This is a genomic window from Methylobacterium bullatum (assembly GCF_014845095.1).
Lineage (GTDB): Bacteria > Pseudomonadota > Alphaproteobacteria > Rhizobiales > Beijerinckiaceae > Methylobacterium > Methylobacterium bullatum.
This window is the reverse complement of the sequence record NZ_NKUG01000086.1, coordinates 1-56024: the sequence shown is the minus strand read 5'-3', so window position 1 is coordinate 56024 and position 56024 is coordinate 1. Positions and strand designations below refer to the sequence as shown.

The following is a 56024-nucleotide window of genomic DNA, read 5'->3' as shown; positions in this document are numbered from 1 at the left end:
GACGGACCAGTACGCCACGGTGATGCTGCTCGATCTCGACGGCTTCAAGGAGGTCAACGACAGCCTGGGCCACGCCGTCGGGGACGTGCTGCTCCAGGCCGTGGCGGTTCGGCTGTCGTCCTGGGTCACCGCCCAGATCACGGTGGCCCGGTTCGGCGGGGACGAGTTCGCGCTGCTCCTGCCGGGCCGGGGCAGCCCGCTCGATGCGGGGGCCCTGGCCGCGCAGATCCTGGAGGCGTTCCAGACCCCGTTCCCGGTGGCAGGGCACGTCTTCCATGTGGGTCTCAGCATCGGCGCGGCGATAGGCGGGCCGGGAACCGTCCGGGACGAGCTGATCGCCGATGCGGATCTGGCCCTCTACCAGGCCAAGCGTGACGGACGGCGCTGCTTTCGCCTGTTCGAACAATCCATGCGCAATGCGGTGGTCGCCCGGCGGACGCTCCACGACGAGCTGACCCGAGCGGTGGAGCGTGCCGAACTGGTGCTGCACTACCAGCCGCAGGTCGAGCTGGATTCGGGACAGGTCATCGGCGCCGAGGCCCTGCTGAGATGGCAGCATCCCACCCGCGGCCTGCTCTTGCCGGCCGCCTTCATCGACGCCCTCGAAGCCCATCCCCTCGCCGCCTCCATCGGCCGATGGATCGTCGACGATGCCTGCCGGCAATCCGCGCTCTGGCGCGCCCTCGGCCTGCCTCCCTTGCGGGTCGCCGTGAACCTGTTCGGGGCTCATCTCAGGACGGGACGGCTGGCTCGCGAGGTGATCGGCGCCCTGGAACGCCACGCCTTGCCGCCGAGCCTGCTCGAAATCGAGGTGACGGAGCGGATCGCCCTTCAGACCGACGATTTCCTGCTGGACCCGTTGCGCGAGCTCCATCGGCACGGCGTCTCCATCGCCTTCGACGATTTCGGCACGGGCTATGCCTCGCTGAGTTCGCTCAAGCGTTTCCCGCTGACGCGCCTGAAGATCGACCGCGGCTTCGTGCGGGACATCCTCACGGATCGGCACGACGCGGAGATCGTCCGGGCCGTGCTCGGCATGGCTCAGAGCTTCGGCCTGGATGTCATCGCGGAGGGAATCGAGACGATCGAGCAGGACACGATGCTGCGCATCATGGGCTGCCGCGAGGGCCAGGGCTATCTCTACGGCCGGGCCATGACCGCCGAGGCGCTGGCCGCCCTGGTCATGGGCGGGCGGGTCGAAGGCAGGCGGGGTCCCAGGGCGGCCTGACGAGGCGTCAGAGCGGGCGCGTGCCGCTCGCCTTCTGTAGAAGCCAGCCCTTGGCGCGCTGGATCAGGGCCGGACGGACCCGGGATACGTCCTCGTCATCCACCAGGGGGGACGTCGACAGGGCGGCGAGATAAGCCGCTTCGCTGGCACGGCAGGATTTCACGGCCGACTCGACGGCCAGCGTCCGGCTCGTCACGAGTGCCTGCAAGTCGAAATTCCGATGCAGGCATCCGCGCCAGGAGGCGTGCAGGGCACCGACGTCGGAATTCAGGGCCGAGGCGGGGGCCGTGCAGCACAGGGGCAGGATGGCGGCCAGCAGCAAGGCTGCGGGCGAGCGGCTCAGCTTCGTCATGGCGAGGGATTCCCGAACCCGGCAACCCTCACCCGCACGCGCTTAACAAGTCGCTAATGTATCGCCTTTGATGCGATCTCCCTCCGGGACGGCTCGTCCCAGCGAATCCCGCTCCTAGCGGTTGGCTGTGGTCACCGGCGACGCGGCACGGCCGAGGGACACCCAGGCCATGGCATTCTGGCTCTCGCGTTTGATGAAAGTGTAGCCGGTCTGACGCCAGGGCAGCACGCTGTTGGTCTTGTTGTCGAGGATGAGGTCGCCCCGGTCGGTGATCAGCGTGAGGACGGCATGCCCCTCCCCCTTCTCGTCAATGACCACCGTCATCCGCATGGCCCGGCGCGGCAGGCCGGCCTCGGCGAGGAGCTTGCGCTTCAGGAGCTGGAAATCCTCGCAATCGCCGGCACCGGATTCGGCCAGATCCCAGCGGTCGGCCATGCCGAGCTGGTCCATGTCGGTGACGGCACGGATGGACTTGTTCACGCGGCGGTTCACCGAGACGATGGTGTTCCAGACACCCGGCGTCAGGCTGATCGTCGCGGGCTCCGAGACATTCACCGCGCATTCGGAGGCGTAGGTCTCGCAGAAGGTGACCCAAGCGCTGATCGGGCGGGCGGCACCGGTGGTGGAGATGGTGCTCGCCACGCTGGGGAGCGAGGCCAGGGTCTGAGCGGAGGCGAGGTTCGGCATGGCGGCGAGGGACGCGACCGCCAGGCCGGAGAGCAGACCCAAACCACCGATGCCGCGCTTGAGGGCGTGCACCGCATCGTGGAACTTCGAAATCGCGATCCGCATGGCCGCCGCTCGTCTCGTTAATCTGTTGTTAACGAACGTCTCACGGCCACGTTGGATCGGCAATCGTCGGGTTAATAAAAGGTTAACGCTGTGGATTTCGGGGCATGATTGCGGAAACGGGAGATCGTTGCCCCGGCGCCACGCCAAACCGCACCAGCCGACTACGACGGGTTCGGCGGGGACACGAGCCACCACGCGGGCGGATGGTGATGAGGCCGGCTCACCACCGTCCGGTCTCAAGCCTCCGAGACGTCCTGGCTGATCCCGAGGGCGGCGAGCCCTTCGTCGAGGAGATCGCCCGCATCGGGCGAGGCCATGATCTCGTGCAGCGCGCCCTCGCCCACCGCCTCGCGTTCGCGGGCGAAGCGCACGGCCTCACCCCATTCCTCCGCCTCCATGTCGCCGCGCCCGACATAGAGAAGGGCGAGGAGATTGGCCCGCTCGTCGTCGTTGAGGCCGGAGATCATCGAACGGACCTCCGATTCCGTGGCATCGTCGGTGCCCGACGTGAGCACGTCGGTGGAGCCGTCATCGATCGGGTTGGAGCCCGAATCGGGGTCGGTGGCACCCTCCTTCACGTCGAGCGCCCTGACCCGGGGGATGATCTCGGTGACCTTGTCGACGGCGATGTCCATGGAACGATCCTGTGAAGCGTGCCGCCGGCGGCGGCGTTATCCGGTGCGACGGGACGGCCCTCGAAGCCGGCCGTCCGTGAGCAGCATCAACCCGCCAGAGCCGTCGCGGTTCGCGGGGCTCGCATGACGCGCTGGATCGCCGGACTCGACGGCTGCCGCGGCGCCTGGGCCGGAGCCCTCCTCGATCTCGACGATCCCGGCCGCTACCGCGCCGGGAGCTTTGCCCGCGTCTCCGATATCCTGGACGGGCCGGAAGCCCCGGTCTGCGTCGGGATCGACGTCCCGATCGGCCTGCCCGACCGCGTCGAGGGCGGCGGCCGGGTCGCCGACCGCGCGGCCAGGGCTTATCTCGCGGGCGGGCGATCCAGTGTCTTCCCGGTGCCGCCACGGGCAGCGGTTCATGCCGGCAGCTACGAGGAGGCCAAGGCGCTCTCCCGCGCCGCCAGCGTCCCTCCCTTCGCACCCTCGATCCAGTGCTGGAACATCACCCGCTACATCCGCGAGGTGGATGACCTGCTCCTGGCGCGGCCGCCGCTGCGCGAGCGGGTTCATGAGGTTCACCCGGAAGTGGCGTTCCGCCGCCTCAACGGCGACCGTCCGCTGGCATCGGCCAAGAAGGGGCCGGGGCGTCGGGAAGGGCTGGAAGAGCGCCGCGCGCTCCTGCGAAGGGCCGGTCTACCCGCAGCGATCGTGGACGCAGGCAGACCGGCGGGCGTAGGGGCCGACGATCACCTCGACGCCCTCGCCGCCCTGGTCGTCGCCCGCGACATCGTCCTCGGACGCGCCATCCCGATGCCCGACCCGCCGGGACGCGACCGTCACGGCCTGCCCGTGGTGATCTGGGCGCCTGCTGGCGAGGGTCCAATTCCCTGCTAGACCGTCGTCATGATTCGTCCCTCGTCGACCCAGCCCCCCGAACCCGAGTCCAGCCAAGGGTCCGGTGCGCCTCCCCTGCGCCACGTCGCCCGTGCCCTCGTCTTCGACCCGCAGGACCGGCTGCTCCTGATCGCCTACGAGGCGCAACGCCCCATCGATCCATCGAGGCCGGAGGAGCGGACCTTCTGGTTCATGCCCGGTGGCGGGCTGGAGCCCGGCGAAAGCCACGCGCAAGCCTGCCTTCGGGAACTCGGCGAGGAAATCGGGGTTTTCGATGCCGAGATCGGGCCGCAGGTCGCTGCCTGCGACGGTCCGTTCTTTCTGTTCCCGAAGCCGCGTGATGCCCGCGAACGCTATTTCGTCGTGCGTCTGCCCAGCGACGAGGTCGATACCAGCCGCCTCGCCGAGACCGAGGACAGCACGGTCCTCGGCACGCGCTGGTGGACGCTCGACGAGTTGGAGGCCAGCGGTGAACGGATCGAGCCCGCGGGCCTCGCTCGCCTGGCCAGACGCATCGCGTCGGGCGAGCGGCCCGAGCCGCCCGTCACCCTGACCTGGCATCAGGTGTGACCCCGCACTGGGCCACCGGCCCGAGACTGGGCCAGATAGGGCCTCGGAACCAGATACGGCACAGGTCTCGCTAGTCGAGGCTGAATGTCGAGAACCGGGTTGTCACGGCGACCCCCAACAACAACGCTCAAGGAAGGAAAACGCATGTTCCCACAAAAGCTGACCTCAGGATACCGGTCGTTCCTCGATGGACGCTTGTCCCACGAGGCCAAACGCTACGCCGCCCTGGCACAAGGGCAGAGCCCGGAAGTCTTGCTGATCGGCTGCTGTGACAGCCGCGTTTCGCCGGAAGTCATCTTCGATACCGGACCGGGCGAACTCTTCATCATCCGCAACGTGGCCAACCTCGTTCCCCCCTTCGAGGAGGGCGGCGAGTATCACGGCACCTCGGCGGCCATCGAGTTCGCCGTCCAGGCCCTGGAAGTGAAGCACATTGTCGTTCTGGGCCACGCCACCTGCGGCGGCATCAAGGCTTACGCAAACCCGCCAGGCCCGCTCTCGACGAGCGACTTCATCGGCAAATGGGTCTCCCTGGTGAAGGGCGCTGAGGAGAAGCTCAAGGTGCAGAAGGGACCGGACCACCTGACGCGCCTCGAATACGCCACCGTGGCGCAGAGCCTCGAGAACCTGATGACGTTCCCCTTCGTGCGCGAGCGCGTCGCCGATGGCCGCCTGGCGCTCCACGGCGCGCATTTCGGCATCGCCCATGGCGAGCTTCTCCTGCGCAATCCCGAGACGGGTGATTTCGAGCCCGCCGTCGATGGCGGCGGAAAGACGATGACCCCGGCCTCCCTGATGCACAGCAGCGAAGTCTGATCGCATCGGCCCACATATCCTGAGCCCCCGTATCCTGCCGGATACGGGGGCCATCACCCGATCCGGTGAGATGCACGCAAAAACATAACGCCGGGCCTCATCGGCCCGGCGTTTTTTAGTGCATCCGTTCCACCGCCGGCCCATCGACCGGCGGTGGGTTTCAACCCCTTAGCGGGCGCTGGGGAGGCGCTGCGCCATCTGGTAATGCTGCTGGAGCACCGGCAGCGCCTGCTCGGCATGGGCGCGCAGGGCCGGGTTCGTGCCGGTCTGCGCGTAGGACTGGTACATGCCGATGGCCGCCTCGTGCGACCGCACCTGGATCTGGCCGTAGAGACGGTCGAAGCGCGGGCCGGCCGGAGCGGCGGCGAGCTCGGAGAGCATGGCCTGCTGCTGCGGATCGACCGGGACCATGGTGGTGCCGGCGGTGGTGTCGACATCGCCGTTGAAGGCCTGGCTGCCGGCGGCGGCGCCACGGCTCGCGCCGCTGCCGATCCCCTCGACGGCGCCGACAGGGCCGCCGCTGAGCGTACCGGCCACGACGCCCGTGGCGGCACCCGTGGCCGCGCCCACCGCGCCGCCGGCAATCGCCAAGGGCGCGCCGATCAGGCCGCCGGGACCACCGTTGCCGGCATAGGTCCGCTCGCCGCCGGCCAGGGCCACGTTCGCGGCCCGGTGGTCACGCACGGCGTCACGGGCGAAGCGGATGACCTGCGGATTGCGGCTCTTCGACAGCGCGATCTGGCTCGACTGGACCTCGAACGCATTGGCCTGCATCGCCTGGAGCCGGAAATCGCCGGACATGGTCTGGGCGGCGGCGGGGGTCGCCATGACGACGGCAATGGCGGACAGCGCAACGTAATTATTCATGATTCTGACCTCTGGATATGATCTTGAAAACGCAAAGGCGGCGTACCGGACCACATCTCTGTGGATCGGCGTATCCGACAACGCCACGTTTGCCGGACAACGACAGCCCCTCCATTGGGTTCCCGAAGAATGTCATCGTCATGCGGGCCATTCTACTGATATCGTCCGGATCACGGCGATGATCGGCACGGCTCTATAGCCAAGCTTCACCTGTCGTTTTAGCCTCGCCGGCTCCTCGTAGGCACGGATTCACGGCGTGACCCGCGAAGGCCGCAGAAAAGCGTGGGTTGACGACGAGCCGGAGTTTTCGGGAACGCGAAACCGCACTAGCCTGCCCGTCGGCGGCGATGATGTGGATGGAGGCTCCCGGCGATGAAGACCCTGCTCGTTCCGGTGGCGCTCCATGACGCGCTGCCCTCCGTCTTCGCGACCACGCTCCTGGTGGGACGCCGCTTCGGCAGCCTGATCGAAGGCGTCTCCCTGCGTCCGGCCCTCGCCGAATACGTTCCGGTGGACATGGTCGGCGGCATGACGTGGCTGCGCGACGAGGAGGCCGACAAGGCCGAGGCCGAGGATGCCGGCAAGCGCTTCGTCGATTTCCTCGCCGGCGCCGGCATTCCCGTCGCCACGGAAGGGCCGTGCACCCCCGAATTCGTGGCCGCCGCCGGAACCCGCTACCGCTGGCGCCCGGACGTGCCGGCGGGCGACGCCTTCCTCGGACATTACGCCCGCCTGTTCACCGCCACCGTGGTGGGCCGGCCCGGGTCCGGGGATGGCGCCCCGCGCATGACCACGTTCGAGACGGCCCTGTTCGAGAGCGGCCGGCCGATCCTGCTGGCGCCCCCCACTCCTCCGACGAGCCTCGGCGAGGCGATCCTGATCGCCTGGAACGGGTCGAGCGAGACCGCGCGGGCCGTGGCCTTCGCCATGCCCTTCCTGCGCAAGGCCTCGCGTATCCGCGTCGTCAGCGCGGAGGGCGGCATGGTGCCGGGGCCGAGCGCGGAGGATCTGGCCAGAGCGCTCGCCTGCGAAGGCATCTTCGCGGACCACAAGGCCTTCACCGAAGGCCGGCGCACACCCGGCGAGGTCTTCCTCAACGAGGCGCAGGAATTCGGCTGCGATCTCCTGATCAAGGGTGCCTATACCCAGAGCCGCCTGCGCCAGATGATCTTCGGAGGCGCCACCAGTCACGTGCTGGCCCATGCCACCATGCCGATGCTGATGGCCCACTGACGGGTCCATGATAGCGCGCAATTGATTTGTGCGCATACGAACCCGATGCCACATCGCGCGTTGTCCGAGCGCTTCCCGCCGTGCAGGCGGAAGCGTCCGGCGAGGGTCCCGACAGCCGGGATCGCTCCAGCGCAAGGCATTCCATGACACGACGGATCATCGCGGCCGCCACCCTGTGCGTCGGCCTGTCCTCCGGCCTGCCCGTCCTGGCCGATTCTCCACTGGTCCGCGTGCGCGGAACGATCGAATCCGTCGCGGCCGATCACGTCACGATCAAGCCCCGCATCGGTCAGGCCGTCTCGGTGAAGTTCGCCGATGCGATGAGGGTGGCCGCCGCCAGCAAGGCCGAGATCGGCGACATCAAGCCCGACAGCTACGTCGGCACAGCCGCGACGCCCCAGGCCGATGGCACCCTCAAGGCCCTCGAAGTCGCCGTCTTCGCCCCGAGCATGCGCGGCACGGGCGACGGCCATTATCCGTGGGACCTCGAGAAGGAGAACACGATGACGAACGGCGCCGTGGGCGCCCTCGCGGGCACGACCGGCCGCACGATCACCGTGACCTACAAGGGCGGCGAGAAGACCATCACGGTCCCCGAGGACGTGCCGATCGTCTCCCTCAACCCCTCCGACACATCCGTCATCAAGGTCGGCGCCCGCGTGGTGGCGATCACCAAGGCGGATGCCGCCGGCACGATGGTCGCCGACAGGATGATCGTCGGCGAGAACGGCACCGTCCCGCCCATGTAGGCGGCAGCCCCGCGAACACACCCTTCCGGGGCGGCGGCGCAGCCCCGGCACCGGGGCCGGATTCTATCACTCCGCCCCGACCACAACGACGCCGAACCATCGAGGAACCGCCATGCTGAAATCCTTCCTGACGACGCTCACCCTGACCCTCGCCGTGACGGCCACCGCCGCCCAGGCCGACGACATCACGCGCTATCGCGGCACCATCGAGAAGGTCGACGGCACGGCCGTGACGATCAAGCCGCGCGTGGGCGAGGCACTGACGGTCAGCATGGCACCCGACGTGAAGGTGCTGGCGGCCTCCACCGGCAAGATCACCGACATCAAGCCCGACAGCTACATCGGCACCGCGGCGATCCCGCAGCCGGACGGTTCGCAGAAGGCGCTCCAGGTCACCGTCTTCGCCTCCTCCCTGCGTGGCACGGCGGACGGTCATTACCCGTGGGATCTAGGCTCCAACTCCACCATGACCAACGGCGCCATCGGCACCATCTCCGGCACCGAGGGGCGAACCCTTCTGGTTAAGTACCAGGGCGGTGAGAAGAAGGTGAATGTTCCGGACGACGTGCCGGTGACCCTGGTCGATCCGGGTGACAAGTCCATCGTCGTCGACGGAGCGAAGGTCGTGGCCTTCACAAAGAAGGGCACGGACGGCAAGCCCACCGCCGTGATCCTCATCGTCGGCCGCAACGGCACCGTCCCGTCGATGTGAATGAGGCAACGTCGACGAAGCCATTCACAAGCCTCGTCGACCGCTTCCCCCACCCACACACCTCCCCTGAGGTGCCGCGAAGCGGCCTCGAAGAAGCCCTCCGGAACGCACAGCGATATCTGGAGATCTCCTTCGAGGCCTTCGCTTCGCTCCGGCGCCTCAGGATGAGGTCGCGGATGGGAGCGGGGACCGAGACGCCACCGCTCATAGGATGTTCTGGATGACCGTCTCCTCGAACACGCAGTTTCGCATCACGGTGATCCACCCGCTCATCGTGCGCGTGACCCACTGGATCAATGCGGTCGCGGTGTTCTGCATGCTGTTCAGCGGCTGGGCGATCTACAACGCCTCGCCGTTTTTCCCCTTCGTCTTCCCGAAATGGGCGACCCTCGGCGGATGGCTGGGAGGGGCGCTCGCCTGGCACTTCGCCGCCATGTGGTTGTTCGCCCTGAACGGCCTCGCCTACGTCCTCTACGGCCTGTTCGCACGGCATTTCGCCAGATCGTTCCTGCCGCTGAGCCCGAGGGCGTTCTGGCGCGACGCCGCCGACGCCGTCAGGCTGCGCCTCGCCCACCGGATCGGCGAGTACAACGCGGTGCAGAGGGTCGCCTATCTGGTGGCGTTCCTTCTCGGAATCCTCCTCGTCGCCTCCGGCCTCGCTTTGTGGAAACCGGTCCAGTTGCAGGGACTCGCCGCTTTGTTCGGCGGCTATGAATGGGCGCGGCGCGTGCATTTCCTCGCCATGTCCGGCCTCGTCGGCTTCATCCTGCTCCATCTCGCGCTCGTCATCCTGGTGCCGCGCACCCTCGTCGCGATGGTCACAGGCCGCGCCCGCATTCCCCTCGACCCCGTGGAGACGCGCTCATGAGCCGTGACGAGACCGAGGCGAAACGCCTGCGCGCGCTTCGCCGGGAGATCCAACCGGAACTGGTGAAGCTGGAGCGCCGCCTGTTCCTGCGCTCGGGCCTGTCTCTCGGCGCCCTGTCGCTGCTTTCGGGCTGCGACCTCTCCACCGGCACCAACGGCACGCTGATCGACCGCACGCTGTGGGCGATGTCGCGTGCCAACGACCGGGTCCAGGCCTGGCTGTTCGACCCGAACAAGTTGGCACCGACCTATCCGGCGAGCATGATCGACACGCCGTTCCGCTTCAACGCCTACTACCCGCCGGACAACATCCCCGAGATCGACGAGGCGACCTGGAAGCTCGACGTGTCGGGCCTCGTCGCCGACAAGACGCCCTGGACCTTGCAAAAGCTGCGCGCCCTGCCGCAGGAGAGCCAGATCACCCGTCACATCTGCATCGAGGGCTGGAGCCAGATCGGCCAGTGGAGCGGCGTGCCGCTGAAGGCCTTCCTGGAGCGGGTCGGGGCCGACCTCACCGCGAAGTATGTCGGCTTCAAATGCGCCGACCGCTATTACGGCAGCCTCGACATGCCGAGCGCCCTCCATCCGCAGACGGTGCTGGCCCTGGATTTCGGCGGCAGCGCCCTGCCTCTCGAATACGGCTACCCCCTCCGGGTGCGCGTGCCGACGAAGCTCGGCTTCAAGAGCCCCAAGCACATCGTCTCGGTCTTCGTGACCAACGACTATCCCGGCGGCTACTGGGAGGACCAGGGCTACAACTGGTTCAGCGGAATCTGACCGGGGTCAGACACCGGCGATGCCGGCCCCGGAGGCCGATGGCCGGGAATCGAAGCGGAAGGACAAGCCTGCTCCCCGCACCGGACTCGAGGGAAGGATCTTTCGGGAAGCGCCTGGTCTTTGAAAATCACTCTCGTTGACCCGAACGAGCCAAGATATGCACAATGCAGGGAGACAAAAAAAAGAACCGCCTGCCTGCACCATGCCTCCCGAGACAGGTTTGTCCGCAGGCAATGCTTGGATTGGAAATCCGTGTCGTTACGCCTTGGACTGTTACCCTCAGACGTGACGATCCACCCGGCGCATGCCGAGTGTACGCCTCGCCTCGCACGAATGCCGATACTCGGCGAAAGCTCATAGGTTCGACCCATGAGACGAGCGTTTCGAGGCATGTGAGGTCCTGACCGGCATTGGCCGTCAGGCGCACGGACGATCCCCCAACACTGAAAAACGATACCCGGAGGAGGGAACGATGGTTCTCGGAGATCAGGTCGTGTTCGCGAGACTCGATGTCGCCGAGGCGCTGGGCATCTGGCGTCACGCCACGGGGCGTATCGTCGACATCGTATCCGGCCCCGACGGGGCAGAGGCGGTGAACGTCCAGTTCGAGGGCCACGGCCTGCTCGTCGGCTACATCGCGACGCTGTTCCAACGCATCGGCTGAGCGCGCGGTCTGCGGGGGTAAAGGCAGGCTCTCGCGAGCCGGGCGCGAGGAGTGGAAGACCGATCATGACAGCGGGCAGCCTGGCGACGCGCAGCGTTCCCACCAACATCCTCCGTCCGCCCCTGCGCACCGTGAGCCAGACCACCGTCGAAGCCGACCTCTGGCGTGCCATGCGCGCCGAGGCCGAAGCCGCGTTGATCGAAGAGCCGCTTTATGCCGGCATCAACCAGGCGACGGTCCTGGATCAGCCGAGCCTGATCCATGCCCTCGCCTACCGGCTCGCCCATCGCCTCGGCGACGGCGATCTCTCCCGCCTGTCCACCCGCGACCTCTGCCTCGCCGCCTTCCAGGCGGACCCGCATGCGGGCGGTCACGCGGTCCGCGACATCGTCGCCATCCGCGAGCGCGACCCCACCTGCCGCCGCTATCTCGATCCCTTCCTATTCTACAAAGGGCTGGCCTCTCTGGAGGGCTACCGGGTGGCCCATTGGCTTTGGCACCAGGGCCGCGCCACCCTGGCGCTGCATATCCAGAGCCGGATCTCGGAGGTGTTCGGGGCCGACATCCATCCCGCCGCGCGAATCGGATCGGGCGTGTTCATCGATCACGCCACCGGCGTCGTCATCGGCGAGACCACGGTGATCGCCGACGATGTCTCGATCCTGCAATCGGTGACCCTCGGGGGCAACGGCAAGGAAAGCGGCGACCGCCATCCGAAGATCGAACGCGGGGTCCTTCTCAGCGTCGGCGCCAAGGTGCTGGGCAATATCCGGGTCGGCGAGGGCGCGAAGGTCGCCGCCGCCGCCGTGGTGCTGCACGACGTGCCCGCCCACACCACCGTCGCGGGCGTGCCGGCCCGCGTCGTGTCGCGCATCAGCCCCACCGAGGACCCCGCCCTCAGCATGGACCAGTTTTTCGGTGACGGGATCTAGGGACGATTTTTCAACTCTTCTTCTCCCATCCATCCGTACAGGCGAGATAAATAATCTCCTATACCGTCGAACTATAGAATTGAATTATCTTATATAACGAAAAATAGAATATCCATTCTCTAGTTCTACGAATTTATAGAACAGAATTTCATTGACCCTCTTCAAGATCGAGCGTTAGAAACAAAGCGTCCCCGCAGTGACGCTTTGTCTGAGGCGGCGGGGGCCGACCAAGATCAGTCCAAGATCATCATCGAGCGAGAGCGGACGCGTGACAGGCACGGCTACGATGCGGCATGCGCCGCGTCACGGCCGGCCGACGCCTCCTGCCGCAATACGGAGACGAACCCCCATGAGTGGACCCGGTCTGAGCGTGAGCGCCTCGGCGGCACGCAATCTTGCAACGGCGACCGTCACGTCGGTCCAGAACGCGGCCAACACCCCCCGCTGGTTCCATCGCCTGCTGCCCTTCGTCGACGTCGCCGGCGGCGTCTACCGGGTCAACCGCCGCGCCGTGGTGCTGGCCAAGCCCGGCAGGATTGTCCTCGCCAACGACGGCGGCACCCACACCGTGCGCCCGGCCTCCCTGCGCAGCGTCCCGCTGTTCAGCCGCCTCGGCGACAACGAGCTGTCGGCACTGGCCTCCAAGTTCACCGTCTCCCAGCACAAGGCGGGCGAGATCATCGCCGAGGAGGGCTCCACCGGCCGCAGCCTCACCGTCGTGGCCGAGGGCACCGTCGAACTGACCCTGTCGGGCCCGTTCAAGAACCGCCTGCGCCAGGGTCTGGCCACCGGCGGCGACTATTTCGGCGACAACGATCTCGTGAGCGAGAACGCGCCCGCTCCCGCCGTGAAGGCGCTCTCGGCGGTGACGCTGCTCACCCTGGACCGCTCCGCCATCGAGGACGAGGGCATCCGCTCGCGCATCTCCCAGTTCGTGGAAGAGCGTGACCGCCTCAAGGGCCACACCAACAGCGAGGGCGAGCAGGGCATCGAGCTTCTGGCGGTCCATACCGGCGAGCCGCGCCTGCCCACGACCTATGTCGATTACGAGGTCGACCCGCGCGAGTACCACCTCTCCACGATCCAGACGATCCTGCACACCCACACCCGCGTCACCGATCTCTACTCCAACGAGATCGACCAGCTGCGCGAGCAGATCCGCCTCACGGTCGATGCCGTGAAGGAGCGGGAAGAGTGGGAGCTGTTCAACAATTCCGAGTTCGGCCTGCTCCACGAAGTCAGCCAGCGCCAGCGCATCCCGACGCGCGGCGGCCCGCCCACCCCGGACGACCTCGACGAGCTCCTGACCCTGGTCTGGAAGAAGCCCGCCTTCTTCGTGGCCCATCCTCGCGCCATTGCGGCCTTCGGCCGTGAAGCCACCCGCCGCGGCGTGCCGCCGGTGGTGATCCACCTGTTCGGCTCGCCCTTCATCACCTGGCGCGGCGTGCCGATCGTGCCCAGCGACAAGCTCCCCATCGACATCGACCCGGTGACCGGCGCCCAAACCACCTCAATCCTGCTGCTCCGCGTCGGCGAAGGCGAACAGGGCGTGGTCGGCCTGCAGAAGTCCGGCGTCACCGGCGAGATCGAGACCGGCCTGTCGGTGCGCTACATGGGCACCAACGACCATTCCATCGCCTCGCACCTCGTGACCCGCTACTTCTCGGCCGCGGTGCTGGTGGAAGACGCCATCGCACGCCTCGATAACGTGCTGCTGGGCAACTACCATGACTACGCTTAACGCGCCGTCTGTCGGCCTCCCCACCGGGGTGTTCGGCGACACGGCGCATGCGGATCTCGTCGGGCGCCTCGCCCGCGAGATCTACGGTCAGGGTCAGGCGGCGTCCGCGCCCCTGACCCCCAACCTGCCGCAGACGCCGCAAGCACCGCAGGCCCTGGAGAACATTCCCCAGGGCTTCGGCCACCCCCTCGCCCCCAAAGCGGATCTCGGCACGCCGTCGATCCCCTCGGGCGCCGCGCCGTCGGGCCTTCAGCCCGACGCCTCGGCGCTGGCCGCCCGCTCGTTCGGATCGCCTCCGGTCGGCCTTCCCGGCCTCACCGGTCCGGGCTTCGCTCAAGCATCGGCATTTCCCTCGGTCCATCCCGAGGCGCAGGCTCCCCGTGGGGGCCTGCCCGAGTTCTTCGTGCCGAGCGTCGCCGATGTCGCCGCCTTCCTCCCCGGCGGCCACGATCTCCACGCCACGATCGCCAAGGACCACCCGCGCGCCAATGCCTTCGCGCATGGGTTCGCGCCGTCCCTGGTGCCGGAAGCGCCCGGTCATCGGGGCCAGAACGCCTCGCAGGAGACGGTCTCCCGCGCCGGCCGGAAGGTGGAGATCGCCGACGAGCCGTTCTCATCGGGCGAGTACTATTTCCTGACCGACCGCAGCCGGACGGGCAACGCCGCGCCCGCCCCGTCGACTCGCCACGAGCCTCGCCCCGGCCATGCGCCCCATGTCTCGTCGCAGGGCTCCAGCCCGGTGGCGGCCCCCTTCGACGTGGAGCGGGTGCGCAAGGACTTCCCGGCCCTGCACCAGAGCATCAACGGGCATCCGCTGGTCTGGCTCGACAATGCGGCCACCACCCACAAGCCGCAGAGCGTCATCGACGCGACGAGCGAGTTCTACGCCCGCCACAACTCGAACATTCACCGGGCCGCGCACACCCTCGCGGCGCGCTCCACGGACCTGTTCGAGGGCGGGCGCGAGAAGGTGCGTCGCTTCATCAACGCCGCCTCGACGGACGAGATCATCTTCCTCCGGGGCACCACGGAAGCGATCAACCTCGTCGCCAACTCCTACGGTCGCGCCAATATCGGCCCGGGCGACGAGATCATCGTCTCGACCATCGAGCATCACGCCAACATCGTCCCCTGGCAGCTCCTCACCCAGGCGACCGGGGCGACCCTGCGCGTGATTCCCGTGGACGATCGCGGCGAGATCATCTTCGAGCAGTTCGCGACCCTCCTGTCGGGCCGCACCAAGATCGTCTCGATCACCCATGTGGCCAACGCTCTGGGCACCATCAACCCGGTCCGTGAGATCATCGCCCTGTCGCATGCCTACGGGGTGCCGGTGCTGGTGGATGCGGCGCAATCGTCGCCGCACATCCCACTGGACGTTCAGGCGCTGGACGCCGACTTCCTCGTCTTCTCCGGGCACAAGGTGTTCGGGCCGACGGGCATCGGCGCCCTCTACGGCAAGCGCGCGCTGCTGGAGGCGATGCCTCCGTGGCAGGGCGGCGGCCACATGATCGAGGACGTCACCTTCTCGAAGACGGTCTACAAGGGCGTTCCCGAGAAGTTCGAGGCGGGCACGCCGGACATCGCGGGAGCGGTGGGGCTCGGCGCGGCCCTGGACTACCTCGAGAGCGTCGGACTTCCCGGCATCGCGGCCTACGAGCACGACCTGCTCGAATACGCGCAAGCCGGGCTTGCCGAGGTGAAGGGCCTGCGCCTGATCGGGACCGCGCGACAGAAAGCCAGCGTCATGTCCTTCGTCGTCGACGGGCATGACAACGAAGCGGTGGCCAAGCACCTCGACGCCCGCGGCATCGCCGTGCGCTCGGGCCACCATTGCGCCCTGCCGGCCCTGCGCCGCTTCGGCGTCGACCAGTCGGTGCGCGCCTCGCTGGCCTTCTACAACACCCGCGCGGACGTCGACACCTTCCTGAAGGGGCTCCACAGCCTGCCGCGCCGATAGCGCAACGGCCCGAAGACGCAAGGCGATAGCATTCGGCCCGGTCGGTTCTCCGACCGGGCCGAATGCCATGCAGCTCGCCCTTCGCTGGAGCCGAAGCTCACCGGCTCCACTGCGCTTCCTCCTACGGTGCGCGTTCTCCTACGGTGCGCGTTCTTGGCGGCCAGTCGATTCGGCCGGGGCCACTGTCAAGACGGACCGCCCGCTCCGCAGCCGTTTCGACACGGCGAGGGCCTCCTCGCGGTCGGCCAGACCGCCGACCGATAGGGCGCCGGTGACGAGCGGCTCTTGGATGAACGGAGTGGACTTTACCCTCCCGTCGACGAGAACCGCGATCGGTCGGCGGATATGTGCCCGCGTGAAACCAGCAAGTGCGGTCGCGCTTCTACGAGTCAGGCGAACGAAAATCCGGCCGTCACCGTCATCGATCATGGCCTGGGCATCCGCCACCTCGAGCGCGAGCGTCTCGGCCACGGCGGAAGTGCCGAGCGAACCCGCGATGAGGATCGCGGCCAGGAGAAGACGATGATGCATTCTGGCTTGTCCTTACGGCGATACGGCACAGGTGTTCGTGATCAATGCCGTCACCGGGGGAGCACGAAGGCCATCCTTCCCGGCGCGCCTGCAGAGAGCCCGGCGGGCTCGGTTCACGAGGCGCGGCGGCGAGCGGTGGTAAAGCGGTGGAGCAGCATCCCGGTCACCATCGCCGCCACGAAGCCGATCACCTGAGGCAGGCCGAGCGTCAGGCCGGCGAGAGCCGGGCCGGGACAGAGGCCGACGAGGCCCCAGCCGATGCCGAACAGAGCGGCCCCCGCGATCAGGCTGGCGGTGATCGGCCGGTTATGGGGAATCTCGAACCGTTGCGCGAGAACGGGTTTCCGCATCCGCCTGACGAGGAGGTAGCTGAGGGCCGAGACGCCGACGGCGCCCCCCAGCACGAAGGCGAGGCTCGGGTCCCAGGCTCCGGCGATGTCGAGAAAACCGAGGACGCGCTCCGGGTCCATCATGCCCGACAGAGCGAGGCCGAATCCGAACAGGAGGCCGGCGAACAAGCCCACCGCGGAACGCAAGGTGTCCATCACCATCCTCCGTGGCGGACGAGGAACACCGTCGCGGCGGCGGCGGCCATGAAGGTCGCCACCGCCGCGATGGAGCGGGGCGACAGCCGGGCGAGGCCGCAGACGCCGTGGCCGCTGGTGCACCCCCCGCCGAGCCGCGTCCCGTAGCCGACGAGGAGACCGCCGAGGACGATGAGGCTCCACGGTGCGTCGAGCTGCACGACGGGCCATGCACCGAAGGCGAGGCGATACAGGACCGGGCCGAGGAGCAGGCCGGCGAGGAAGGCCCAGCGCCACGGCGTGTCCCGGCTCAACGGCAGCATCGCCCCGGCGGCGATGCCGCTGATCCCGGCGATGCGGCCGTTGAGGACGAGGAGCAGGGCGGCGGAGGTCCCGATCAGGGCACCACCGGCAAGGGCTGACAGGTAGACGATCATTCGGAGACTCCGGCTCCAGTCGAGGGAGCCACTTGGAACGAGTTCTTTCGTGGCGGACCAACGCGGCCGACCGTAGAGAACCCGCTATCGAGAATGAGAAACGACGCCCCGGCGGTATCCCCCGCGCCCACCGAGAGGTCGAACGCCGAAGCGTTGCTGTCAATGCGAAACATCCTGCCACCACGCCCCGCCGCAGAGCGTGCCGGGATGGCTCAGGGAATGATGGCGGTGACGCGGATCTCGATACGCATCCTGGGCAAACCGAGCGCATCGACGCCCAACTGAGTCCAGATCGGGGCACGATCGAGCGTGGAACGGCGGAAGCGGCCGGCAGCGCATCATGCCAAAGTGTGGGGAGCTCTGACGTGCCCACATCGCCAGACGTCATCGGCCAGACGACATCCGGATGACATGGCCAAGACTGGAAATGGCTGAGACTGAAATGGCCAAGGCCGAAAGCGGGCCACGCGCTCCCTAGAACATCCCGTTCGGATTGGCGGAGGAATCGGGCAGGATCTGCAGCACGTCCCAATGCTCGACGATCCTGCCGCCCTGATCGAGCCGGAAGATATCGATGGCCGCATAATCGTGGTCGCCCGGCCAGTGCTGCAGGCAATGCAGCACCACGAGATCCCCCTCGGCGACCGCCCGCTTCACCTCCACCCGCTTGCCCGGCCATTCATGCGCCATGCGCTCGAAATAGGCGATGAAGCCGTCCTTGCCGTTCGCCACATGCGGGTTGTGCTGGATGTAGTTGTCGCCCGCATAACGCTCGATGGCTTCGCGCGGCAGGCACTCGTCGAACATCAACCGATAGAAGGCGATCACAGTCGCCTTGTTCTGCTCCAGGTCGGTCATGTTGTCCCCTGAGCGAGGCGGATTCCACTCGAGAAAGGCGGCCCGCCTTTCTCGATACCATCCATCACGCCCTCACGACCATGACCGGCCGCCCTGCCCGGCCGTCAGTGACGGTCGGCCGACGCCACCATCGCCGCGTCCAGCACGCGCGCCACATGGAGCGCTTCGAGCCCGAGACCGTCGTGGATCTGGTGGCGGCAGCTGGTGCCGTCGGCCACGACGAGATCGTCCGGGCCGGCCTTGCGCAGGGCCGGGAACAGCGAGAGCTCGGCCATGGCGAGCGACACGTCGATGGTCTCGGCGCCGTATCCGAAGACGCCCGCCATGCCGCAGCAGCTCGACTCGATGACCCTCACGTCGAGCCCCGGCACCGCGCGCAGCACCGTTTCCACCGCGCCCATGGCGGCGAAGGCCTTCTGGTGGCAATGGCCGTGCAGGTGGGCGACGCGCCCGCCCTGGTCCGCCAGAGGCAGGGCGATCCGCCCGGCATCGAGATCGACGGCGAGCAGCTCCTCGAACAGCAGGCTCGCCTTGCTCAACTCCCCCGCCTCCGGGCCGGGGAGCAGGGACGCGAACTCGTCGCGGAAGGTCAGCAGGCAGGACGGTTCGAGCCCGACGATCCGGGCACCGGCCCGGATGAAGGGCAGTAGGGTGGTGAGCGTGCGGCTCGCCTCCTCGCGGGCCCGGTCGGTCTGGCCGGAGGCGAGATAGGTGCGGCCGCAGCAGAGGGCGCGTCGTCCACGGTTGGGGAAGACCCGGTGCAGGCGGTAACCGGCGGCGATCAGCACACGCTCGGCCGCCTCCAGGTTCTCCCGCTCGAAGGCGCGGTTGAACGTGTCGCCGAACAGCACGATGTCGCGGAAATCCCCGGTCACGTCGCCCGGATGGGCCGGCTCGCCCTGCTCGACCCAGGGTCTGCGCCAGCGCGGCAGGGTGCGCCGCGCCGAGAGCCCGGCGACCCGCTCCGACAGCCTCGCCAAGGCGGGCACCCGGTCGCGCAGGTTGAGGAGCGGCGCCAGCCAGGCGGCGGTGCCGGCATAGAGCGGCAGGGCCGCCACCAGCCGCTCTTTCAGGGGCAGGCCGTGGCGGGCGTGGTAATGGTGCAGGAACTCGACCTTCATCTTGGCCATGTCGATGCCTGTGGGGCATTCGCGGCGGCAGGCCTTGCACGAGACGCAGAGATCCAGGGTCCGCTTCATCTCGCGGCTGGTGAAGGCGTCCGCGCCGAGCTGACCCGAAATCGCGAGCCGCAGGGAGTTCGCCCGGCCACGGGTCAGATGCTGCTCGTCTTTCGTGGCCCGGTAGGACGGACACATCGCCCCGCCCGCGAGCTTCCGGCACGTGCCGTTGTTGTTGCACATCTCGACGGCGCCGCCGAAACCGCCCCATTCCGACCAGTCGAGGGCGGTCTTCTTCGGCTGGCTCACCGCGTAGCCCGGCTGGAACCGCATCAGCGAGCGGTCGTCCATCTTGAGCGGCCGGACGATCTTGCCGGGGTTGAGCCGGTTCTCCGGGTCGAACCCGTCCTTCACCTGTTCGAAGGCGCGGGTCAGGCGTTCGCCGAACATCGGCGCGATGTATTCCGAGCGCGAGATGCCGTCGCCATGCTCGCCCGAATACGATCCCTTAAAGCGGCGGACCTGTTCGCTCGCGGCCTCCGCGATGGCGCGCATCTTGGCGACGTCTCCGCCCTGCTTCATGTCGAGGATCGGGCGGACATGCAGACAGCCGACGGAGGCGTGGGCGTACCAGGTGCCGCGCGTGCCGTAGCGGGTGAACACCTCCGTCACCGCGTCGGTGTAATCGGCGAGATGCTCCAGCGGCACCGCGCAATCCTCGATGAAGGAGACGGGCTTGGCATCCCCCTTCATCGACATCATGATGTTGAGGCAGGCCTCGCGCACCTCCCAGACCGATTTCTGGCGGATCGGCTCCGGCACCTCCACCACGGCGTCCACATGGCCGTTATCGGCCATGCACGCGTCGAGACGCCGAAGATCGGCCAGGAGCGCGTCCCGGTCGTCGCCGGCGAACTCCACCAGCAGCAGACAGTTCGGCGTGCCACGGGTGATGTCGGCCAAAGTCGCCCGGAACAGCGGGATGTCGGCGCCGAGCACCAGCACGTTGTTGTCCACGAGCTCCACCGCCACGGGATCGAGATCGACGATGGCCTTCGTCGTCTCCATGGCGGAGCGGAACGACGGGAAGTGGCAGACGCCCATAACCCGGTGCGTCGGCAGGCGCGACAGCTTCAACGTCACGCTGGTGGTGGCCGCCAGCGTCCCTTCCGAGCCGACGAGGAGATGGGCGAGGTTCGGCCGCGCCGCGATCAGCGCATCGAGATTGTAGCCGCCGACCCGGCGCTGCACGCGCGGGTACATGCGCAGGATCTCGTCGCGCTCGGATTCGGCCAGAGCCCGCATGGCGGCGGCGAGGGCGTCCGCCCGCCGCGAGCCGGTGACGCCCGTCGCCGCGTTCCCGGTGAGGCCGAAGCCGAAGGGCTCGCCGTCATGGAACAAGGCCTCCATCCCGAGGACGTTGTCGCTCATCTTGCCGAAGCGCAGGGAGCGCGCACCGCAGGAATTGTTGCCGGCCATCCCGCCGATGGTGCAGCGGGTGGCGGTGGAGGGTTCCACGGGGAAGAACCAGCCATCGGCCTTCACCCGCGTGTTCAACCGCTCCAGCACCATGCCGGGCTCGACGGTGATCGTTCCGGCCTCTGGGTCGTAGGCGATGATCCCGTTGAAATGGCGTGAGCAATCGACCACGAGGCCGCGCCCGATGGGCTGGCCGTTCTGGGACGTGCCGCCGCCGCGCAGGATCACCGGCACGTCGTGCTCGGCGGCGATCTTCAGGGTGGCGGCGATGTCGGCGGCGCTGCGGGGCAGGACCACCCCCGCCGGCATGATCTGGTAGATCGACGCGTCGTTGGCATAGCGCCCCCGGGTGAAGGCATCGAACTTCGCCTCGCCGGCGAGGGCCTCGGCGAGGCGGCGCGGCAGGCCGGCGCCCTGCCGGTTGGCGGCGCGCGGACTGACCGGCCCCGGCCCGGCGACGGGCGAAGGGGCGCGGTTCGGGCCGGTGGCGGGCTCAGCCGTTGCGGTCATGATCCATCGTCCTCGTGGGAGTGCCGTGGGCCGGCTTCAAAGCGATGCGGGTTCCGGTAGGGTGGCGGGATCGTCCCGACCGGCTAGAATGGCCCACACGGATTGCATGCAAAACAGGGCCGGCAGATGATCGATTTGTATAGCGATACGCAAACGCGGCCCACACCCGGCATGCGTGAGGCCATGGCCCGCGCGGAGGTGGGTGACGAGCAATCCGATTCCGATCCGACGACCCTGGCCTTGTGCGAGCGCGTCGCCGACCTGCTCGGGATGGAAGCGGGGGTGTTCATGCCCTCGGGCACGATGTGCAACCTCGTCTCGATCCTGGTCCAGACCCGGCCCGGCGACGAGATCGTGGTCGACGATCAGTCCCATATCTACAACACCGAGGCCGCCGGCTCGGCGGCCATCGGCGGCGTCTCGGTGAAGGCTCTTTCCACCCCGGCCGGCCTCTTCACGCCAGAGGCGTTCGAGGCGGCGATCCGCCCCCCCGCCCGCACCGCGCCGCGCTCGGCCCTGGTCTCGGTGGAGCAGACCACGAGCTTTTCGGGCGGCTCGGTCTGGCCGCTCACCGACATGCGCCGCATCCGCGACCTCGCCCATCACAAGGGCATGAAGGCGCATATCGACGGGGCGCGCCTCCTCAACGCCGTGGCCGCCACCGACATCTCCGCCAGGGACTACGCCAAAGGCTTCGACAGCGTCTGGATCGATCTGAGCAAGGGACTCGGCTGCCCGGTCGGCGCCGTCCTGTGCGGCGCGAGCCACTTCATCGTCGAGGCGTGGCGGTGGAAGTACCGGCTCGGTGGCGCCATGCGCCAGTCGGGAATCCTGGCCGCCGCGGGCCTCTACGCCCTCGATCACCATGTGGACCAGCTGGAACTCGACAACGCCAATGCCGGCGAGCTGAAGGCCCGCATCACCGGCGCGCCGGGTCTCGCCATCGAGCCCGATGCGGCCCAGTCCAACATCCTGTGCTTCTCGGTGGAGGCGCTGGGCATCACCGCAACCGCCTTCGCCGAAGCGTGTCTCGCGGAAGATGTGCGTATCCGCGCCATCGGCGCGCATCAGATCCGGGCGACCACCCATCTCGACGTCGACCGGGCCGGCATCCTGCAAGCGGCGGACGTGATCCGGGCGCAGGCCGCACGGTTTCATGAGGTGCGCCGCTGAGCCGCCGTCACGATGCGACGCCGGCGTCCGGCGGACACGTTGTCTCCCGCCCCGCCGCCGCCCGGCGCTTGTTGCGCAGGTGCCCGAATAGGATGTCGCTGAGCTCATTGCCGGCGCGCCTGCGCAATGCATCGAGGATTTCCTCATGCTCGCGCATCGCCTCGCCCCAGCGGTCGCGATTCTCGTCGAGATTGGCCGAGTAGCGCACACGGCGCAGGCGCCCGGCGAAATTGGCGTAACTCGCTCGCAACGGCTCGTTGTCCGCCGCCTGCACGATCCGGTCGTGGATCGCCTGGTTGCAGGCGAAGTAGCCGTGCAGGTCGCGCCGCATGTAGCAGCCGTACATCTCGTGATGCAGCCGCTCGATCTCGTCATAGGCGGCGGGCGTGATCTTCTCGCAGGCCAGGCGTCCGGCCAGGGCCTCGAGCCCGCCCATGACGTCGAACAGATCCACGAGTTCCTCGGCGCCGAGCTGGCGCACCCGCGCGCCCCGGTTCGGCAGGAGCTCGATCAGCCCCTCCGAAGCCAGCACCTTCAGCGCCTCGCGCAGTGGCGTGCGCGAGATGCCGAAGCGCTCGCAGAGCATCCGCTCCGGCACCCGCGCGCCGACGGCCAGATTGCCCTCGACGATGTAGTCCCGCAGGCGTGCCAGAAGCTCGCCGTGGAGGGATTTCGCCAGCGACGGCATCGCGGAAAGACGCGCTCCATCGGCGGGTTCGAGGCCGGCATCGGCCTCCGGTTCAGTGACAGGCCCAAGCACCATAATGCGAACCTAGCAGCCGAAAGCAGGAAGGTCGAGACGAGATGTTCGCATAATAATGCTTGCCCTCTCAAAAAATGAATGCAATTTTCTGCTCCGACGCACAGTGGATCATCGATCCGGGCGCAGCTTTCCCTCGACCGGCCATCGCGGAGATCTCGATGACGACACGGACCGGACGCCATTTCCTGCATATTCCAGGCCCCAGCCCGGTGCCCGAGCGTGTCCTGCGCGCCATGGACATGCCGGTGATCGACCATCGCGGCCCCGATTTCGCCGGACTCGGCAAGGCGGTGCTGGAAGGCGCCCAGGCCATCTTCCAGACGCGGTCGCCGGTGATCATCTATCCGGGTTCCGGCACGGGTGCCTGGGAATCGGCTATCGTCAATACGCTCTCGGCCGGCGACCGGGTGTTGATGTTCGAGACAGGCCATTTCGCCACCCTGTGGCGCCAGATGGCGGCGCGCTGGGGCATCGAGGTGGAGTTCGTCCCCGGCGACTGGCGCCGCGGGGTCGATCCGGCGCAGGTCGAGGCGATCCTGGCCGAGGACCGCGCCAAGTCGATCAAGGCCGTGATGGTGGTGCATAACGAGACCTCCACCGGCGCCACGAGCCGGATCGCGGAGATCCGCAAGGCGATCGACCGGGCGAACCATACCGCGCTCTTCCTCGTGGATACGATCTCGGGGCTCGGCTCGGCCGAATATGCCCATGACGAATGGGGCGTCGACGTCGCGGTGAGCTGCTCGCAGAAGGGCCTGATGCTGCCGCCGGGCCTCGGTCTCGTCGCCCTGTCGGACAAGGCTCTGGCCGCCGCGAAGACAGCGACTCTGCCCCGTTCCTACTGGGATTGGGAAGACATGCTGAAGCCGAATACCGGCGGCTACTTCCCCTATACCCCCGCCACGAACCTCCTCTACGGCCTGCGCGAAGCCATCGCCATGTTGCGAGAGGAAGGCTTGGCCGAGGTCTTTGCCCGCCACCAGCGTCTCGCCGCCGCCACCCGCGCCGCCGTCGAGGGCTGGGGCCTGGAGGTTCTGTGCCGGGAACCGTCGGAATACTCGCCCGTGCTCACCGCCGTGGTGATGCCGGAGGGCCATGACGCGGATGCCCTGCGCACTCTGATCCTCGAGAAATACGACCTCTCCCTCGGCACCGGGCTCGCCAAGATGGCGGGCAAGATCTTCCGCATCGGCCATCTCGGCGAATGCAACGACCTGATGCTGATGGCGGCGCTGTCGGGCGTCGAGATGGGCCTCAAGGCCGGCGGCGTCCCGCACGCGCGCGGCGGTGTGCTGGCGGCCATGGACGCCCTGCGCTCCGGTATCGACGATTGAAAACGGCTTCCCCCAAGGAAGGCGGGGCGACTGGGCGCCGATCCGAGTAGACGACCTCTACCGTGCAGCAATGGGTGCGCGGTCCGGGCGTGAGCATCCCCTCGCCCCGCCTGCGGGGAGAGGGAAACCCACGCCTCCGTTCGCGTGAGGCATCAGGCGCGATTGCCCTTCCGGCACGGAGGACACGCACCACAGCAACAGACGCCTCTACCCTACGAGAGAGCAAGAAAAAGCGACGACCCAGCCAGACCCAACCACGCGTGATCCCACAAACAACCGGTGATCAAACCGGGGCGGGTGGCGCGCTCAACCCGAGGAAACCCCGATGACGCCAGCTAAAAGACGCGTCTCCGCGTCGAACATGGTGCTGTTCCTGCTCTGCCTGATGTATTTCGTCACCTATCTCGACCGGGTGAACATCGCCACGGCGGGCGGCGAGATCATGAAAGATCTCGGGCTCTCGAACACCCAGTTCGGCCTGATCCTGTCCGCCTTCGCCTATCCCTACGCGATCTTCCAGGTCATCGGCGGCTCGGTGGGCGACAAGTTCGGCGCGCGGCGGACCCTCCTCGTCTGCGGCCTGATCTGGGCCTCGGCGACGATCCTCACCGGGTTCGTGGGCGGGCTCATCAGCCTGTTCCTCGCCCGCGTCCTCCTCGGCTTCGGCGAAGGCGCCACTTTCCCCACTGCCACCCGCGCCATGCAGAACTGGACCGCGCCGGGCAAGCGCGGCTTCGCGCAGGGCATCACGCATGCCTTCGCTCGACTGGGCAACGCGGTGGCGCCGCCCATCGTGGCCTTCCTGATCTACCAGTTCGGCTGGCGCATCGGGTTCGTCATCTTAGGGGTGGCGAGCTTCGCCTGGGTCGTGGTCTGGTACCTCTACTTCCGCGACGACCCGAAGGATCACCCTGCGATCACACCGGAGGAACTCGCGGTGCTGCCGCCCCCGAGCCAAGTGGGCGCCAAGCAGAACGTGCCCTGGGGCCGCCTGACCCGGCGCATGCTACCGGTGACGCTGACCTATTTCTGCTACGGCTGGACCTTGTGGCTGTTCCTCGGTTGGCTGCCGAGCTTCTTCAAGCTCAACTATGGGCTGGACCTGAAGAACTCCGCCCTGTTCGCCTCGGGCGTGTTCTTCGCCGGCGTCGTCGGCGACACCCTCGGCGGCGTGTTCAGCGACCGCATCCTGAAGCGCACAGGGGATCTCAAGCTCGCCCGGCTCAGCGTCATCGTGGTCGGCTTCCTCGGCGCGGCGGCGAGTCTCACCGGCGTGTTCTTCACACGGGACCTGACCCTGGTGGCGCTGCTGCTCAGCTCCGGCTTCTTCTTCGCCGAATTGGTGATCGGCCCGATCTGGTCGGTGCCGATGGACATCGCGCCGAAATATTCGGGCACGGCAGCGGGCCTGATGAATACCGGCTCGGCGGTGGCGGCGATCATCTCGCCGATCGTGTTCGGGATGATCGTGGACATGACGGGAAGCTGGACCCTGCCCTTCGTCGGCTCCATCGGCCTTTGCCTCCTGGGCGCGGTCCTCGCCTTCACCATGCACCCGGAGCGCCCGTTCGAAGAGGAGCCGGTGGTACCGCCCCTGGGACGGGCGGTTCCTGCGGAGTAGCGCGATCCTGGCTGCGCTGGCTTGAGCCGAAGCCAGAGCGCAATCCCCTCTCCCCGCAGGCGGGGAGAGGAGATGCACACAGCGAGTCGTGTCCTCCTCGCGTAACGCCACCGCCGGCGGGCCGCACCCACCCCCGGCGCAAAACAGGAATCGAGCACGATGGATCACTCCGTGCACGAAGAACCCCGCCCCCTCCCCCTCGCGGGCATCCGCGTCCTCGACGTGACGCAGGTGATGGCGGGGCCGTTCTGCAGCATGCTGCTCGGCGATCTCGGAGCGGATGTCATCAAGGTGGAGCCGCCGGGCACGGGCGACCAGACCCGCAGCGCCATGGGGTTCAAGATGAAGGGGCCCGACAGCATGGGCTTCCTCAACATGAACCGGAACAAGCGCAGCCTCGCCCTGAACCTCAAATCCGATGCCGGGCGCGACCTGCTCCTCGATATGGCCGCCAATGCGGATGTGCTGGTCGAGAATTACCGGCCCGGCGTGATGGCGCGCCTCGGCCTCGGATACGAGGCGATGCGCGCCCGCAATCCAGGGCTCATCTATGCGAGCATTTCGGGCTTCGGCCAGTCGGGTCCCTGGGCGAAGCGCCCCGGCTACGACCTGATGGCCCAGGCGATGTCGGGGGTGATGAGCGTCACCGGCCATCCGGGCGGTCCGCCGGTGAAGGCCGGCGTGCCGGTCGCCGATATCGGCTGCGCGTTGTTCACCGTCTACGCGATCCTTTCAGCCTATATCGGCCGACAGGCGAGCGGTGAGGGCCAGTATATCGACGCCTCGCTTTTCGACGCGGCCCTGGCCTTCTCGATCTGGGACGTCTCGGAATATTGGGGGACGGGACGGATCCCGCAGCCGCTCGGCACCTCCAACCGCATGAGCGCCCCCTACCAGGCGGTGCGGGCCTCGGACGGCTACTTCGTCATGGGGGCCACGAACCAGAAGCTCTGGCGCCTGCTCTGCGACGTGCTCGATCGCGCCGAACTGTTCGAGGATGCCCGCTTCGTCGACATCCCCGCGCGCCTCGCCAACCGCGAAGAGCTGATCGAGGAGCTGGAGCGGAGCTTTGCCGCCAGGACCAGTGAGGAATGGGTGTCTCTGCTTCTCGCTGCCGGCATTCCGGCCGGCCGCATGAACACCTATCCGGAAGCGTTCGAAAGCGAGCATGGCCGGCACAGGCAGATGCGCATCGAGGTTCCCCACCCGATCGAGGGCACGGTGCCGAACATCGGTTTCCCCGTGAAGCTCACGGGCACACCGCAGCGTGCCCGCAGGCATGCGCCGCTTCTCGGCGAACATACCGAGGACGTGCTCTCGGAGTTCGGCCTCTCGGCGGACGAGATCGAGGCCCTGCGCTTGCGCGGCGCCTTCGCCGCCTGAGCGGGAGCCAGCACGTCATAGGCCCGTCAGACCCATGGGGAGCGAACGGCATCTGGGGCGGCCCAGGCTTTGCCGGGCTCGCGGAGGATGGCAGAACCGCGCGAGCGGAGCCGCCTCCGGCGCCATGAAGGGATGACGACATGACGGTGTCGAATGACGACGAGCTGGCCGGCCTGAAGCGGATCGGGCGCATCGTCGCCGACACCCTCGAGGCGATGGGCAAGGCCATCGAGCCCGGCATGACCACCCGCGACCTCGACGGGATCGGGCGGCGGATCATGGAGTCGGCCGGAGCTCGCCCGGCACCGGAACTCGTCTACGCCTTCCCCGGAGCCACCTGCATCAGCGTCAACGAGGAAATCGCCCACGGCATTCCGAGCGACCGCAGGATCAATCCGGGCGATCTCGTCAATATCGACGTGTCCGCCGAGAAGGACGGCTACTTCGCCGATACGGGCGCGTCCTTCGCGGTGCCGCCGGTGACGCGGGCGGTGGAGCGACTGTGCAGGGACGGGCGCCGAGCGATGTGGACAGGCCTGCGCCAGGTCGGTACCGGCAAGCCCCTGGCCGATATCGGACGGGCCGTCGGAGCCTTCGCGCGGAAGAACGGCTACACTCTCGTCCGCAACCTCGCGAGCCACGGCGTCGGCCTGTCATTGCACGAGGAACCGACCGAGATCGCCACCTGGCCCGACGCCTCCGAGCGACGGATCATGCAGGAGGGGCTGGTCTTCACCGTCGAGCCGTTCCTGTCCCTCGGCGCCGAGTTCGCCGCGGATGGCGACGACCCCTGGACCCTCTACAGCCAGCCGAAGGCCCTCACGGTACAATACGAGCATACGGTCATCGCCTCGCGCAGCGGGCCGCTGATCCTCACCATGCCGGGGCAATAGGAGCCGGATACGGAGCGCGAGGAGCGAAGGCCGGCGGCACTGCGTCCAAACGGACCTTGCATGAAAGCGGGGCACGTCATAATCCGAACGAAAGGCCAATGTTTACAGTAGATTAGACTGTTTAAAAACTGCGCGCACGTCAAGACACAGGGAGGCTCCGGATGTCCGAAGGGAGGCCCTGTCCCGTCGCGCGCCGGATCGCGGATCGGTCGCCGCGTCAGTCGAGGCCGGTACAGCGCCGTCTCGGAGGAGCCGGCGTGACCGGCGCGGAAGCATGGTTCCCAGGGTCCGTGCCTATCCCCAGCGAGCAACCGGGCCGGGCGGCGCGGAGCGCATGAGCGGGACCCGGTTCGACGGGGCGTCCAGAGCGTGGCGCCGGGCGCGGCCCCTGCTGCCGTTCTTCAGCCTCTACATCACCTTCGGGACCACGCTCGGCTTCCTGGCCAGCGGCGCCCCGCTGATCCTGCGGGCACGCGGCGTCGAGCTCGCCGAGATCGGTCTGCTGCAGCTCATCAACCTGCCCGTCGGTCTGACGTTTCTCTGGGCCGTCGCCATCGACAGGCTGCGCCTGCCCCGCCTGCCGCATCGCATCGGCTGGATCGCGCTGATGCAGGGCGCGACCATCGCATTGCTGCTGGTGCTGAGCCTGGGCGAAGCGTGGCCGCTCGGCCTTCTCCTCGGTCTCGCGGTGGCGACCTGCTTCTGCGTCGCCACCATGGACATCGCCCTCGAAGCCCTGGTGGTCGAGACGGTGCCCGTCGACCGGCGGCCCTTCGTGGCATCGGCCAAACTCTCCGGCGCGTCCCTGGGCGGAATCGCCGGCTCGGGCCTGCTGGTCGGGTACTACGACATGATCGGCTGGCAGGCCGCCGTGCTGGGCATCGCCGGTCTCAATCTCCTCTGCCTGCTGCCGATGCTGCGCTACCCGGAAGTCCGGCTTCGCCGCGATGCCGGTCCGGCGGAACGCATGACGGCCCCCTTCGAACGCCTGCGCCTCCTGGGGCCACGCATTCTGGTCCTGGGCCTGTACTTCGCCGCCATGTTCGCCCTCTCCGGCCTGAACAACCTCGCCCTGCTGGATCTGGGGGTGTCGTTGCGGGAGGTCGGGTTCGTCACCGGTTCTCTCTCGCCTGTCATCAACCTCGTCATGGCCCTGGTCTCGGGCGTCCTCGTGCGACGGGTCGGGACCCTGCGGCTCATCACGGTCTCGGCGCTGGGCGTGATCGCCGGCGGCGGGCTGATGATCGCCGGCGCCGCCACCGGGTCGGCCCCTCTCGCGATCGCCGCGACGATCCTCGGCATCGTCGGCGGCGGCGGCCTCGGAGTGCCGGTGTTCAACATGATCTATCGCTGGGCGCAGGGGCCTCGTCCCGCCACCGATTACGCGCTCCTGTTCGGAGCGGCGTACTTTGCCGCGATGCCCCTGCGCGTCGCCGTGCCGGCGCTCGCGGCGCATGTGGGCTGGCCGGCCTATTTCAGCATCGCGATCCTGTTCTACGCCGTCGCCGTTGCCGCCCTGCGCGCGACGATCCGCCGGACCCTCGATGCCGATCGGGTCGCGGGGCGCGCATGATCGATCAACTCGCCGCACTGGTTCCGCCGTCACTGTCGGCCTTCGGCTGCCGGATCGCCACGGCGCCGTCCGGGTCCGGAACCCGGCCGCTCTCGATCCTCACCAGCAAAGCAGCCTTCGACGAGGTGGTGGACGGGTTCGGCAGGGCGTCAGGCGACGGCTTCGAGACCGCCGACCGTCGCGCCCTGGTCTCGCTCTGGACGCAGTACTACCTTCCCGCCCTGATCATCCCCTACTTCACCGCACTCAGCCGCCTCGGCCGTGCCCTGCCGATCGGGTTCGACAGGGTCGGCTTCGAACTCGACGAGAGCGGCATCGTCTCCCGCTTCATCGTGGCGGAGGAGGACGACCGGCGCGCAAGCCCGGAGCCCGGCCTCGATCCCCTGATCGAGGGCCACCTGCGGCCGTTCTTCGACCTGTGCCAGACGCATTACGGACTGTCCCGCCATGTTCTCTGGTGCAATGCCGGCGTTACCGCTGATTTCGCCCTGCGCGCGTTGAGTGGTGACGCCCTGCCGGCCTCCTCCCGCGCCGAGGCGTGCCTCGGCCGATGCGGTGGCGATGCGTTCGGCCGCTGCCCGCTGGCCCAGGCTTTCCGAGGCGGCGAGGAGCGGCGGCGGCGGGTTTGCTGTATGCGCTACCGCATACCGGGCGTCCCCTCCTGCGGTGCCCTCTGCCCCGTCGATCACCTGACGAAAGCATCATGCTGAAGGACTTCCTCGCCTATTACCGCCCGCACCGGACCCTGTTCCTCGTCGATTTCGGATGCGCCGTCCTGTCGGGCCTGCTCGAACTGGGCTTTCCCATGGCCGTGAAGGCCTTCGTCGATGTGCTGCTGCCGCGCCAGGATTGGCAGTTGATCGTGCTCGCCGCCCTCGGCCTCGGGGTGATCTACGTGGCCAATGCCGGCCTCATGGTGGTGGTGACCTATTGGGGGCACGTGCTCGGCATCAATATCGAGACCGAGATGCGTCGCCGTGCCTTCGATCATTTGCAGAAGCTCTCGTTCCGCTATTTCGACAACCAGAAGACCGGCCACCTCGTCGCCCGCGTCACCAAGGACCTGGAGGAGATCGGCGAAGTCGCACATCACGGGCCGGAGGACCTCTTCATCGCGGTGATGACGCTCATCGGCGCCTTCGCGCTGATGGTCTACGTCCACCCGCCCCTGGCCTTCCTGACCGCCGCCATCCTGCCGGTGATCGCCTTCGTCACCCTCCGCTACGGCGGTCGCATGACGCGGAACTGGCAGACGCAATACGGTCGTGTCGCCGCCTTCAACGCCCGCATCGAGGAGAATGTCGGCGGCATGCGCGTGGTGCAGGCTTTCGCCAACGAGCCGCACGAGCGGCGCCTGTTCGCCTCCGACAACCGGAAGTACCGCGAGACCAAGCTCGAAGCCTACCGGATCATGGCCGCCAGCCTGTCGATCAATTATCTCGGCATGCGGCTCGTCCAGATCGTCGTGCTGCTGGGCGGCGCGGCCTTCGTCGTGCGTGGCGAGCTCTCGCCCGGTGGGTTCATCGGGTTCCTGCTGCTGGTGGGCGTCTTCTATAGGCCGCTCGAGAAGATCGGTGCCGTCGTGGAGACCTACCCGAAGGGGGTCGCGGGCTTCCGGCGCTACGCCGAGCTGCTCGCCACCGAGCCCGACATCGTCGACCGCCCCGGCGCCGTCTCCGTGCCGGCGCTGAAGGGCGACATCCGCTTCGAGGCCGTGAGTTTCGGCTACACCGCCGGCCGGCCCGTCCTGTCGGGGCTCGATCTCGACATCGCCGCCGGCGAGACCGTCGCCTTCGTCGGCCCGTCCGGGGCCGGCAAGACGACGTTGTGCTCCCTCATTCCGCGGTTTTACGAGGTGGAGAGCGGGCGCATCACCATTGATGGCATCGACATCCGCGACCTCACCCTCGCCTCACTGCGCCGGCAGATCGGCATCGTGCAGCAGGACGTCTTCCTGTTCGCGGGCACGATCCGCGAGAACATCGCCTATGGCCGGCTCGACGCCACCGAGGCGCAGATCGCGCAGGCCGCGGAGCGGGCCAAGCTCTCCGCCCTGATCGAGGGACTGCCCAACGGCCTCGACACCGTCGTCGGCGAACGCGGCGTGAAGCTCTCGGGCGGCCAGAAACAGCGCCTCGCCATCGCCCGCGTGTTTCTCAAGAACCCGCCGATCCTGATCCTCGACGAGGCCACCTCGGCCCTCGATAGCGAGACCGAACAGGCGATCCAGGGCTCCCTCGTGGAACTCTCCGAGGGCCGCACCACCCTCGTCATCGCCCACCGGCTCGCCACCATCCGCAAGGCGGACCGGATCGTCGTGGTCGGCTCGGAGGGCATCGTGGAGCAGGGACGGCACGAGGCGCTCCTTTCGGCGGACGGGGCCTACCGGCGCCTCTACAATGCGCAATTCGCCCAGGCCGACGATGCGGCGGACCGGGTGCGGATGGCCGCCCGGAATGGCGTTCTGGAGCGCGCTACGCCGTGATCCGAATGGCCGGCGCGCTCGAACCGCACCGTCTCCCTCGGCGAAGACTGGGATGGGATGGGAAGAAGTCATGCGCGGCCATGGCCGCGCGGGCTTGGTGACCTAAAGGGGCTGCCACGATCGCGTCGCCATCGGCGGCGCGCCCGCGATGCGGGATGGCTGGCGGGAAATGGACGCCCTGAGCGATGCGGGTTTCAGCGGAATTCGCGACCCGCGACAGGAGGCGCCCAGCGTCTTCGCGCACGCCTTAGCGACATTCATCAATGAATGCGCAGTTTGTCGATAGATTTCGCTAACCGCCGCTCATGATGTTGGTTGCCGAACGTGACGCGCCCATGTGTAATTCCCTCGTCATGAGAGGATCAGCACGTGAAGCCACGCCTCGTCGCCCTGGTCGCCATCTTTAGCGTCGCATCGCTGCCGGCGATGGCCTTTCCCATCGCCCCAGCCTCCGCGAGCGAGGCACCCGTGCTGCGTGTCGCGGGCGGCTGCGGCCCCGGAGCGTGGCGTGGCCCATGGGGGCATTGCCGCTCGACACCCTATGTCGGACGTCTTCCGGGCGGGTGGTATCAGGCACGGGCCGGCAATGGCTGCCCTCCCGGTTACTGGCGCGGGCCGTGGGGCCATTGCCGCAACACGCCCTATCACGGCCGCCTGCCCGGGGGCGGATGGAAGTAGCCGGTCCGCCCCCTCCGAGAGGCGGGCGATGCGCGCGCATCAAGGCAGATTGTCCGCCGCCTTACACGGCGAGGGTCGCCGTGCATGGCCCATCATCAACAATCGGCATGGGAACGGATCGGCGCCGAGGCTCGAAGAGCAGGCTCCATTGAAGCAATCCACTCCTCAAATAGAGCTATATTCTATTTTGCGGCCAAAATTCCGATTTTGTTAAACCACACTTCGGCAGTGTCGCCCCTAAGGTGGCGAAAGGCTGTCGTAGAATGTATCGTGCCTTTTTGTGCATGACCGAGCAGCATCATTGGTGGGTCCTGCCGCTGGCGGCGCTCGTATGCTGGGTATCGTGCCATACTGCCCTGCGGCTCGCTCGCCACGTTTTTCGGAGCCGGGGCTTCGAGACATGGGCCTGGTTGTTCGCGGCTGGTTTCTCGGCCGGTGCCGGGATGTGGAGCACCCACTTCATCGGGATGCTCGGCTACGACCCCGGCATCGCGATCGCCTATGATCTGAAACTCACCCTCGTCTCGCTTCTCGTCGGCATCCTCGGTTCCATGGCGGCGCTCACCTTGTCCCGGTGGTGCGCCATACCCGTGGTGGCCGTAGGGGCCGCGGTGATCCTGGGCATGAGCATGACGGGGATGCATCTCGCGGGGATGGCGAGTATCCGGTTCGCCGTCGTCCAATCAATGAACTTGCCGCTCCTCGTGACCGCGCTGCTCGTCGGCTGGTCGCTTACCGCCATCGCCTTCGTCATTTTCGCGCGTGACACGCTGCGATACGCGACAGCCGTGGCGGCGATGCTTCTAACGGTTTCCATCGCGGGCGTGCATTTCATCGCCATGGGCGCGGCCGAGCTGGTTCCGAACATGGCCGCGCCCGACACGGCATCGAGTCTGCCGCATTTCGCGCTCGCCGCGGGCATCGCCGCGATCATGCTCACGATTGTCGGTTTCGCGGCACTCGCCCTGTTCGTCGACCGTATGCGCCGGGCCAATCACGCCTTGCGCGAAAGCGAAGCCGCCTACAGGCTCCTCGCCGAGAATACCACCGACGTCATCATCTGGTCCGATCTCGATAGGACCCGCCGGTATGTATCGCCTGCCTCGATGACCGTCCTCGGCTATCGCCCGGAGGACATCATCGGCACTCGGCCCCTCGATTTCATCCATCCGGACGATGTCGCCGACCTTGAGCAGGTCCTCGCCGATCTCGTAGCAGGCCGGATCGAAGGGGCCATCACGACCCAGCGCCATCGTCGGCGGGATGGGTCCTGGGTGTGGATCGAGGCGTGCCTCAAGGTCACGCGCCTGCCGGGCTCGTCCGAGCCCATCGGCTACGTGTCGTCGCTTCGCGACGTCACCGACCGCAAGGCCGCCGAAACGGCGTTACGGTCCAGCGAGGAACGGCTCGCTTTCGCCCTGGACAGCGGCAGCGACGGCCTCTGGGATTGGAACATCCCCACGGGCAACATCTGGTTCTCGGACCGTTGGCAGACCATGCTCGGCGACGACCGGGCGAGATCGACGGACATATGCGCGCCTTGCAACAGTTGATGCATCCCGACGATGCAGCGACGGCCCGGCGGCTCCTATCGGACCATATCGACGGACGGACGCCGGTTTTCGAATGCGAGCTCCGGATGCGGACGAAGGCCGGCCCCTACGGCTGGGTCCTGTCGCGCGGCAAGGTGGTGACGCGCGATGCGGAAGGAATCCCCGTGCGCATCGTCGGGACGCATATCGACATCGGAAGGCGCAAGCATGCGGAACAGCAGCTGGAGCATCTGGCGTTGCACGATGCCTTGACCGGCTTGCCCAATCGCGTGCTGTTCCGCGACAGACTCGGCCGGGAAATGGACAATGTCGAACGGCGCGGGCACATCTTCGCGGTTCTCGCCTGCGATCTGGACCGCTTCAAAGCGATCAATGACAGCCTCGGTCACCCGACGGGAGACAGCCTGCTGCGCCAGGTCGCAGAGCGCCTGACGGCGAACGTTCACGAGGGGGACACCGTCGCCCGGCTCGGCGGCGACGAATTCGCCATCGTGCTGAGGGGACTCGACCAACCTCAGAATGCCAGTGCCGCAGCGCAGCAGGTCATCGAGGCGCTGAAGCGGCCTTTCGATCTCGACGGTCGTTCGGTCAGCGTCGGCGTCAGCATCGGCATCGCCGTCGGGCCTCAGGACGGCGGCGACCCGGACCAGTTGCTGAAGAACGCCGACATCGCCCTCGGCCGCGCGAAAGCGGCCGGCCGAGGCACGTTCCGCTTCTGCGAACCCGCCATGGATGCGGCGATCGCAGAGCGAAACGTCCTCGAACTCGACATGCGCGAAGCCGTGCGGCTCGGCGAGTTCGAACTGCATTATCAGCCGATCATCGACCTTGCCACCGACACCGCCAGCGGCTTCGAGGCGCTGATGCGCTGGCACCACCCCGTGAGAGGCATCGTCTCGCCCGCCGATTTCATTCCGTTGGCCGAAGAGACCGGTCTCGTCGTTCCCCTCGGGACATGGGCTTTGCAGGAAGCCTGCCGGGAAGCTGCGGCCTGGCCGGGCGATCTGCGGGTCGCGGTCAACGTCTCGGCGGTGCAATTCGCGGAGCCCGGCCTGGAACATTGCGTGATATCGGCTTTGGCCGCTTCCGGCCTGCCGCCGAACCGTCTGGAACTGGAGATCACCGAGAGCGTGCTGATCGGTGACGTGGAAAGCGTGACCGCCTGCCTCCACCGGCTTCGCGCGTTCGGGGTCCGCATTGCCCTGGACGATTTCGGCACCGGCTACTCGTCGCTCAGCTACCTCCGGCGGTTTCCCTTCGACAAGATCAAGATCGACCGTTCGTTCATTCGTGAAATCGCCGATGCCGACACGGCCGCCATCGTGCGCGCCATCGTCGGACTCGGCGAACGGCTGGGGGCGAGCATCACGGCGGAGGGCATCGAGGACGAAGCGCAGCTGACTCGCGTCCGTCGCGAAGGCTGCACGGAAGCCCAGGGCTACCTCCTGAGCGAGCCGTTACCCGCCGCAGACGCGTACAAGTTCGCCTTTGCCAAAAAGAACGTCGCCGCGGCCTGACAGGCTCCACGAGCGGTAAACCCGACGACCGACGCTCGCCCCGGAACACGAACTCCCCCGCGTGCGGGATGCGACCCGGCGCCGTCCGAGGCGCTCGGACCTTTCGATGCCGCAGGCAGAATCCGGTGGTTTCGACGACATCGAGACGAGCGACCCGGTCCTGTCCGGGCCGGATTCAGCGGTCCTCGCTCAGCGTTCTCAAGGCGAAGATCTTCAGGTCGAGCGCGATCAGCATATCGATGACGGCATAGGACGCAGGTCCACGGCGTGCCGTGTCCTGCACGAGCGCCTGCTTCTCTCGTTCCAGATCATCGATGAGCATGTCGAAACTGACCATGCCTGGAATACGCGGTAGCCAAGGCAATGGTTTCACCTCCTGCGACGGGAGCCGCACGCAAGCGCCTTGAGCGCATGTTTCGGTGCCGCCACAAAGGGGCGGACGGTAACTTCCTGTTAACGACGTGTCCGCGGAGCCGCGCCCCGGCCGGAACGTCATCCTCTCCGGCGCTCACCGCCCTATCTATCCGGCCGAGGTGCAACGGCGCGCCGCTGGACACCGCATGGCCCTTTCCCGCGACATCCTGGATATCCGCACGATCTACCACGAGCCCGCCGTGGCGAATTTCGGGCGCGGGCTCGCGATCCTCGACCGTTTTCCCCACGCCGAGCGGATCGAGGTCCCGTCGCACTGGAACATCCCGAACCTGCACGGAAACGCAGGCTCCGCGGAGGATTGGCTGCGGATCAAACGCTCGACCTTGGTGCTCGGTGTGAAGAAGGGCCTGACGATGCGGCCGAACGGGCGCAGCGCCCACTTCATCGCGCCCTCGACCTCGAATGGCTGCGCGATGGCCTGCGCTTACTGCTACGTCCCCCGGCGCAAGGGCTTCGCCAATCCGATCTCCCTCTTCGTGAACATCGAGCAGGTCTGCGCCGCGATCACACGCCACGCCGCACGCCAGGGGCCGCTACCGGAGCCCGATACGGTGGATGCGGCCCATTGGGTCTACGATCTCGGCGAGAATGGCGATCTGTCCGTGGACGCGACCCTGTCGGACAACGTGCGCGACATGGTCGGCCTGTTCCGCGATCTCCCCAACGCCAAGGCCTCCTTCGCCACGAAGGCCGTGAACCGGGAGCTGCTCACCTATGATCCCCGGGGCAAGACCCGTATCCGCTTCTCGCTGATGCCGGAGCGGATCGCCAAGGTCGTCGATGTGCGCACGGCGCCGATGCATGAGCGCATCGCCGCCATCGACGATTTCGTGGCGGCCGGTTTCGAAGTCCACGTGAACTTCTCGCCGGTCATCCTCTACGAAGGCTGGGAAGCCGATTGGCGCGACCTGTTCACCGCCATCGACGAGGGGATCGGCCCGGCGGCCAAGGCACAGCTCAAGGCCGAGATCATCCTGCTCACGCACAATGCGGATCTCCACGCGGTCAACCTGAACTGGCACCCCCGCGCGGAAGACCTGCTCTGGCGGCCCGACATCCAGGAGGGGAAACGGTCGCAGGGAGGAGGCGACAACCTGCGCTATCGAACCGGCTGGAAGGGCCGATGGATCGCGCGCCTCAAGGATCATCTGGCCGAGCTGATGCCCTATTGCCACGTTCGCTACGCCTTCTGAGCAGGTCGCGACCGTAGGGCGGGACGTGGAGCCCCCGTGCTCGGACCGCCTCGATGGTCTCGCAAACATCAGCGACCGCGTGGGTGCACAAGTTGCCGGAGGATGACGGAACAAATAGATCCTGAGGATTATAAATTGTGCATCCGGTTATTTTTAATTTGTATAGTTGCTTTCACCTAGCATAATAAAATTATATTATCAAATAATCAGAATGACATCGGATATTTCGGAAAATATCTATGAACTAGCGTGAGACGGGCGCTTCAGGCCACTGAACAAGCCTCTGACGCATTGAGTCAAAGGAACCTCGATCCGACGATGTACGATCCGGGCAACGAGTCCGGCGAGTACGACTGCGCCGACGAATGCGACCATCCTCAGAGAGAAATTCTGAGGATCAAAGAATTTAAACAATACTTTCTCACATACTTGATAAGACAGGAAGTGCGTGAGGTACAGCGCATAGCTACTGTCTCCCTGCTCGACGGCAAAGGCGGTTCTCGAACTGATGCCGTTGGCTTCCAGCAACACTGCGGCAGTGACGAGTGAGGCTGCCGGCAAACCAAGTGCGACGAAGCGAGGTGCTGTCGGCCAAAGAAATTCTGCCGCCAGCAACAGACCGAAACTGGCGAGGCCCAAGGCGCCGATCATCGAGACGTTGAGAAGACCAGCCGGAACAGTGATGCGGCGGACAACATAGCAAATCCACATGCCCGCAGCGAATTCAAGGATAATAGCATTCGTATAGAATCGGCCCAGCGCATTTTCTGGCCGAAGCAGCAGCCCGATCATCACGAGGGCCACGATGACAAGACTGACATAAATGTACCGGTTTATTTCCGGATAAACGTACAGACCCAGAAAAAAGAGACAATAGAAGAACATTTCGTAGTTTAGAGTCCATCCAAGGAACAGGATAGGCTGTATCAAGCCGTTCGATTTCTCGAAGGGGATGAATGCCAGCGACATGAGCAGATGACCCAGCCCGTCATCGATGCTGCGAAACAGGAAGGGCATCGAGAGGGCTGCGAGAAAAACGGCCATCGTCATGAACCAGTACAGCGGAACGACGCGAACCAGCCGTTTCATGATGAATTGATATGGTGGCGCGATCCGGCCGTCGGTGGTGTAGGCCATCACGAACCCGCTGATGACGAAGAAGATATCGACCCCCCAGGAGCCCATCGAGTATTTGAGATGGCCGAACAGCAAGACTTGGCAGTGGAAGCAGACGACGAGATAGGCTGCGACCGCCCTCAAGGACTGGACATTGTATATCATCAGATTGTTTCCACATACGATGATATGAGCGGGCGTTCGACGCTATCCAGAGTGTTGCAATCGACTGTATTGATCGGGAGCGCACCACCCGTATCATCGCGGCCTTGGGCTCCGCGAGGAAGTGCGCATCGGGACTACGTCCGTCTTGAGCGACGGTGGCCCCGCCAGGTCGGGCATTCGAGCCTGCACCCACCCGCTCGGAGCGGCCGGCAGCATCCGAGGCCACCTCCCGCCTTCGGGTGAAGACGGCCTCCTCCCAACTCCCGCCGCCCCGCTCCACCGCTCTCGATTCGATGATTGATCGCCGGGCCGGGCCTCAGCTTCCGTCCGGTAGAAACGGGTCCGCGCTGTGCACGCACCGGCATGCCTCCCCCCTCTCGTCCGGCACGATCGGTGAGCCGCTCGACAGGATCGAAAATCATCAGCGACACATTTTGAACAAGTTCTGCTCACTAAGATTTGTTGTATCAATAAAGTACTAGATTACCGAAGTGTACCTATCTGTACATTTGCCGGAAAACATAGAGGAAGTTCTTCTTAGTACTGCCCGATAAATCAACAAATCCGATTATTCGCTCATCATTGCGATAATAATCTTGGGAATAGTGTCAGCGGACAACGCCGATGCTGAGGGGGATCCGTGACCAGAATCGGCGCGGATTGAGAGGATCGGCATCAGGACCGATCGCAGACACAACTGGAAAACGAATGCAGCATTCGCATCATGACGTCGCGTCGCAAGACGAGGAGCGTTCCACCTTCGATACGGGTCTCTGGTCGAGCCCGACATACGACTTCGTTTCAAGCTTCACCGAGAACGGTATTTCGAGCCCGGTTCCGGACATGGGCAGCCGGGAGCCTCTCTCCGACAGTCAGGATCTGGTGGAATCCGGCGCCGGCACGGCTCCGCTCACACGCCATGACGGGACGATCGTCGCCCGGGAAGGCGATGTCATTCGCGACCTCGACATCTATGTCGATAGCGGGCCCGGCATCGACGTCGATCACGTAAACAACGTGACCATCGAGAACGTCCGCATCCATATCAATGGAAACGGCGGCACCGAGGAAGGTGCCGGCATCCGTATCATGCGGGGTGACAACGTCACCGTCCAAAACGTCGAAGTCTTCAACGAGGGCGCACCCGAGACGGGCGCCGAGCGGACCCCGGACCATTACGGAATTTCGGCCTTCGAGGCCGAGGCTCTGAGCGTGACGAACGCGACCTTCCACGACACGTCGACGGGCATCCTGGTCCAATACTCGCCGGGCGCCACACTCGAGGGCATCGAAGGTTACGACATGCGCGGGCCCTTCCCCCGCGGTCAGCTCGTACAGTTCGGCGAGTCGCCGGACAGCAGCCTCAACAACTTCTACGTCCACAACGATCCGAACGTCGCCTGGACCGAGGACAACATCTCGATCTACTACAGCGACAACGTCACCGTCTCCAACGGCGTCATCGACGGCAACAATTCGCCGAGCGGCCAGGGGGTCATCTTCGAGGGATCGAACGACGGCACCGTCCGCAACGTCGACGCGATCCATATGGGCAACGGCGCCTTCGCGGATTACGGCCAGAACAACACCTTCGACTCCACGCGCTCCTTCGACAACATCGCGGAGGACCAGGGGCGTGGACATCCGCTCTCGAACGCCCTGCTCTGGGGCGTGAACGAGAGCACGGTGGTGACCGATTCCTCGTACCAGAACGCGGGAAATCCGGGCAACATCGTCTGGGGAGAGGGCAATATCGGCGCCGGCATCGACGTGACCGAAGTGACCGGCCAGGCGCCCATGGCGCATTGGACGAACGACTTCGGCCAGGGCGTCTCAGAGCCGGTGCCGGACGTCGGCAAACCGGATCCCATCTCCGAGGGACCGGATCCGGTGGTTCCGGACATCGGACCGACGCCCTCGCCCGAGGAGCCTCCGGTGGTCGCGCCGCCATCCGATCCGGTGCCCGGGGACGACACGGCTCCGCTGACACGCCATGACGGGACGATCGTCGCTCGGGAAGGCGATGTCATCCGCGACATGGACATCTATGTCGATAGCGGTCCCGGCATCGACATCGATCACGTGGACAATGTGACGGTCGAGAACGTCCGCATCCATATCAATGGAAACGGTGGCACCGAGGAAGGCGCCGGCATCCGCGTCATGGAGGGCGACAACGTCGATATCCAGAACGTGGAGGTCTTCAACGTGGGCGCCCCTGAGACGGGCGCCGAGCGGACCCCGGACCATTACGGGATTTCGGCCTTCGAGGCCGAAGACCTGAGCGTGACGAACGCCACGTTCCACGACACGTCGACGGGCGTGCTCATCCAATACTCGCCGGGTGCGGAACTGGAAAACATCGAAGGGTACGATATGCGCGGGCCCTTCCCCCGCGGGCAACTCGTGCAGATGGGCCAGTCGCCGGACAGCACCCTCAACAACTTCTACGTCCACAACGATCCGAACGTCGCCTGGACCGAGGACAACATCTCGATCTACTACAGCGACAACGTCACCGTCTCGAACGGGGTCATCGACGGCAACAACTCACCGAGCGGCCAGGGTGTCATCTTCGAGGGATCGAACAACGGCACAGTCCGCAACGTCGACGCGATCCATATGGGCAACGGCGCCTTCGCGGATTACGGCCAGAACAACACGTTCGAGTTCACCCGCTCCTTCGACAACATCGCGGCGGACCAGGGGCGTGGAAACCCGCTCTCGAACGCCCTGCTCTGGGGCGTGAACGAGAGTACGGTGGTGACGGATTCCTCGTATCAGAACGCGGGAAATCCGGGCAACATCGTCTGGGGCGAGGGCAATATCGGCGCCGGCATCGACGTGACCGAAGTGACCGGCCAGGCACCCATGGCCCATTTGACCAACGAGTTCACCTGGAGCTGATCCGATCCGTGCCTTCGGACAGAGCTTAGGCTGGGCCGAAGCGCATGACGCCAGACGTTCGGTGTGAAGAGCATCGACGATCTGGTGTCGCAGCCGAACTTGAAACAAATATGGGGTCCCGACCGGCAATGGTCGGGGCCCCATTCGTGTTCGACATCCTATTGTCCCATCCGGCATCCCCGCCCCCCTGCGACGCTGGTCACACCCTCACCCCCACGATCGGGAAGACCGGCCTGATCGGCACCCGACATCGAGCGACCGGCCGGTTTCGTTTCTGGCATGACGGCTTCGCGCGCCGCTTCGTGCCACATCAGCGGACACGGGACGGCCGAGCCGGGACCATACTGGAGAAAACCCCATCCCGGCGGATCAGCCCATGCATCAGGGCCGCCCCCAGATGGGCGAGGATGAGACCGAACAGGGTGTAGGCCAGGAATGTGTGAAGCGGACGGAGCCACGCATAGAGACTTGGATCGCGCGGCAGGATCGGCGGCAGGACGAGGGAGCCGGCGAGCCCGATCGGATAGCCGGCCGCCGACAGCATCGCCCAGCCGACCAGCGGCAGCGCGAGCATCAACCCGTAGAGCAAGACGTGCGAGACATGGGCCGCCCGCCGCTGCCAGCCCGGAAGGTCCGACGGCAGGTCGGGCGGCGGATGGCGCCAGCGGTTGAGCAGGCGCAACAGCGCGAGGACCAGGATGCCGATCCCGAGTGGGCGGTGCAGCGCGACCAGGGTGTGGTAGTGCGCCAGCGAGGTCACCATCGCCACGCCGATGAACAGCATGGCAAGGATCAGGGCCGCCATGGTCCAGTGCAGCAGCCGGGCCGGCCGGTTGAAGCGCGCGGTGTGGCTCACAATCCGGCTCCCGTTGCGGGCATGTTTTGGACGGCGCTCGGCGTTTTCGGTTCGCCGGCGCGGCGCGTGAAGGATTGCGCATAGGCCGCCGAACGGGCGCTGAGCAGCGGATCGTCCGATCCCACGATGCCGGCGGGCAAGACGAGAGGATCGAAATTGACGTCGCGGCAATTGCCGTCCGCTTCCGACTGCGTGTCCGCGACGATCACGGTCCCGACGTCCAGGCTCTGCCGCTCGACCGGCCAGGGACGCGTCGCATCGGCCGTGGGGTCGCCGGGCTGCCCCAGGGTGACGACGAGATGCCACCGCACGGGCGCCCGACGGACGGCGGACTCGAAGTCGTCGAACAGAACGTTGTTGTCCGCGCGAGCCCTCTGGGCTGGGCTCTCCGCCGTGGCGGCCTGCTCCGGCACGAACGCCCAGCGTACGGGCGTCCGGGTCCCGTCCGTGGCGATGAACCGGAAGGCGTTCAGGCTCCGGAAGGTGTCGTCGGCAAAGCCTGAGGTGATCGTCCGCGCCTTGATCAGGGCCGCCGCTTGCGCGCTCTCGGGATGCGCGGCGAAGAACGCCTTGAGCGCCTCGGGATCGGGCCTGCCCGTGGCCGGATCGGGCTTGGCGGCCAGAAGCTGCGTGTAGAACCCCTCCGGGCTACGGACCGGGAAGACCGGAATGTCGTTGTTGCCGGTGCGCCATTCCTCGCCGTCGGGAAGGTGGAAACGCAGCGCAAGGCTGCGCACCGTCGTGGCCGCGTCCGCCGCGTAGGGCTGGCCGCCCGCGAGCGCGATGCGGCCGGTGACGGGCGTGACCCGTCCCGCGGCAAACAGCGACGCCGTCGACACACGCGCGCCCCGGCCGTTGCTCTCGAAGCGCCCGGCGAGGCAGAGCCCTTTGGCGTGGTTTCGCCGAAAGCCCGGATGGGGGCCATTCACCCGCTCGAAGCGGTCGACGATCCGCGCCTGGGTCAGGTCCCCCGGAGAGAGCCAGCCGCCGGCATAGGCGAAAGCCCCCGTCGTGCCGGCGACGAGCGCCCCGATGGCGGCGAGGCGCAGACAAGCGGCCCGCGGGCTCAAGGCCGGATCGGCCCCGGTGAGGTCGTTCAGGAGGGACATGGCGGGCCTTCAGATGGCTTTAGCGGTTGCGCGGCGAATCTCGTTGGCGAGGGGGTGCAGGATCGAAGGGTCGGCCGCCCCCACGAGGCTGTAGCCGAGCCCGTCCTGGACCCAGGCGTAGCCGTTCGACGTCTCCGTCGTGTGGGCGCGCATCGGCGCGTCGCCGGGAACGCTCATGGGCCGCATCAACATGACGAAGCGCGCGCCGTGCCCATCGTCGTACATCAGCAGCCCGGCGGGCCCCTGCTGCGTGGCGACGAGACGCCCTCCCATGAGGCGGTAGCCGGAGCCGCTCAGGTCCGGCACCGCCACCGGCCGCCTCATCCGGGCCGAGAACCAGCCGGCGAGTTCGTCCCGGTCGGCGGCGGCGAGCTCGACAGGGCGGGTGTGGTCGGGAGCATAGACCGCGTAGTTCATGCTGGCGGACTGGGCCAGCGCCTCGATGCCGGTGGGCACGGGCGAGACCACCTCGCGCAGGCCCCAGCCACCGGCGCCTCCGACGAGGAGGAGCAGCCCGGCCGCCATCGCCTGCCAGATGGGGAAAACCTGCCAGATCGGACGTGCCGGCCGGCGGCGCGCCTCGACGATCCGCGCCAGGTTGAGCCGGGCGGGAACCGGCTCGGCGGCGATGGGCGCGAAGGCGGCCCGCATCTCCTCGCGCAGGGAAATCATCCGCGCCACCCGCGCCCGCGCCTCGGAATGGGCATCGAGATAGGCCTCGACCTCGCGCCTCCGGGCGGTATCGAGCCGCTCGTCCACGAGGCCCTGGAGATCGTCTTCACCGATCGGACGCATGGTCATTTCACCCTCCGCAGGAGCGGGCGCTTGGCAGGGACGGAGGCTTCGGTCCCGTCCATCGATTGGATCATCCGGTCCCTGGCCCGGGACAGGCGGGACATCACGGTCCCGGTCGGAATCGCGAGGATGTCGGCGGTCTCGGCGTAGGACAGGCCCTCCACCGTCACCAGAAGGAGCACACTGCGCTGCTCTTCCGGCAGAGCGTCGAGCGCCGTCATCAGGTCCCGGTGGCGCAGGCCACTCTCCTGCGTCGGCGCCACCGCGAGGTTTGCCTCCGCAATGTCCTCGATCGGCATGTGGGCGCCGCGGCGCGCGCGCTGGCGCATCTGCGTCACCGCGAGATTGTGGAGGATGGCGAAGAGCCAGGTCCGCGCGTCGCCGTCGGCCTGGCGCTGATGCCAACGGGTGACGGCCCGCTCGAGGCAATCCTGCACCAGATCGTCGGCATCGGTCGGATTGCGCAGGAGGGCGTGCGCGTAGCGGCGCAGGGCCGGGATCAGCGGCTCGATGAGGCGCATCATGTCCATCATCTCCTGTCTCCTGGCATGGGCGGGGCTCCAGTCGGCACGCTGGCCGGACCGAACAAATTTCGGGGCCGGCGACAGGGGCATGGACGCCGCGAAATCCTGTTTATTCCACGTCTGCACGAAAAACTTCGCACTCGGCATCGAGTATTCGTTCGCGCTGATCTGGTCTCGATCATGGCGTTGGAATTTTTCGACAGGGTCATGGAATAAGCAGCCGAAGACGTCGTCTGTCCGGCATCACTGCTCGACGAGATCGGATCGAGCAGGAATCACCGGAGACCTGACATGACGATGATCAAGACTTTTTCGGCCGTCGTTTTCGCGTCCGCCTGCACGTTCGCCGCCCTGACCGGGGCCTCCCAGGCCCGGCCCGCCCCGCATCGGCTGGAGAGCCCGACGATCACCGGCTCGATCCCGGCGCCGGCGCAGTCCGCGTCCTGGCTCGGCGGACCGGACACGGACAGCGGAAACGCCAAGAACCCCGCTCTCCCTTTCTATGCCCAGGCCCGTGGCCAGGAGACCGGCGGCCCGGCCCGCGAGCTGATCCCGAACTAGAATCATGCCGGCCCATGGCGTCCGTCTCCGGTCGGCAATGCCCGCGGGTCCATGCAGATCAACCGCAGCGTCGCCTTCGGCGACGCCACGTCGAGCTACGACAAGGTCGCCTGGACGCCGGCGGTCGGCCTCGTCGTCAAGCCCCTGGAGCACCTCTCGCTCTACGGCAACTATATCGAGGGCCTGCTCTCGAGCGGTGCCTCGCCGGTCACGGCCAGCAACCCGAACCAGGCGCTCCCACCGACCATCGCCGACCAGAAGGAGATCGGCGTGAAGTACGATTTCGGTGTCGTCGGCGTCAGCGCCGCCCTGTTCGAGATCAACCAGCCCAACGCCTTCCAGGACCCGGCGACGCGGAACTACGCGCTCAACGGCCTGCAGCGGAACCGGGGGATCGAGTTCAGTCTGTTCGGCGAGATCGCGCCGGGCGCGCGCCTCATCGGGGGCATCGCCTTCACCGACGGTCGCTTGGTCCGTACCGAGGGCGGGGCTTTCGACGGCAAGGTCGCGCCCGGTGTCCCCGGCACCACGCTCAGCCTCTACGGCGAATACGACCTGCCGCCCTGGTTGCCGCGCGGCCTGACCCTGACAGGCCGGGTCATCCACACGGCGTCCCAATATTACGATCAGACCAATCTGCAGCCCATCCCGGATTGGACGCGGTTCGATGCCGGCCTCCGCTACACGTTCCTCGGCACGTGGGGCAAACCCGTAACGGTGCGGGCCACCGTCGAGAACGTGTCGGGCGAGAATTATTGGGCGTCCACCGGAAACGGGTTCCTGACCCTCGGAGCGCCCCGGACCTACCTCGTCTCGGCCCAGCTGGACTTCTGACGATGGCGACGGGCCCCGACGCGCCGCAGCTGCGAGCCTTCCGGCTCTGGTCGTTCGTCCATACCTGGACGAGCCTCGTCAGCATGGCCTTCATGCCGATGCTGTGCCTGACGGGCCTGCCACTCATCTTCCATCACGAGCTCGACGGCGTCCTCGGCTACGAGCCCGAGGTGCCGGCGATGCCGGCGGGGACGGCGCACGTGTCGTTGGACACGGTCGTCGCATCGGCCCAGGCCATAGAACCCGGCCTCGTGGTCCAGTACCTCGTCTTCGACCACGACGAGCCGGATGTCGCCTTCGTCAATCTCGCCCGGGAGGTCCGCTCCCCTCCGCCTGAGACGACGATCCTGTCCATGGACCTGCGCAGCGCCGCGCTCCTCCGGGAGCCCAAGCCGAACGAAGGCCCGGTCGGCTTCCTGCTGCGATTGCATGTCGACATGTTCCTCGGCCTCGGCGGCAAGCTCTTCCTCGGCGCGATGGGCTTCCTGTTCGTGCTGGCCATCGTCTCCGGCGTCGTCCTCTACGGTCCGTTCATGCGAAAGCTCGACTTCGGCACCGTCCGGCGCAGCCGGACGCGGCGGATCCGATGGCTCGACTGGCACAACCTCGTGGGCGTCGCGACCTTGTGCTGGGCGCTGATCGTCGGGGGGACGGGCGTGGTGAACACCTGGGCCGACCTCATGCTGAAGCTCTGGCAATTCGGCCAGCTCGCCGAGATGACCGCGCCCTATCGCGATGCTCCGCGCCCCGTCCGCCTCGCCTCCATCGCCGAGGCGGTGGCGACGGCCAAGGCCGCCGCACCGAACATGAGCCCGCGCTTCGTCGCCTATCCCGGCACCGTCGTGAGCAGCAACAACCACTACGCCGTGTTCATGGCCGGCGACACGCCGCTGACCTCGCGGCTGCTCAAGCCCGCGCTCATCGATGCCGAGACCGGCGCGCTCACCGACATGCGTGCGATGCCCTGGTACATCCAGGCCCTGCTGGTCTCGCAACCGCTGCATTTCGGCGATTACGGCGGCCTTCCCCTCAAGATCGTCTGGGCGCTTCTCGATCTCGCGACCATCGTCGTCATCGGCAGCGGGCTCTATCTCTGGATCGCCCGCAGACGATGGAAGACGGCCGGCGAGCGGGTGCAGCCCGGTGCGAGGCCGTCTGGCGCAGGAGCCGCGGAATGAAGACGCGCCCGCTCATCCGGTCCCGGACCTGGGCAATCCCATCGATCCTCGCCGCCCTGACCCTGCTCAGCCTGGCGATCGCCCTGATCGTCGACGGAATCTGGGACAGTCTGGCCAGCGCCGTGTTGGCCGGAACCCTGATCTACATGACCTACGAAGGGTTTCGTCCTCGGACAACGTAGCATCACGACGGGGGCGCTAAGCCCGGCGACGCCACCGCCGCTTGGCTAGGCCCCCAACTCGCGCGCGAGGTCGCCCACCCGTTTCAGGTCGGCCACGAAGGCCACGTAGGCGTCTTCCTTGGCCTCGTCCGGCAGGCGCAGGAGATAGGAGGGGTGCACGGTGATGAACCCCTCATAGGCCTTGCCGAAGGCGGCCGGGCCACGGGCGCGGGTGATGGGGATCGCCTTGCCCGTCAGGGCCAGGACGGCGGTGGCGCCCAGGGCCACGACGAGTTTGGGGGCCACGAAATCCAGCTCCCGGTCGAGCCACCAGCGGTAATGGCTCACTTCCCCGGCGGTGGGCTTCTGGTGGATGCGGCGCTTGCCGCGCTCCTCGAACTTGAAATGCTTGACCGCATTGGTGAGGTAGGCCGCGTTCCGCTCTATCCCGGCATCCGCCATGGCGCGGGACAAGAGCTGCCCGGCCGGTCCCACGAAGGGCCGCCCCTGCCGGTCCTCCTGGTCGCCCGGCTGCTCGCCGACGAAGGCGATGGCGGCATGGGCGGGGCCTTCGCCGAGGACGGCCTGGGTCGCGCCCGGCACCAGGGGCTCGGAGCGCCGGATGATGGCGTTGAGCTCCTCCAGTGAGGCGGGATCCTGGTCGGACATCGCGGCGACGGCCTTGGCGGGATTGCGCTTGGTCGGCATCTGCGGCTCCCTCTCGATCATGGCTTCCGTGCGGGCTGAGGCGGCGCGGACGAGGCCGGGAATCGCCGCAGTCTCCGGCATGTTGCGCCAGTACTTCTTCGGCATCTCCGCCCGCATGGCGGCGAGGTTGGTGCGGGCGGGATTGAACGTGCTCTCGTAGTAATCGCGCCAGCCGGCCTCGAACCCATCCGCCTCGGGCGCATCCTCGCGACGTCCCGGCGGCCCGAAGGTCAGGGTGTCGCCGTCCCAATGGGCCGAGCCGTCAGGCGTGAGGATCGACCAGTTCAGGGATCGGAAGCGCGCGACGAAGAAGGTGCTCGCCGCCTCCAGGATGTGATGGTCCGGCTCGAACCAGGCGACGAAGCGCTCGACGCCATCGACTTCCGTCCGCCGGAACCGCAGGAAGGCGTGCATCTTGTGGAGGTCGCGGGCGATGGCCTTGCGCATCCGGTCGAGGCGATGGACCAGCGGATCGCTTCCGACCTCCATCAGCCCGCGCTCGCCATGGATGACGCGCCAGATCAGGGTGTAGAGCAGGGCATAGCGCTCGGGGTCGCGGTGCGGGACGACCATGCGGATCAGGTCGGCCGCCGCGCGCGGCAGGCTTAGTGGCGCATCGGAGCCGGATTCGGGCTGGGAGACCTGTCCGAACAGGCCGGGGGCCTGCCCGATGGACCAGACTGCTCTATCGGGCGGGACCGATGCGGCGGCGAGCCGGCGCGCTGCGGCGCGGAACCCGTCGAGATCGGCGCCCTCGCGGAGGGTGATCGTTTGGAGTGATCCACCCGACCTTGCCCCCTCTGCGGAATTCCTGGATCGACCCGTCTGCTCGACGGCTGTTCCCTTTGTCAGAGGGTGTTCCACATCGCTCACGGCGGGCTCCCTCTCCTGGAAGGAGAGGGTTGGGGTGAGGTGTGGTCCATCTTCGAAGAGGTCACGCACCTCACCCTGTCCCTCTCCTTCCAGGAGAGGGGACCCGCGCTGCCCGCGAGATGTGTGAATATCGGAGGGCGGAGGGGGGAGAGAAGAGCGGCGTGTCATCCGACCCCGTCAAAACAAGCTCAGCTGCCGCGCCGGCTCGACGAGCTTGGCGCGCAGGTCCAGCCTGTCGGTGCCCCCGGGTCCCGGGTGATAATCGGCGGCAATCAGGAACGGGCGGGCGCGCTTGAGGCCGGAGGTGAGACGGGCGACGTCGTCCAGGCGCAGCCGCGTGTGGCGGCGCGCCTTCACGATCTTGTCCACGGCCCGCGCACCGAGGCCCGGCACCCGCAGCAGCATCTCGCGGTCGGCGGCGTTCACGTCCACGGGGAAACGCCCCCGGTGCTTCAGCGCCCAGGCCAGTTTCGGGTCGATGTCGAGGGAGAACATGCCGTCCTCGGCGGCATCGGCCACGTCGTCGGCGGAGAAGTCGTAATACCGGATCAGCCAATCGGCCTGGTAGAGCCGGTGCTCGCGCTGGAGCGGCGGGGATTTCAGGGGCAGGATGGCGGAGCCGTCGGGGATCGGGCTGAAGGCCGAGTAATAGACCCGCTTCAGGTTGAACGATCCGTACAGGAGGGCGCTCTTGCGGATCAGCGCCTCGTCGGTGGTGGTGTCCGCACCGACGATGACCTGCGTCGACTGCCCGGCGGGCGAGAACCGGCGCTTCTCGGCCTTCGCCTCGGTGATCCGGGCGCCGATCTGCTTCATCGCGTTCTGGATGACCGGGCCGTTCTTTTCCGGCGCCAGCCGGTGCAGGCTGGCATCGGTGGGGAGTTCGAGGTTGATCGAGAGCCGGTCGGCATAGAGCCCCGCCTCCTCCACCAGCCACGGGCTCGCCTCCGGGATCGACTTGAGGTGAATGTAGCCGCGAAAGCCGTGGTCGCGCCGCAGGGACTTCGCCACCCGCGTCAGAAGTTCCATCGTGTGGTCGGGCGACTTGATGATGCCCGAGGAGAGGAACAACCCTTCGATATAGTTGCGCTTGTAGAACTCCACCGTGAGGGTCACGACCTCCTCGACGGTGAACTTGGCGCGGGCGACGTTGGAGGAGCGCCGGTTCACGCAATAGGCGCAGTCGAACAGGCAGTAATTGGTCAGCAGGATCTTCAGGAGCGAGATACAGCGCCCGTCCGGCGTGTAGGCGTGGCAGATGCCGGCGCCGGTGGTCGAGCCGAGTTCGCCCTTGCCGGCCACCCGTTTGGGCGCTCCCGACGAGGAGCAGGACGCATCGTATTTCGCGGCATCGGCCAGGATGCGCAGCTTCTTGGCGAGGGTCTCGTCCATGACAGGGACATGCGCGTCGTTCGTGTTTCGTTCAAGTTTTTGTCGGGCGCGGCCGAAAATGTCGCAGCGCGCTTTCCCGTCTCCCCGCATGTGGGACCACCGGGTTCATCTGGCATCGCGCGTCCCTCTCCCCCCTGTGGGGAGAGGTCAGGAGTGGGGGTGGCGCCGCTGGCCTCCGACGGCTGAGGGTCACCCAACCACCCCCACCTCCAATTCCTCCCCACAAGTGGGAGGACGGCCGCGTAGCGCGCGAAAGGTGTGAATGCCGTAGGCGTGCGAGGAGTGGGGCAGCACCGCCCGGCTCACGACGAGACGGCCATCACCGGTCGAGCCCGTCCTCCGCATTCACCTCCTCGTCGACGATCGTTTTCGCCAATCCGTACGAGAACCCGGCCCTCGCCATCGAGGCGAGATCCTTGTCGCGGTGGGCGGCGCGGAGGTCGGGGCGGCGGAACGGGCCGAGCCGGCGGCGCTTGGCATAGGCGCGGGCCGCCACCTCCTCGGCATCGGTGCCCTCCTCCTCACCCCGGTCGCGCTCGGTCTCCAGGGTTTCGGCGATGAGCGTCCGGTCGACCCCCTTGGCGGCGAGCTTGGCCGAGAGGCCGCGGGCGGAGGCCCCGCGCCGGCGCAGGGTCGCCGCCCGCGCGGCGGTGAACCGGGCGTCGTCCACGAGGCCGGAGGAACGGGCGCGCTCCACGATGGCGGCGACGGTCTCGGCGAAGGCGGCGGGGTCTTCGTCCCGGAGCCGGCACCGCTTGGCGACCCGGCGCTCCAAGGTCTGGCGCAGCATCGCTACGGAGGCGCTGTAGCGCTCCAGATACTGCAGGGCGACGCGCTCCAGATACGCGGCCGTGATCGGCGGCGTAGGTTTCGCCGCGCGGGGCGTGGGCTCTGCCTCGCGCGACATTGGCTTTGCCTCGCGGGGCGTGGATTTTGCCTGTCGCGAGGGCACGACACGTCCCGCTGCAACGTTTCGAGCGCTCATCGGTTCATCACGCTTCGGACAGGTTTCAGGATCATGAGGCGCATCGTCTCGACCGTGAACCGGTTGCCTGTCTTACCCCGAGAGGACGCATGCATGTCATGCCGGCATTCCTCCTGAAGCGCGAGTGGCTCCTGGTCGCGCTCGGCCTCGGCTTCGCCGTTCTCGCGGCCGCCGTGGTCTACCTGTCGCGCCCGACGGTGCTCACCGTGGCGGTCGGCCCGCGCGACGGGGCCGAGGCGCAACTGCTCGAAACCTATGCCCAGGCCCTCAAACGGGCGCGGGAGGACGTGCGCCTCAACGTGCGGACCTATGACGACGTGCGCGACAGCGCCGCCGCGCTCCAGGCCGGGAACGCCGATCTCGCCGTGGTCCGGCCCGACGTCTTCCTGCCCGATAACGGCCTGACGCTTGCGCTCCTTCACGAGGAGACGCTTCTCATCGCCACCCCCGAGGCCAGCGCGATCGAGAGCTTCCCCGACCTCGCGACCAAGCGCCTCGGCATCGTCGAACGACACGCGGCCGACCGGCCCTTCGTCACCAACCTCCTCGGCTTCTACGATTTCACCCCCGTGCCGGCGCCCGAGCCCGGCCATGCCCTCACCGCCGGCCATATCGCCCTGGTGCCGCTCAAGCCCGGCGAGGTGACCGCCGCGCTGCAGGCCGGCACCGTGGACGCCGTCGCCGTCATCGCGGCGCCGACCTCGAAGGCCGCGATCTCCACGGTCCGGGCGGTGGAGATGGCCTCCCACGAGAAGAAGATCACCATCGTCTCCGTCCCCGACGGCGACGCCATCGTGCAGCGGATGCCCGAACTGCAATCGGCGACGATCCCCGCCGGCACGTTCGGCGGCCGGCCCAAGCGCCCCGAGGAGGACGTGAAGACGGTGGGCGCTTCCTACCGGCTGATGGCGCGGGGCGGGGTGAGCCGCTACTCGGTGGCCTCCGTCACCCAGCACCTGTTCGAATGGCGCTCGAAGCTGGCGCCCGGCGCGCCCATCGCCAACCTGATGAAGGCCCCGGATTTCGAGACGTCGGTGGCCGCCACCAGCGCCCGCCTGCCCAACCATCCGGGCGCGGTCGATTATTTCGAGCGCGAGCAGCAGACCCTGTTCGAGCGCTACGAGGATTACGTCTACCTGCTCGCCTTTTTCGGCGGCACCATCGGCTCCGGCATCGCCTGGCTCGGCCAGCGCCTCGCCCGCCAGCGCCGCGAGCGGGTGGACGTGGTCCTCGACCGGCTCCTCGACATCCTCAGGGACATCCGCTCGGCCACCACGAGGGAGCAGCTCGACGGCCTCGTTCGCGAGACCGACGACCTCGTCACCGACGTCGTCCAGCACGCCCGCGAGCGCAACGTCGACACCCGCGCGATGAACGCCCTGATCCTGGCCATCGACGCCGTGCACGGCGCCATCGCGGATGCCCGCCGTTCCCTTGTCACCGGCGCCGAGCCCGAGCGCCGGCCCCTGCGGACGCGGTCCGCGCGTCTCCTCAGGCTGGATCGGCCGGCGGCGGAATAGGCGCGGCTTTTCCCCTCATCGCCTCATCTCGTCGAGCATGGCCTCGACGACGTTGCTGAAATCGTCGCTCCAGGGACGGCGGCCCATGTCGGGCACGACCCGCGTCCACTCGCCCGGTTCGGCGAGCGTCCCGAGATGGGCCTCGTCGCGGGCGATGGCGACGACGATAGAGGCCTGACGGAAGCGCGGTCCGTCGATGCTGTCCATCAGGCGCCCGTCGCGGACGAAGGTGACGAGGCCCTTGTCGGCTGCCGCGCGGGCGAGGATGTGGCGCAGTTCGAGGTGCCGGTTCGAGATGTGGACGACGAGGGCGCCTTCGGGCGCGAGCTTCGCGGCGTAGAGCGCCAGTGCTTCCCGCGTCATGAGATGGCTCGGGATCGAGTCGGAGGAGAAGGCGTCGACCACGATCAGGCTCTTCCCACCGGGCTCGTCGGCCAGGGTCAGGCGCGCATCGCCGAGGACGATCCGGGCATCGGGGGCGCAGGCTCCGAGGAAGCGGAACAGGGCGGGATTCCGCGCGATGCGGACCACTTCCGGGTCGATCTCCAGGAAGGTCCAAGCCTCGCCGGCCTGGGCATGGCAGGCGAGGCTGCCGGCACCGAGCCCGACCACGGCCACCGTGTCGAGGCGTCCGCCTTGGCGTGACCGGACGGCGGCGATCGCGCGGCCGATGCCGCCCTCCATGGTGAAGTAGGTCACCGGCTCGGGCCGCCCGGTGAACGGCGTACCGTCCTCGTTGGCGATCCGCATCGCGCCGTGCAGGGTGGTGCCGTGGCTGAGGGTGCGGAAATGTCCGTCCGTCGAGGTGGCGATCTTGTGCACCCCGAAGAACGAGCGCACCGACGCGCCCGAGGTCAGGGCTCCGCTGACCGTGGCCGAGAACAGGGCGAGGCCCATCGCCAGAAGCGCCACGTTCTGCGGCTTGCGCCAGAATGCGATCATCGCCCCCATCAGGCAGAGGGCGCCGACGATGAGCCAGGAGCGTGGCAGGATCGTCAGGTTGATCAGGAGGGCCAGCACGATCAGCCCGGCCAGGATGGCGAGCGAGCGCCGGTTCTCGCGCCAGGACGCGGCGGACAGGATGGACAGGTCCGGCCGGCACAGCAGGGCGGCCACGAGCAGGATCGGGTATTCGAGGACGGTGGAGAAGATGCGCGGCGCGAGGAGCCCACAGAAGATGCCCCCGAGCATGCCTCCGAAGGACAGGCAGAGATAGAACTCGGTGAGCCGCGCCGCATCCGGGCGGCGCGTGTAGAGCGCCCCGTGGCAGATCATGGCGTTGACGAAGAAAAGGCCGAGATGGAGCGCCAATCCGATGCCGAGCGGGAACGCCGCCGTCATGGGCAGGAGCGCCATCGCGGTGCCGAAGACCTGGAGGCAGGCGAGGACGGTCTGGGACGGGACCATCCGCTCGCGGAAGGCGAGGACGAAGGTGAGGAGGAACAGCGCCAGGGGCGCGACCCAGAGCAGGGGCGCGGCCGCCACATCGGTGGAGATGTGCGCCGTCACCGAGACGAGGAGGCCCGAGGGCACCAGGGAGAGGGCGATCCAGCCGAACCGCTGGCGCCAGATCTCACGCCGGGAGGCGGAGGCCGCCGCGACGCCGGCCGCGATCCGGGACGGGGCCGAGGCGTTGCGCGCGGCTGCGGCGGCGCAGATCGCGATCAGTCCGGCGAGAACCGCGAATCCCAGCATCCAGACCCGGCTCTGGTCGCGCAGGGTGAGGAGCGGCTCGATGGCGAGGGGATAGGCGATCAGGGCCGTGAAAGAGCCGATGTTCGACGCCCCGTAGAGGAAGTACGGGTCGCGCGCATGGGGGTGGTTCGAGCGCGAGAACCAGGCCTGCAGCAGCGGCCCGTTCGCCGACAGGGCGAAGAACGGCAGGCCCACCGAAACGAGGAACAGCCCGAGCAGCCAGACGGCTTCCCCATCGGCGGGCGGCTTGCCCCAGCCCGCGGCCAGTTCGATCGGCAGAGCCGCCAGGGCGCAGCCCATCACGGCGAGGTGGAGCGGGGCGGCGACGCGCAGCGGCAGGTAGCGGGCCAGGGCATGGGCATAGGCGTAGCCGGCCAGAAGCAGGGACTGGAACACCACCATCGCCACGGACCAGACCGAGGGCGAGCCGCCGAGGACCGGCAGCACCATCTTGGTGAACATCGGCTGGACGCCGAAGAGCAGCAGGGCCGAGAGGAAGATCGTGGCGACGAACAGCGCGAGAAACGCCGTCGCTCGGGACGATCCGCTCAAACCGGCATGCCGGGCTCCGTCCGCTGCCATGGTCATTGGTCGAGCCCACTCCGTTTCCGCCGGCCGATTAACGGAAGAGGCCGTTAAATTGTGGTTGCTCCGGAGGAGGCGGATCGCTCGCGGACGTCATGATTCGTCATGGACGGCGCTCGTCCGACCGGCTTCGATGACCGGGGGGACAAGCGAGTTGGTCGAAGCGTGCGGCCGATCCTTTGCGGAAACCTCGCCCGCGACGTCGAGGTGAATGCCGGTTCGGCGAAAAAG

At 67.2% G+C, this 56024-nt stretch carries 51 protein-coding genes (1 of these 51 running past the window's edge); 31 read left to right on the top strand and 20 right to left on the bottom strand.

All coding sequences use genetic code 11. The annotated features are described in order from the left end of the window. A protein-coding gene (locus tag MBTS_RS13525; RefSeq protein ID WP_238254019.1) for a putative bifunctional diguanylate cyclase/phosphodiesterase crosses the window boundary here: on the top strand, window positions 1–1228 show its 3' portion. It extends 968 nt beyond the left edge of the window; only the last 1228 of its 2196 coding nucleotides appear in the window; its start codon lies beyond the left edge, outside the window; the stop codon is at window positions 1226–1228. 7 nt (window positions 1229–1235) lie between these two features. Here the strand turns inward: MBTS_RS13525 and MBTS_RS13520 are convergent, their stop codons facing one another. From MBTS_RS13520 to MBTS_RS13510, 3 genes are all read right to left on the bottom strand, one after another. Then, window positions 1236–1580: a hypothetical protein gene (locus tag MBTS_RS13520; RefSeq protein ID WP_056139821.1), complete on the bottom strand. Its 345-nt coding sequence runs from the start codon at window positions 1578–1580 to the stop codon at window positions 1236–1238. Between the two features lie 114 nt (window positions 1581–1694). Then, window positions 1695–2372: a transglutaminase-like cysteine peptidase gene (locus MBTS_RS13515; RefSeq protein WP_056139818.1), complete on the bottom strand. Its 678-nt coding sequence runs from the start codon at window positions 2370–2372 to the stop codon at window positions 1695–1697. A gap of 236 nt (window positions 2373–2608) precedes the next feature. Further along, window positions 2609–3007 carry a DUF3775 domain-containing protein gene (locus tag MBTS_RS13510; protein ID WP_192215852.1) on the bottom strand — a complete coding sequence of 133 codons (399 nt, stop codon included), beginning with the start codon at window positions 3005–3007 and terminating at the stop codon, window positions 2609–2611. A gap of 123 nt (window positions 3008–3130) precedes the next feature. Here MBTS_RS13510 and MBTS_RS13505 point away from each other — a divergent pair, with 123 nt between their 5' ends. The 3 genes from MBTS_RS13505 (at window position 3131) to MBTS_RS13495 (ending at window position 5269) form a co-directional block, all read left to right on the top strand. After that, window positions 3131–3883, top strand: a complete 753-nt coding sequence (locus MBTS_RS13505) for a DUF429 domain-containing protein (protein WP_192215851.1) — start codon at window positions 3131–3133, stop codon at window positions 3881–3883. Window positions 3884–3892: 9 nt separating this feature from the next. Beyond that, window positions 3893–4453 carry an NUDIX hydrolase gene (locus tag MBTS_RS13500; protein ID WP_082472992.1) on the top strand — a complete coding sequence of 187 codons (561 nt, stop codon included), beginning with the start codon at window positions 3893–3895 and terminating at the stop codon, window positions 4451–4453. Between the two features lie 144 nt (window positions 4454–4597). Then, complete coding sequence (locus tag MBTS_RS13495) at window positions 4598–5269, top strand: carbonic anhydrase (protein WP_026176208.1); 672 nt, start codon at window positions 4598–4600, stop codon at window positions 5267–5269. Window positions 5270–5437: 168 nt separating this feature from the next. Here MBTS_RS13495 and MBTS_RS13490 read toward each other — a convergent pair whose 3' ends face one another. Further along, window positions 5438–6139 carry a DUF4142 domain-containing protein gene (locus tag MBTS_RS13490; protein WP_192215861.1) on the bottom strand — a complete coding sequence of 234 codons (702 nt, stop codon included), beginning with the start codon at window positions 6137–6139 and terminating at the stop codon, window positions 5438–5440. Between the two features lie 369 nt (window positions 6140–6508). On the opposite strand from MBTS_RS13490, the gene MBTS_RS13485 reads away from it, so the two are divergent. The 9 genes from MBTS_RS13485 (at window position 6509) to MBTS_RS13445 (ending at window position 15771) form a co-directional block, all read left to right on the top strand. After that, window positions 6509–7369 carry a universal stress protein gene (locus MBTS_RS13485; protein ID WP_056139812.1) on the top strand — a complete coding sequence of 287 codons (861 nt, stop codon included), beginning with the start codon at window positions 6509–6511 and terminating at the stop codon, window positions 7367–7369. Between the two features lie 143 nt (window positions 7370–7512). After that, window positions 7513–8118: a hypothetical protein gene (locus MBTS_RS13480; protein WP_056139809.1), complete on the top strand. Its 606-nt coding sequence runs from the start codon at window positions 7513–7515 to the stop codon at window positions 8116–8118. A 112-nt stretch (window positions 8119–8230) separates the two neighbouring features. Next, window positions 8231–8830 carry a hypothetical protein gene (locus tag MBTS_RS13475; protein WP_147833020.1) on the top strand — a complete coding sequence of 200 codons (600 nt, stop codon included), beginning with the start codon at window positions 8231–8233 and terminating at the stop codon, window positions 8828–8830. Between the two features lie 211 nt (window positions 8831–9041). After that, window positions 9042–9698 (top strand): cytochrome b/b6 domain-containing protein, encoded by a 657-nt coding sequence (locus MBTS_RS13470; RefSeq protein ID WP_147833019.1) that lies wholly within the window; start codon window positions 9042–9044, stop codon window positions 9696–9698. After that, window positions 9695–10474 carry a molybdopterin-dependent oxidoreductase gene (locus tag MBTS_RS13465; protein WP_147833018.1) on the top strand — a complete coding sequence of 260 codons (780 nt, stop codon included), beginning with the start codon at window positions 9695–9697 and terminating at the stop codon, window positions 10472–10474. The genes MBTS_RS13470 and MBTS_RS13465 overlap by 4 nt, the downstream gene beginning before the upstream one ends. A gap of 472 nt (window positions 10475–10946) precedes the next feature. After that, complete coding sequence (locus MBTS_RS13460) at window positions 10947–11138, top strand: hypothetical protein (RefSeq protein WP_018045405.1); 192 nt, start codon at window positions 10947–10949, stop codon at window positions 11136–11138. A 65-nt stretch (window positions 11139–11203) separates the two neighbouring features. After that, window positions 11204–12070 (top strand): serine O-acetyltransferase, encoded by an 867-nt coding sequence (gene cysE, locus MBTS_RS13455; RefSeq protein ID WP_192215850.1) that lies wholly within the window; start codon window positions 11204–11206, stop codon window positions 12068–12070. A gap of 349 nt (window positions 12071–12419) precedes the next feature. Continuing rightward, a complete protein-coding gene (locus MBTS_RS24025; RefSeq protein ID WP_056139800.1) occupies window positions 12420–13811 on the top strand; it encodes a family 2B encapsulin nanocompartment shell protein in 1392 nt (463 codons plus the stop codon). Next, entirely contained in the window at window positions 13798–15771 is a 1974-nt protein-coding gene (locus tag MBTS_RS13445) for a family 2A encapsulin nanocompartment cargo protein cysteine desulfurase (RefSeq protein WP_192215849.1), read from the top strand. Before MBTS_RS24025 ends, MBTS_RS13445 begins: the two co-directional genes overlap by 14 nt. Before the next feature lie 138 nt (window positions 15772–15909). On the opposite strand, the gene MBTS_RS13440 is transcribed toward MBTS_RS13445, so the two are convergent. The 5 genes from MBTS_RS13440 to MBTS_RS13420 all read right to left on the bottom strand — a co-directional run bounded on the left by MBTS_RS13440 (window position 15910) and on the right by MBTS_RS13420 (window position 21228). Next, window positions 15910–16302: a SecDF P1 head subdomain-containing protein gene (locus MBTS_RS13440; protein WP_056139794.1), complete on the bottom strand. Its 393-nt coding sequence runs from the start codon at window positions 16300–16302 to the stop codon at window positions 15910–15912. 113 nt (window positions 16303–16415) lie between these two features. Further along, window positions 16416–16847 (bottom strand): DUF6691 family protein, encoded by a 432-nt coding sequence (locus tag MBTS_RS13435; RefSeq protein ID WP_156629416.1) that lies wholly within the window; start codon window positions 16845–16847, stop codon window positions 16416–16418. Then, window positions 16847–17263: a YeeE/YedE family protein gene (locus MBTS_RS13430; RefSeq protein ID WP_018045410.1), complete on the bottom strand. Its 417-nt coding sequence runs from the start codon at window positions 17261–17263 to the stop codon at window positions 16847–16849. Before MBTS_RS13430 ends, MBTS_RS13435 begins: the two co-directional genes overlap by 1 nt. A 474-nt stretch (window positions 17264–17737) precedes the next feature. Next, complete coding sequence (locus MBTS_RS13425) at window positions 17738–18121, bottom strand: nuclear transport factor 2 family protein (protein ID WP_056139790.1); 384 nt, start codon at window positions 18119–18121, stop codon at window positions 17738–17740. Window positions 18122–18225: 104 nt separating this feature from the next. Then, entirely contained in the window at window positions 18226–21228 is a 3003-nt protein-coding gene (locus MBTS_RS13420) for an FAD-binding and (Fe-S)-binding domain-containing protein (RefSeq protein ID WP_238254017.1), read from the bottom strand. Between the two features lie 126 nt (window positions 21229–21354). Here MBTS_RS13420 and MBTS_RS13415 point away from each other — a divergent pair, with 126 nt between their 5' ends. Beyond that, complete coding sequence (locus tag MBTS_RS13415) at window positions 21355–22401, top strand: threonine aldolase family protein (RefSeq protein ID WP_147831106.1); 1047 nt, start codon at window positions 21355–21357, stop codon at window positions 22399–22401. A gap of 7 nt (window positions 22402–22408) precedes the next feature. Here MBTS_RS13415 and MBTS_RS13410 read toward each other — a convergent pair whose 3' ends face one another. Continuing rightward, entirely contained in the window at window positions 22409–23164 is a 756-nt protein-coding gene (locus MBTS_RS13410; RefSeq protein WP_147831104.1) for a GntR family transcriptional regulator, read from the bottom strand. Between the two features lie 158 nt (window positions 23165–23322). Here MBTS_RS13410 and MBTS_RS13405 point away from each other — a divergent pair, with 158 nt between their 5' ends. The 10 genes from MBTS_RS13405 (at window position 23323) to MBTS_RS23785 (ending at window position 36201) form a co-directional block, all read left to right on the top strand. Continuing rightward, complete coding sequence (locus MBTS_RS13405) at window positions 23323–24498, top strand: pyridoxal-phosphate-dependent aminotransferase family protein (RefSeq protein WP_147831102.1); 1176 nt, start codon at window positions 23323–23325, stop codon at window positions 24496–24498. A 325-nt stretch (window positions 24499–24823) separates the two neighbouring features. Then, a complete protein-coding gene (locus tag MBTS_RS13400; protein ID WP_056254744.1) occupies window positions 24824–26119 on the top strand; it encodes an MFS transporter in 1296 nt (431 codons plus the stop codon). Between the two features lie 159 nt (window positions 26120–26278). Further along, window positions 26279–27502: a CaiB/BaiF CoA transferase family protein gene (locus tag MBTS_RS13395; protein WP_056139775.1), complete on the top strand. Its 1224-nt coding sequence runs from the start codon at window positions 26279–26281 to the stop codon at window positions 27500–27502. Between the two features lie 140 nt (window positions 27503–27642). Beyond that, on the top strand, window positions 27643–28395 hold the full coding sequence (gene map, locus MBTS_RS13390) for a type I methionyl aminopeptidase (RefSeq protein WP_056139772.1): 753 nt from the start codon (window positions 27643–27645) through the stop codon (window positions 28393–28395). A 334-nt stretch (window positions 28396–28729) separates the two neighbouring features. Further along, window positions 28730–29968 carry an MFS transporter gene (locus MBTS_RS13385; protein ID WP_192215848.1) on the top strand — a complete coding sequence of 413 codons (1239 nt, stop codon included), beginning with the start codon at window positions 28730–28732 and terminating at the stop codon, window positions 29966–29968. Next, the gene (fhuF, locus tag MBTS_RS13380; RefSeq protein ID WP_056139766.1) at window positions 29965–30678 is read left to right on the top strand and encodes a siderophore-iron reductase FhuF; all 714 of its coding nucleotides are present in this window, start codon (window positions 29965–29967) and stop codon (window positions 30676–30678) included. Before MBTS_RS13385 ends, fhuF begins: the two co-directional genes overlap by 4 nt. After that, window positions 30672–32453: an ABC transporter ATP-binding protein gene (locus MBTS_RS13375; protein WP_147831100.1), complete on the top strand. Its 1782-nt coding sequence runs from the start codon at window positions 30672–30674 to the stop codon at window positions 32451–32453. The genes fhuF and MBTS_RS13375 overlap by 7 nt, the downstream gene beginning before the upstream one ends. 426 nt (window positions 32454–32879) lie before the next feature. Next, on the top strand, window positions 32880–33131 hold the full coding sequence (locus MBTS_RS13370) for a GCG_CRPN prefix-to-repeats domain-containing protein (protein WP_147831115.1): 252 nt from the start codon (window positions 32880–32882) through the stop codon (window positions 33129–33131). A 410-nt stretch (window positions 33132–33541) separates the two neighbouring features. Beyond that, window positions 33542–34684 (top strand): PAS domain S-box protein, encoded by a 1143-nt coding sequence (locus MBTS_RS23790; protein WP_238254015.1) that lies wholly within the window; start codon window positions 33542–33544, stop codon window positions 34682–34684. Beyond that, window positions 34663–36201, top strand: coding sequence for a putative bifunctional diguanylate cyclase/phosphodiesterase (locus MBTS_RS23785; RefSeq protein ID WP_238254014.1), 1539 nt, complete (start codon window positions 34663–34665; stop codon window positions 36199–36201). The genes MBTS_RS23790 and MBTS_RS23785 overlap by 22 nt, the downstream gene beginning before the upstream one ends. Before the next feature lie 175 nt (window positions 36202–36376). Here MBTS_RS23785 and MBTS_RS13360 read toward each other — a convergent pair whose 3' ends face one another. Further along, window positions 36377–36697, bottom strand: a complete 321-nt coding sequence (locus tag MBTS_RS13360) for a hypothetical protein (RefSeq protein ID WP_147831098.1) — start codon at window positions 36695–36697, stop codon at window positions 36377–36379. A 64-nt stretch (window positions 36698–36761) separates the two neighbouring features. Between MBTS_RS13360 and MBTS_RS13355 the strand changes: the two genes are divergently transcribed. Further along, complete coding sequence (locus MBTS_RS13355; RefSeq protein WP_147831096.1) at window positions 36762–37829, top strand: spore photoproduct lyase family protein; 1068 nt, start codon at window positions 36762–36764, stop codon at window positions 37827–37829. Between the two features lie 237 nt (window positions 37830–38066). Here the strand turns inward: MBTS_RS13355 and MBTS_RS13350 are convergent, their stop codons facing one another. Then, a complete protein-coding gene (locus MBTS_RS13350; protein WP_192215847.1) occupies window positions 38067–39110 on the bottom strand; it encodes an acyltransferase family protein in 1044 nt (347 codons plus the stop codon). Window positions 39111–39818: 708 nt separating this feature from the next. Here MBTS_RS13350 and MBTS_RS13345 point away from each other — a divergent pair. After that, the gene (locus MBTS_RS13345; RefSeq protein ID WP_192215846.1) at window positions 39819–42017 is read left to right on the top strand and encodes a right-handed parallel beta-helix repeat-containing protein; all 2199 of its coding nucleotides are present in this window, start codon (window positions 39819–39821) and stop codon (window positions 42015–42017) included. Between the two features lie 310 nt (window positions 42018–42327). Here the strand turns inward: MBTS_RS13345 and MBTS_RS13340 are convergent, their stop codons facing one another. The 4 genes from MBTS_RS13340 to MBTS_RS13325 are packed head-to-tail and all read right to left on the bottom strand — an operon-like array spanning window position 42328 to window position 45310. Further along, entirely contained in the window at window positions 42328–42873 is a 546-nt protein-coding gene (locus MBTS_RS13340; RefSeq protein WP_192215845.1) for a cytochrome b/b6 domain-containing protein, read from the bottom strand. Further along, entirely contained in the window at window positions 42870–43982 is a 1113-nt protein-coding gene (locus MBTS_RS13335; protein WP_192215844.1) for a catalase family peroxidase, read from the bottom strand. Before MBTS_RS13335 ends, MBTS_RS13340 begins: the two co-directional genes overlap by 4 nt. A gap of 9 nt (window positions 43983–43991) precedes the next feature. Next, a complete protein-coding gene (locus MBTS_RS13330) occupies window positions 43992–44783 on the bottom strand; it encodes an anti-sigma factor family protein (RefSeq protein WP_192215843.1) in 792 nt (263 codons plus the stop codon). Then, complete coding sequence (locus tag MBTS_RS13325; protein ID WP_026176215.1) at window positions 44780–45310, bottom strand: sigma-70 family RNA polymerase sigma factor; 531 nt, start codon at window positions 45308–45310, stop codon at window positions 44780–44782. Before MBTS_RS13325 ends, MBTS_RS13330 begins: the two co-directional genes overlap by 4 nt. A gap of 282 nt (window positions 45311–45592) precedes the next feature. Here MBTS_RS13325 and MBTS_RS13320 point away from each other — a divergent pair, with 282 nt between their 5' ends. Genes MBTS_RS13320 through MBTS_RS13305 form a run of 4 tightly spaced genes read left to right on the top strand, consistent with a single transcriptional unit; the run spans window position 45593 to window position 48056 of the window. Next, a complete protein-coding gene (locus MBTS_RS13320) occupies window positions 45593–45862 on the top strand; it encodes a hypothetical protein (protein ID WP_192215842.1) in 270 nt (89 codons plus the stop codon). Window positions 45863–45913: 51 nt separating this feature from the next. Further along, the gene (locus tag MBTS_RS13315) at window positions 45914–46696 is read left to right on the top strand and encodes a TonB-dependent receptor (protein ID WP_147831087.1); all 783 of its coding nucleotides are present in this window, start codon (window positions 45914–45916) and stop codon (window positions 46694–46696) included. A 2-nt stretch (window positions 46697–46698) separates the two neighbouring features. Continuing rightward, window positions 46699–47874 (top strand): PepSY-associated TM helix domain-containing protein, encoded by a 1176-nt coding sequence (locus MBTS_RS13310; protein ID WP_192215841.1) that lies wholly within the window; start codon window positions 46699–46701, stop codon window positions 47872–47874. Continuing rightward, a complete protein-coding gene (locus MBTS_RS13305; protein ID WP_192215840.1) occupies window positions 47871–48056 on the top strand; it encodes a hypothetical protein in 186 nt (61 codons plus the stop codon). Before MBTS_RS13310 ends, MBTS_RS13305 begins: the two co-directional genes overlap by 4 nt. A 45-nt stretch (window positions 48057–48101) precedes the next feature. Here MBTS_RS13305 and MBTS_RS13300 read toward each other — a convergent pair whose 3' ends face one another. The 3 genes from MBTS_RS13300 to MBTS_RS13290 form a co-directional block, all read right to left on the bottom strand. Then, entirely contained in the window at window positions 48102–49511 is a 1410-nt protein-coding gene (locus MBTS_RS13300; RefSeq protein WP_026176217.1) for a UdgX family uracil-DNA binding protein, read from the bottom strand. Window positions 49512–49793: 282 nt separating this feature from the next. Next, window positions 49794–51008: a putative DNA modification/repair radical SAM protein gene (locus MBTS_RS13295; protein WP_056422010.1), complete on the bottom strand. Its 1215-nt coding sequence runs from the start codon at window positions 51006–51008 to the stop codon at window positions 49794–49796. Window positions 51009–51327: 319 nt separating this feature from the next. After that, the gene (locus tag MBTS_RS13290) at window positions 51328–51915 is read right to left on the bottom strand and encodes a RecX family transcriptional regulator (RefSeq protein ID WP_192215839.1); all 588 of its coding nucleotides are present in this window, start codon (window positions 51913–51915) and stop codon (window positions 51328–51330) included. Window positions 51916–52082: 167 nt separating this feature from the next. Here MBTS_RS13290 and MBTS_RS13285 point away from each other — a divergent pair, with 167 nt between their 5' ends. Then, window positions 52083–53513: a TAXI family TRAP transporter solute-binding subunit gene (locus tag MBTS_RS13285; RefSeq protein ID WP_056145003.1), complete on the top strand. Its 1431-nt coding sequence runs from the start codon at window positions 52083–52085 to the stop codon at window positions 53511–53513. 15 nt (window positions 53514–53528) lie between these two features. On the opposite strand, the gene MBTS_RS13280 is transcribed toward MBTS_RS13285, so the two are convergent. After that, window positions 53529–55796, bottom strand: coding sequence for a fused MFS/spermidine synthase (locus tag MBTS_RS13280; protein ID WP_192215838.1), 2268 nt, complete (start codon window positions 55794–55796; stop codon window positions 53529–53531). Window positions 55797–56024: the final 228 nt, after the last annotated feature.

What these genes read in the sequence shown, in the direction of transcription:
- MBTS_RS13520 (WP_056139821.1), bottom strand. Translation starts at nt 1,580, where the DNA reads ATGACGAAGCTGAGCCGCTCGCCCGCAGCCTTGCTGCTGGCCGCCATC.
- MBTS_RS13515 (WP_056139818.1), bottom strand. Translation starts at nt 2,372, where the DNA reads ATGCGGATCGCGATTTCGAAGTTCCACGATGCGGTGCACGCCCTCAAG.
- MBTS_RS13510 (WP_192215852.1), bottom strand. Translation starts at nt 3,007, where the DNA reads ATGGACATCGCCGTCGACAAGGTCACCGAGATCATCCCCCGGGTCAGG.
- MBTS_RS13505 (WP_192215851.1), top strand. Translation starts at nt 3,131, where the DNA reads ATGACGCGCTGGATCGCCGGACTCGACGGCTGCCGCGGCGCCTGGGCC.
- MBTS_RS13500 (WP_082472992.1), top strand. Translation starts at nt 3,893, where the DNA reads ATGATTCGTCCCTCGTCGACCCAGCCCCCCGAACCCGAGTCCAGCCAA.
- MBTS_RS13495 (WP_026176208.1), top strand. Translation starts at nt 4,598, where the DNA reads ATGTTCCCACAAAAGCTGACCTCAGGATACCGGTCGTTCCTCGATGGA.
- MBTS_RS13485 (WP_056139812.1), top strand. Translation starts at nt 6,509, where the DNA reads ATGAAGACCCTGCTCGTTCCGGTGGCGCTCCATGACGCGCTGCCCTCC.
- MBTS_RS13480 (WP_056139809.1), top strand. Translation starts at nt 7,513, where the DNA reads ATGACACGACGGATCATCGCGGCCGCCACCCTGTGCGTCGGCCTGTCC.
- MBTS_RS13475 (WP_147833020.1), top strand. Translation starts at nt 8,231, where the DNA reads ATGCTGAAATCCTTCCTGACGACGCTCACCCTGACCCTCGCCGTGACG.
- MBTS_RS13470 (WP_147833019.1), top strand. Translation starts at nt 9,042, where the DNA reads ATGTTCTGGATGACCGTCTCCTCGAACACGCAGTTTCGCATCACGGTG.
- MBTS_RS13465 (WP_147833018.1), top strand. Translation starts at nt 9,695, where the DNA reads ATGAGCCGTGACGAGACCGAGGCGAAACGCCTGCGCGCGCTTCGCCGG.
- MBTS_RS13460 (WP_018045405.1), top strand. Translation starts at nt 10,947, where the DNA reads ATGGTTCTCGGAGATCAGGTCGTGTTCGCGAGACTCGATGTCGCCGAG.
- cysE (WP_192215850.1), top strand. Translation starts at nt 11,204, where the DNA reads ATGACAGCGGGCAGCCTGGCGACGCGCAGCGTTCCCACCAACATCCTC.
- MBTS_RS24025 (WP_056139800.1), top strand. Translation starts at nt 12,420, where the DNA reads ATGAGTGGACCCGGTCTGAGCGTGAGCGCCTCGGCGGCACGCAATCTT.
- MBTS_RS13445 (WP_192215849.1), top strand. Translation starts at nt 13,798, where the DNA reads ATGACTACGCTTAACGCGCCGTCTGTCGGCCTCCCCACCGGGGTGTTC.
- MBTS_RS13440 (WP_056139794.1), bottom strand. Translation starts at nt 16,302, where the DNA reads ATGCATCATCGTCTTCTCCTGGCCGCGATCCTCATCGCGGGTTCGCTC.
- MBTS_RS13435 (WP_156629416.1), bottom strand. Translation starts at nt 16,847, where the DNA reads ATGGACACCTTGCGTTCCGCGGTGGGCTTGTTCGCCGGCCTCCTGTTC.
- MBTS_RS13430 (WP_018045410.1), bottom strand. Translation starts at nt 17,263, where the DNA reads ATGATCGTCTACCTGTCAGCCCTTGCCGGTGGTGCCCTGATCGGGACC.
- MBTS_RS13425 (WP_056139790.1), bottom strand. Translation starts at nt 18,121, where the DNA reads ATGACCGACCTGGAGCAGAACAAGGCGACTGTGATCGCCTTCTATCGG.
- MBTS_RS13420 (WP_238254017.1), bottom strand. Translation starts at nt 21,228, where the DNA reads ATGACCGCAACGGCTGAGCCCGCCACCGGCCCGAACCGCGCCCCTTCG.
- MBTS_RS13415 (WP_147831106.1), top strand. Translation starts at nt 21,355, where the DNA reads ATGATCGATTTGTATAGCGATACGCAAACGCGGCCCACACCCGGCATG.
- MBTS_RS13410 (WP_147831104.1), bottom strand. Translation starts at nt 23,164, where the DNA reads ATGGTGCTTGGGCCTGTCACTGAACCGGAGGCCGATGCCGGCCTCGAA.
- MBTS_RS13405 (WP_147831102.1), top strand. Translation starts at nt 23,323, where the DNA reads ATGACGACACGGACCGGACGCCATTTCCTGCATATTCCAGGCCCCAGC.
- MBTS_RS13400 (WP_056254744.1), top strand. Translation starts at nt 24,824, where the DNA reads ATGACGCCAGCTAAAAGACGCGTCTCCGCGTCGAACATGGTGCTGTTC.
- MBTS_RS13395 (WP_056139775.1), top strand. Translation starts at nt 26,279, where the DNA reads ATGGATCACTCCGTGCACGAAGAACCCCGCCCCCTCCCCCTCGCGGGC.
- map (WP_056139772.1), top strand. Translation starts at nt 27,643, where the DNA reads ATGACGGTGTCGAATGACGACGAGCTGGCCGGCCTGAAGCGGATCGGG.
- MBTS_RS13385 (WP_192215848.1), top strand. Translation starts at nt 28,730, where the DNA reads ATGAGCGGGACCCGGTTCGACGGGGCGTCCAGAGCGTGGCGCCGGGCG.
- fhuF (WP_056139766.1), top strand. Translation starts at nt 29,965, where the DNA reads ATGATCGATCAACTCGCCGCACTGGTTCCGCCGTCACTGTCGGCCTTC.
- MBTS_RS13375 (WP_147831100.1), top strand. Translation starts at nt 30,672, where the DNA reads ATGCTGAAGGACTTCCTCGCCTATTACCGCCCGCACCGGACCCTGTTC.
- MBTS_RS13370 (WP_147831115.1), top strand. Translation starts at nt 32,880, where the DNA reads ATGGCCTTTCCCATCGCCCCAGCCTCCGCGAGCGAGGCACCCGTGCTG.
- MBTS_RS23785 (WP_238254014.1), top strand. Translation starts at nt 34,663, where the DNA reads ATGCGCGCCTTGCAACAGTTGATGCATCCCGACGATGCAGCGACGGCC.
- MBTS_RS13360 (WP_147831098.1), bottom strand. Translation starts at nt 36,697, where the DNA reads ATGACGTTCCGGCCGGGGCGCGGCTCCGCGGACACGTCGTTAACAGGA.
- MBTS_RS13355 (WP_147831096.1), top strand. Translation starts at nt 36,762, where the DNA reads ATGGCCCTTTCCCGCGACATCCTGGATATCCGCACGATCTACCACGAG.
- MBTS_RS13350 (WP_192215847.1), bottom strand. Translation starts at nt 39,110, where the DNA reads ATGATATACAATGTCCAGTCCTTGAGGGCGGTCGCAGCCTATCTCGTC.
- MBTS_RS13345 (WP_192215846.1), top strand. Translation starts at nt 39,819, where the DNA reads ATGCAGCATTCGCATCATGACGTCGCGTCGCAAGACGAGGAGCGTTCC.
- MBTS_RS13335 (WP_192215844.1), bottom strand. Translation starts at nt 43,982, where the DNA reads ATGTCCCTCCTGAACGACCTCACCGGGGCCGATCCGGCCTTGAGCCCG.
- MBTS_RS13330 (WP_192215843.1), bottom strand. Translation starts at nt 44,783, where the DNA reads ATGACCATGCGTCCGATCGGTGAAGACGATCTCCAGGGCCTCGTGGAC.
- MBTS_RS13325 (WP_026176215.1), bottom strand. Translation starts at nt 45,310, where the DNA reads ATGATGGACATGATGCGCCTCATCGAGCCGCTGATCCCGGCCCTGCGC.
- MBTS_RS13320 (WP_192215842.1), top strand. Translation starts at nt 45,593, where the DNA reads ATGACGATGATCAAGACTTTTTCGGCCGTCGTTTTCGCGTCCGCCTGC.
- MBTS_RS13315 (WP_147831087.1), top strand. Translation starts at nt 45,914, where the DNA reads ATGCAGATCAACCGCAGCGTCGCCTTCGGCGACGCCACGTCGAGCTAC.
- MBTS_RS13310 (WP_192215841.1), top strand. Translation starts at nt 46,699, where the DNA reads ATGGCGACGGGCCCCGACGCGCCGCAGCTGCGAGCCTTCCGGCTCTGG.
- MBTS_RS13305 (WP_192215840.1), top strand. Translation starts at nt 47,871, where the DNA reads ATGAAGACGCGCCCGCTCATCCGGTCCCGGACCTGGGCAATCCCATCG.
- MBTS_RS13295 (WP_056422010.1), bottom strand. Translation starts at nt 51,008, where the DNA reads ATGGACGAGACCCTCGCCAAGAAGCTGCGCATCCTGGCCGATGCCGCG.
- MBTS_RS13290 (WP_192215839.1), bottom strand. Translation starts at nt 51,915, where the DNA reads ATGTCGCGCGAGGCAGAGCCCACGCCCCGCGCGGCGAAACCTACGCCG.
- MBTS_RS13285 (WP_056145003.1), top strand. Translation starts at nt 52,083, where the DNA reads ATGCATGTCATGCCGGCATTCCTCCTGAAGCGCGAGTGGCTCCTGGTC.
- MBTS_RS13280 (WP_192215838.1), bottom strand. Translation starts at nt 55,796, where the DNA reads ATGACCATGGCAGCGGACGGAGCCCGGCATGCCGGTTTGAGCGGATCG.